Origin of the sequence: Arthrobacter sp. RCC_34 (assembly GCF_041360795.1) — a bacterium.
GTDB lineage: Bacteria > Actinomycetota > Actinomycetes > Actinomycetales > Micrococcaceae > Arthrobacter_E.
This window is the reverse complement of sequence record NZ_JBFUPW010000001.1, coordinates 966,408-1,023,497: the sequence shown is the minus strand read 5'-3', so window position 1 is coordinate 1,023,497 and position 57,090 is coordinate 966,408. Positions and strand designations below refer to the sequence as shown.

The following is a 57,090-nucleotide window of genomic DNA, read 5'->3' as shown; positions in this document are numbered from 1 at the left end:
GGCCCCGCCGTCGAGGAGAACGCACACCCGCACCGGAGCCAGGACGGCCGGATCAGCGTGGTTCACAACGGCATCATCGACAACGCCGCCGGCCTGCGAGCGCAGCTCACGGACGCCGGCGTGACCTTCACGAGCGAGACCGACACCGAGGTGATCGCGCATCTGGTGGCCCGTTCCACCGCGGGGACCCTTGAAGAATCGGTCCTCGAAGCCCTGGGCAAGATCACCGGCACCTATGCGCTGGCCGTGCTCGACGAACAGCACCCGGACCGCATCGTCCTGGCCCGGAGCGGCTCCCCGCTCATCATCGGGATCGGGGACAAGGAGATGCTGGTGGCCAGCGACGTGGCAGCTCTCGTCCGCCACACCAATCAGGTGGTGCACCTGGAGGACGGCGAGCTCGCCACCGTCACGGCCACCGGATTCAGGACGTTCGACCGTGGCAACAGCCCCACGAGCAGGGAGCCCGTGGAGATCAGCGTCGCCGCCGAGGACCTGGAACTGAGCGGTTACCAGCACTACATGCTCAAGGAGATCCACGAGCAGCCCGACGCGGCCGCCATGGTCCTGCGCGGACGCCTGGATGAGCGCTTCGCAACCGCCCGCCTGGACGGCCTCGGCCTGGACCCCCGGGAACTGCGCGGTTTCCGCCGGGTGAAGATCCTGGGCTGCGGCTCCGCCTACTACGTCGGCCAGCTGGGCGCCCAGCTGATCGAGGACCTGGCCCGCATCCCCGCGGACGCGGAGGCCGCGTCCGAATTCCGGTACCGTCAGCCGATCATCGAACCGGACACGCTCTACGTGGTCGTGAGCCAGAGTGGCGAGACCGCGGACACCGCGTTCGCCGTCGAGGAGATCAAGCGCAAGGGCGGGCGCGTGATCGGCGTCGTCAACGTGGTCGGCTCCACGATCGCCCGGACCGTGCACGGCGGCATCTACCTGCACGCAGGCCCGGAGATCTCAGTGGCCTCCACCAAGGCGCTCACCAACATGGCCCTCGCGTTCGCCCTGCTCGCCCTGCACCTGGGCCGCCTCCACGACCTCTCGCACGCCGAGGGCGAGCGCATTCTGCGCGGTCTGCAGCGCATCCCGGAGCAGGTGAAGGCGATCCTCGACGACGCCAGCCAGGTGACAGCGCTCGCCCAGGAGATCGCGAAGGCGCGCAGCGTGTTCTACATCGGCCGGGTGCGCGGCTTCCCGGTCGCGCGGGAAGGCGCACAGAAGCTCAAGGAGATCAGCTACATCCACGCGGAGGCGTACCAGACGAGCGAGCTCAAGCACGGCCCGCTGGCCCTCATCGATGAGCAGATGCCCACCATCGCGGTGATCCCGGATGACATGCTGACCGACCGCAACGTCGCCGCGGCCGAGCAGGTGCTCGCCCGCAAGGGACCGCTCGTGGCCATCACCCACGACTCCGTCGAGCTCGGGCACCTGAAGGCGCAGAAGATCGTGGTCCCGAAGAACGAGCCGGAGCTGGACCCGATCCTCCTCACCATCCCGACGCAGCTGCTCGCTTACCAGGTGGCGGTCCTTCTGGGTCATGATGTGGACAAGCCGAGGAACCTCGCGAAGTCCGTCACCGTCGAGTAAGTCGAGTGACCAGGACCGGCCGGGCCGAAGGAACGGGCCGAAGAAACGAGCTGAAGGAACAGGAGCCCTCATGAGCACTCTCTGGCGCGACGCGTGGCACACGGTCCGGCCCCGCCCGGACGATCCCCACGGCCCGCTCGCCCCGATGCTGGTGCTCCTGACCGTCGTGACGGGCCTGGTCGACGCGTTCAGCTACCTCGAACTGGGCCGGGTCTTCGTGGCGAACATGACCGGCAACGTCGTGTTCCTGTCCTTCGCCCTGGGCGGGGCGCCGGGCTTCCTCTGGTGGGCGTCGCTCCTCGCGGTGGTCACCTTCCTGCTCGGGGCGCTGCTCGGCGGGAGGATCGGCGCGGTGTCGGGCGGGCATCGCGGCCGCCATCTGTTCGCGGGGGCGGCCACCCAGACCGCGCTGCTCGCCGTCGCCGTGATCCTGACCTGGGTGACGCCGGTGGCGTCACCCAGGGATTCCTATGACGGCGTGCTTCTGGCGGTGCTGATCGTCATCCTCGGGGTCGCCATGGGCCTCCAGAACGCGACGGCGCGCGGTCTCGGCGTCCCGGACCTCACCACGACGGTGCTGACCATGACGCTCACCGGCATGGGTGCGGACAGCAGGATCGCGGGCGGCCGGGACGGCCGGATCGGCAGGAGGCTCCTCTCGGTGCTGGCGATGTTCGGAGGCGGGCTGGCCGGAGTGCTGCTCATCGAATCGGGGCAGGGCCGCTGGGTCCTGGTCTGCGCCACGCTCCTGCTGGGCGGGGTCACGCTGTGGGCGGCACGTTCCCGCTGCATCACCGCCGGATGGACGAAGAAGCCGGCCTGAGCGGGATCGGGAGGGGCCGGCCTGAACTCCCCGTGACGGACGGCCCGGCTAAGATCGACTGGTGCTGAACACCCCCGAACCGCGGAAGACCCGGCTGCCCTTCGAAGTCTGGGCCCTCGTGGCCGGAGGATTCACGGTGGCCCTCGGCTACGGGGTGGTGGCGCCGGTCATCCCCCAGTTCGCGCTGGAGTTCGGGGTCTCGAATTTCGCAGCGTCCGCCATCGTCAGCGCCTTCGCTCTCATGCGGGTGGTCTCCGCCCCCGTGGCCGGCCGGGTGATCGACCGCTTCGGCGAACGCCGCACCTACATCACGGGCATCCTGATCGTCGCACTGTCCACCGGCGCGTCCGCCCTCGCCGTGGACTACGCCCAGTTCCTCGTGCTCCGGGGAGCGGGTGGCATCGGCTCCGCCCTTTTCACCATCGCCGCGACCGCCCTGCTCATCAAGGTGAGCCCGCCCGACGCACGCGCCCGGGTCGCGAGTCTGAACGCCGCCGGATTCCTGCTGGGTGGCCTGCTGGGACCCGTGTTCGGCGGCATCGTCACGGCCTTCGGGCTGCGCGCGCCGTTCGTGTTCTACTTCTTCACCCTGCTGGCGGCGGCCACCGTGGTCGCGATCGCCCTCCGCGGTTCTAGCCACGCGGCGCGGAGCGTGCCTCTGCCCGGGGCCGAGGCGCCGGTGGCGTTCCGGACCGCTCTGGTCATCCCCCAGTACCGTGCCCTGCTCCTGTCCGTGTTCGCCTTCGGCTGGACGTCCTTCGGGGTGCGTGTGTCCGTGATCCCGATCTTCGTCGTCGTCGGTCTGCACGGCGACCCGGCGACGGCGGCCTGGGTTCTGGCCGCCTATGCGGCGGGCAATGCGGCGCTCATCTTCCCGGCCGGACGCTGGGGCGACACGATGGGCCGCAAACCGCTGCTCATCAGCGGGCTACTCCTCATGACCGCGGTGTATCTGCTGGTTCCCGCCGTCCCGATCCTGTGGGCCACGCTGGCTCTCATGGTGATCGCGGGCATGGGCTCGGCGCTCGTCAATCCGGCGCAGCAGGCCGTGCTCGCGGACGTCCTGGCGCAGCGCCGTGGCGGCAACGTGGTGGCGGCCTATTCGATGGCGAGCGACCTGGGCGGCGTGCTCGGTCCGCTCATCGCGGGGGCGCTGCTCGACGCCGCGGGCTTCGGCTGGGCGTTCTCCGTCACTGCCGCGCTGCTCGCTGCAGCCACACTCACCTGGGCACTGGTCCCGGACTCACGCAAGCTCCAGTCCGCGGATCCCGTGGACACCGCGCCCGGTCGCTGAAGCCGGTCGCTGACCACGCCCCGCCGCCCGGACCACAGCCCGCTTCACCGCGCGGAACGTAGCCCCGGAGGTCAGTCGGCCTTGCGCTTCCGCGGTCGCGGCGCGTTGAAGAGGTGATGCGTCTTCCGGTCCGTGTAAATCAGGTGCAGCACGAGCACCACACCGACCGCGATCGCGACGCCCCGTGCCACAGGCATCCCGAACGGGATCCAGCCGAACACGCTCAGCTGGTCGGTCAGGGCGATCAGCACGAAGAACACCGTCAGGTAGTAGACCAGGCGCAGCTGCCAGCCCTCCGCGATCCCGGTCATGCCGAAGAAGACCAGCAGCCAGACCATGTACCAGGGCTGGATCACCGGGGCGAGGACCACCACCGCGGCGAAGGCCCAGGCGTTGTTCCGCAGGATCTCCCGCGTGAAGTCCTGGTCCTTCCGGGGCCAGCGGAACACGAGCCAGAGCACCACCAGGACGGAAACGACCTTGCCGATGGTGAGGATGACGTCGGTGACAGGGTCGCCCGATCCCCCGAGCAGCTGCACCGCGAAGCCGACGGCGTGCCCGACCAGCCCCACCGGCGCGAACCAGATCCAGACCGCGCCCGGCGTCTGGAGGGCGCCCAGCCAGCCGAAACCCAGCCCGTTCAGATACCCGACCACCGCCAGCAGACCCAGGGAGATGCCCGCCGTCGCGCCCCAGCAGAGCAGGCGGCGCGGCCAGCGCGCGTCACGTCCGGCCCACAGGAGGCCGGCGAAGGGCAGGGCGAGGATGGTGATGGGTTTGATGGCGATCGACGCGGTGATCAGGATGACTCCGCGCACGGCCCGGCGGGTCGCGGCGTAATACAGGCCGGCCACGACCAGGCCCATCATGAGGGAATCGTTGTGACCGCTCGCGACGAAGTTGATCAGGAGCACCGGGTTCAGCACCACGAGCCAGAGCGTGCGCTCCGGGTTGAGGCCGACCAGGGCGGCGATGCGCGGCAGGTAGATGTACAGCAGGACCACGCCGAGCACCCCGGCGAGCCGGAAGAGCAGCAGCGCCGGTTCGGGGATCCCGCCGGACACGAGCACGGTCCCGAACTCGATCCACAGCCATAGCGGACCATACGGCGTCGGCGCCTCGGTCCAGAGGGTGTCGGGGCCCAGGTTGAAGTAGTTGCTCAGCGAGGAGATCCCGTTGGTGTACGGATCGAGGCCCTCCAGCATGAGGCGGCCCTGCCCGATGTACGCGTACATGTCCCGGCTGAACAGCGGCACCGCGAAGACCATCGGGGTCACCCAGTACCAGAGCGCCCTTTTCAGCAGCGGCCGCGTCTCCGGGGTCCACTCCCCGACCTTCTGGCCGAGCCGCAGCCACGCGCGCAGGAGCAGCACGGCGCCGGCGCACAGCAGGACGGTGCACACGACGACGGCGGGCAGCGTGGTGCGCGCGACGATGAACGGCCAGGTGCGGATCAGGACGCTGCTGGTGCCGGCCAGCCAGCCGACTCCCACGGAACCCAGGGTCATCAGGACCGATCCCAGCAGCCCCTGGCGCAACGCCACCTCGACCCCGCCCCCAGCGGGCTTCGGCGCACTCATCTGCAGTCCTGGTTCCTTCCGACACTCTGAATCTGTGGCACGTGATGGAAGGCACGTGCCCGGCCCGGTGACCGCATGGCACCCGGGCGGAAGCGGGACCCGAAGGCCACCGCACCCCCACCGAGGCTATCCGAGCGTTCTCAAGATCGGCTGGGACGAGGGTACTGGGATAAAATGTACCGTCTGGGCCTCTGTCTCCGTACCACCACGCCCAGGCCGAGGCCGCGCGTGTTGGCCGTGGACCCATTCGCTGGCAGACAAGGACAAGCCCATTTTCTCCGACGCCTTCTTCTCGAAACTGACGGATCTCAGGACAAGGCTCATCCCCCGCCGAGCCCAGGACTGGCTGACGACCCCTCGCGGTCTCTGGACCGGTTTCGGAGTGCTCCACGCGGTCTTCCTGATCTTCGCCCTGGTGCTCGCCACACGCAATGAGGCGTTCAGCGACACCTTCATCTACCGCGACTGGGTGGCCGCGGGGTTCAACGACCAGCTCATCTCAGGCCCGAGCCCCTGGGTGTACCCGATCCTGGCACTGCCGCCGATGGCGATCGCCTACGCGTTCGGACCCGCGCTCTTCTTCTTCCTGTGGGTGCTCATGATCACGGTGCTCAACGGCGTCGCGCTGGGGATGCTCACCGACTGGGGACGGAACCGGAAGTCCATGACGGCGGCCTGGTGGTGGCTCAGCTTCGTGTTCCTCATGGGCTGGCTCGGCTTCGCCCGAGTGGACGGCTTCACCGCTCCGATCGTTCTGATCGCCCTCATCCACGGCGTCCGCCGGCCGTTCGTCGCCTCGGTGATCCTCGCCGTCGGCACCTGGATGAAGGTGTGGCCGGCCGCGGTCATGCTGGCGCTGTTCGCCGTGGTCAAGAACCGCGTCCGCGTCATCCTCGGTGGTGTGGTGGTCACCGCGGGTGTCGCCGCCGTCGCCGCCGCTCTCGGTGTGCTCCCCCGCCTTCTCAACTTCCTGACGCAGCAGGGCGACCGCGGCATGCAGCTCGAAGCCACGTTCACCACGCCGTGGCTGTGGCTCTCCGTGCTCGGAGTCGGGGATTCCCACATGTACATGAACACGGACATCAACTCCATGCAGGTGGACGGCCCCGGCACCACCGTGATGTCGGCCCTCATGCAGCCGCTTCTGGTCCTCGCCGCCCTCGTGGTGACCGGCCTGGTGTTCTGGGCCCTGCACCAGGGCAAGCAGCGCGGCGGCATCGACCGCACCGAGCTGCTGCTCGCGGGTGCGCTGGCCCTGACCACGGCGTTCATCGTGTTCAACAAGGTGGGATCCCCGCAGTTCATGGTGTGGCTGGCTCCGACCGTCGCGCTCGGTCTGATCCACGACTTCAAGGCCTGGCGCACGCCGGCCGTCATGCTGATCCTGATCGCGATCACCACCTTCCTGATCTACCCGCTCTTCTACGACGCGCTGAGCCACAACAATCCGCTCATGGCCCTGGTCCTCACGGTCCGGAACCTCCTGCTCGTCGGTCTCCTGGTCATCTCCGTCCACCGCCTGTACGTCCTGGGCCGCGACGCCAAGACCGCCGCCCCGGCCGTCACCGCGGCCTAGGAGCTGACCATGCTGGATCGTCTGACCTCCCTGCGGGACCGTGTCCTGCCCGCCTCCGTCGTGGCCTGGTTCGGCACCCGCGCCAGCGTCTGGTGGGGCTTCGCCGTGGTGCACGGCTACTTCCTGGCGTGGATGGCGTCCTTCTTCCTCCGGGGGGACACCTTCAGCGACACCGAGCAGTACCGCCAGTGGGCGACCGGGATGGTTCCGGACCGCCCCGGCATGGCGCCCATCACCCCATGGGTCTATCCCGCGCTGGCGCAGATCCCGATCCACCTGGCGAACGTCTTCGGCCCCTCGCTCTACCTGCTCGGCTGGTTCCTGCTCATCACCGCCCTGAACGCGTGGGCCCTCGTGGTTCTGCTGTCCGGTCCGCGCCGGACGACTGGCATCGCGCCGGCCTGGTGGTGGATGTTCTTCCTGGTGTTCATGGGCTACCTGAGCTTCGCCCGCGTCGAGGGGGTCGTGGCGCCGATCGTGCTGGTGGGTCTGCTCGCCGCGGTGCGCCGCCCGGTGCTCGCGGCCGCCCTCCTGAGCGTCGCCACGTGGATCAAGGTCTGGCCGGCCGCGGTGATCGCGCCGATCATCATCGCCAGCCGGGACCGGCTCAAAGTCCTTGTCACGGGCGTGGTGGTCACGGCCCTGGTCGCCGCAGGCTTGTGGAGCACGGGCAACCTCTCCCACATCGCCGACTTCATGCTCCAGCAGGGTGAGCGCGGCATGCAGCTGGAGGCGACCTTCTCCACCCCCTGGGTGTGGCTGAGCGTCTTCGGGATCGCCGGCTCCCACATCGCGGACAACGTCGCGATCAATTCCTCCGAGGTTTACGGGCCGGGAGCCTCCGTGGCCGCCTGGCTCATGCAGCCTCTGTTCCTGCTGGTGATCGTCGGCGGGGCCGCGATCCTGATCTGGGCCCTGCGCCGGGGCGCCGAGCGTGAGGAGCTGTTCCTCGAGGGCGCGCTGCTCATGACCGCCGCGTTCATCGTGTTCAACAAAGTGGGCTCGCCCCAGTTCATGATCTGGCTCGCGCCCGTGGTGATCGCCGGCCTGACCCACGACTGGGACCGCTGGAAGGTCCCCGGGGCACTCCTCATGGTGATCGCCCTGACCACCTTCGTGATCTACCCGCTCTTCTACACGCCGCTGATCCACGCGCACCCGGTCATGGCCGCCGTGCTGACCCTGCGGAACGTGCTGCTGGTGGTTCTGCTGGTGTGGTCGATCCGGAGGACGCTGGATCTCGGGCGCAGCGCCTCCCGGCGCGTGGAGGACGCCCCGGCCCCGGCTCTCTGAACCAGGGCTTCGGCCACCATCCTCTGACAGGACGACGACGGCGCGCCACCAGCGCGCCGTCGTCGTCCTGTTCCGTCTCCCGGCACCGTGCCCCGGCGGGGCCCGCGCCTCCCGTTCAGTCGCGCGCTGCGCGGCTCAGATGACGCCCCAGTTCCCGTCGTTCCGGCGGCCGCCGAACAGGGCCTTGCGGGTGTGGACGTCGAGGAAGGCGAGGTACACCGTCATGCCGAGCGCCACGAAGAAGGCGATCGACGTGACCGGGACGCCCAGCTGGACGAAGGAGTAGACCGAGAGCTGGTCCTGGGCGCCGAACACCACGAAGAAGGTCACGACGATGTAGAGGGACTTGACCTGCCAGTCGTTGCGGATGCCCGTGGCCGCGAGGAGCGGCACGAACCATAGGATGTACCAGGGCTGGATGATGGGCGAGAGCAGCACGATCGACGCCATGGCGAGCCCGGCCCGCCGCACCAGATGCTCGTGCTTGCCGCGCAGGATGAGCAGTGCCGCGATCACCATGGATCCCACCTTGAGCAGGGTCCGGAAGCCCGTGGCGATGTCACCGCCGGGCAGGCCCAGCGCGTTGAAGATCATCTCGAGCTGCTGCCCCAGGAAGCCCGAGGGGGCGTAGCCGGTGTAGCCGGGGGTGGGGTCTGTCAGGGCGAACAGCCAACCCATGCCCAGGTTGTAGGGGATTCCGCTGACGACGAGGATCGCGAGCGACCCGAGCCCGCTGATGGCCCAGAACACCACTTTGCGGAGCCACCCGGCGCCCTTCCCGGCCCACATGAGCCCCAGGAAAGGCAGGAAGACCACGGTGATGATCTTCACCCCGATCGACCCTGTGATGAGCAGCAGAGCCGTCACGTGCTTACCCACCGAGGCGAAGTAGAAGGCCGCCACGGCCAGGCCGACCATGAGCACGTCATTGTGCGCGCTGGCCACGAAGCTGATGAGGAAGAGCGGATTCGCGACGGCGAGCCACAGGGCCCTGCCCGGGTTGATGCCGTGCTGAGCCGCGAGCTTGGGGACGTACACGATGCACAGCACGACGCCGATGAGCGCCACCACGCGGAAGAGCAGCACGGAATAGTCCGGCTGGGCTCCCGTGATGCCGACGACGGCGCGGGCCAGCCAGAGGAAGTACGGCCCGTACGGGGTGCGGTTCTCCGCCCAGGCTTTGTCCGCGCCCAGCTGGAACCAGTTGCTGAGGGACGAGATGCCCTGTGAGTACGGGTCGAGTCCTTCGGCCACCAGCCGCCCTTGGCCCGTGTACGCGTAGATGTCCCGCGAGAAGATCGGGACGGCGAAGAACAGGGGCAGCGCCCACAGGGAGATCGCCCAGACCACCGCTTTGAGGGAACCTGGCCCCCAGCCTCCCAGGCGCTGGCCCAGCCGGATCCAGGAGCGGATGAGGATCATGGCGCCGAGGCTGAGCGCCAGGGTCGAGGCGGCGATCCCCTGTCCGTCGGTGCGGAGGAAGATGACCAGAGGGTGCCGGAGCATGGGCGACGCGGGAGCAATCCACCCCATGCCGACGGAACCGGCGAACATGAGGAACGACCCGAAGGTCCCCTCGGCGATGGCCGGCCAGGCACTGCCCGCCCACGGCTCACGCCAGGAAAGGCGACGCCTGCGAGCCGGTTTGTCCACGGTGGTTCCGTCCTGCGTCTCCGCCATCCCCGTCACCACCGCCACCCGTCCGTTCGTACCACTTCCATCCCAGCGTGCCGGCAGGGGTGATCGATCGGCCGTCCGGCCAGGCCCCTGCTTTTGCAGACGCCATTTTATCAGCGCACGCACCGGAAGCGCGGGAAGCTCATGACCCCGTGCCGCTCGTCCACCGCTGTGCCGCACTACTGACCGGTAGGCTGTCTTCGTGGCTAAAACACAAGAACGAATTGTCTGGATCGACTGCGAGATGACCGGGCTGGACCTGGAACACGACGCCCTGATCGAGGTGGCCGCCCTGGTCACCGACTCGGAGCTGAACATCCTGGGTGACGGCGTGGACGTGGTCATCAAGCCGTCCGATGAGGCACTGGCCCAGATGAACGACTTCGTCCGCCAGATGCACACGGACTCCAAACTGCTGGACGAGCTCCCCCACGGCATGACCATGGAGGAAGCGCAGGAGAAGGTTCTGGCGTACATCAAGGAATGGGTTCCCGGGGTGGGCGTCGCTCCCCTGGGCGGCAACTCGATCGGCACGGACAAGATGTTCCTGCTGCGTGACATGCCGGATCTGGTGAACCACCTGCACTACCGCGTGATCGACGTGAGCACCATCAAGGAACTCTCCCGCCGCTGGTTCACCCGGGCCTACTTCCAGGCGCCCGCCAAGCACGGCGGACACCGCGCTCTCGGTGACATCCGGGACTCCATCGACGAACTGCGCTACTACCGCCAGGCCGTCTTCGTCCCGGCCCCCGGGCCCGACACCGCAACCGCCCGTGAGATCTCCGCACAGATCTCGGCGGCTCCCGAGAGTGCCGCCACCGCGGCTCAGCTCGGCCAGCAGCTGTAATCTGCGCCACTCGCCGAAACTTTTTTCGCGAAAAGTGCCAAAAGTGGCACGAAGTGGGTTCCGGAGCAGGTAAGCTAGTTGACGTTGCTTTTCGGGGGAACACCGGGAAACCGGTCCGTCGAAAGCCGCATGGTGGGCGTAGCTCAGTTGGCAGAGCGCCTGGTTGTGGTCCAGGAGGTCGCGGGTTCAACCCCCGTCGCTCACCCCATGTGTGGCGAGGTTCAGTTCTGAACCTCGCCACTTTTGTTTTCCCCTCACGAAGGCCCCTTCATTCTCCTGTCAGTCCCGCTCTTGAGACTGAGGACGAATCCGGATGACGGAACGGTGCGTCCACGTGGCCGCAAGAATGAGCCGGAAGGGGATTCCGTCGGAGACGCCGCGCGGCGGTTGCCGGGGACACGACACCTGAGCAGGCAGAATGATCCGTGAACCCGGCCCTTCAGCAGCGAGGATCCCCATGCGTCACCGCCCGTTCCGCCAAGTCGACGTGTTCTCCGGAGCCCAGTACCGGGGCAATCCCCTCGCGGTCGTCCTCGACGGCGACGGGCTGGACGCCGAGCAGATGCAGGAATTCGCCCGCTGGACGAACCTCTCCGAGACCACCTTCGTGCTCCCGCCGGACTCCCCCGAGGCCGACTACCGCGTCAGGATCTTCACCCCGCTCACGGAGCTCGCGTTCGCCGGGCATCCCACGCTGGGCAGCTGCCACGCCTGGCTCGCGGCCGGCGGCACACCCCGGAACCCGGACCACGTGGTGCAGGAATCCACGCAGGGTCTGGTCCGGGTGCGGCGCGATGCCGGCCTGCTGCACTTCGCCGCCCCGGATCCCGTGCTGGAGCCGGTGCCGGAGAATCTCCAGGCCGAGGTCTCGCGGGCCCTGGAACTGCCGGAGGGCGCCCTGCACGGCGTCTGCTGGATCGACAACGGCGCACGGTGGATGGGCCTCCTCCTGCGCGACGTCGAGACTCTGCGTGCGGCGCGCCCACAATCGGCCGTGCTGCGCTCCCTCGGGGTCAAAGCCGGGATGTGCGCACTGCACCCGGGGCGCGACGGCGAGACGCCCGTCCTCGAGGTTCGCGGCATCACCCTGACGCAGCAGGGCACCGCGGAAGACCCCGCGACCGGCAGCCTGAATGCCGGGCTGGCCGGCTGGCTGTCCCGCGAAGGCGTGCTGGACACGCCCTACACCGCCCACCAGGGCACCGGTATCGGCCGGGCCGGTCGCCTGTTCCTGACCCGGGATACTGAAGGCCGGTTGTGGGTGGGCGGTGCGGTGCGCGACGGCATCGCGGGGACCGTGCTGCTGTAGCCCGGGCCCCGCGCCGGACCGCGCCTACTCCTTGCGCTTGCGCCGGCCCAGGAGGTTCTCCCGGTGCTCCGGGCGCATCGACTGGGCGGCCTTCGTGACCCCCATGACGATCGCCTGCCGGCGGCGGCTGCTCAGACCATCCCACCAGACGTCCGCGCTGCGCGGGCCGGACTCGATCGCGTCGTCGTCGGACTCCAGACCGAATTTCTCGGAGAGGTCCGCCACGAGCGCTTCCCGGCGCAGGCGGTCCGCCCGCCGAACGTTCCGCTGCAGGGCCTTGAAAGTGGCCACGCACATGAGAATCATCACGACGCTGAAGGGCAGTGCGATGGAGACGGCGAGCGTCTGAATGGCGGCGAGACCCCCGGCGAGCAGCAGCGCCGCGGCCAGGGCCGCCGTCGCGAGCGTGAAGAAGACCCGGATCCAGTTCCGCGGCTCGGTGTCACCGCCCGTGGCCAGCATGGCCATCACCAGGGAGCCGGAGTCCGAGGAGGTGATGAAGAAAATCGCGGAGAGGATGATCGCGCCCACCACCAGCAGACCGCCGGCGGGAAGCTGCTCCAGCACCTGGAACAGGGCCGCGTTCGCATCCACGCTGCCGTCGGCCGCGATCACCGAGGTGTAACCCGCGGTCTTGTTCATCTCGTGGAAGATCGCCGTGCCACCCAGGACACCGAACCAGACGAAGGTGATGAGGGCCGGCACGAGCACCACACCGAGGATGAACTCACGGACGGTGCGACCTCGGGAGATCCGCGCGATGAACACACCCACGAACGGCGCCCAGCTCATCCACCAGCCCCAGTAGAAGGTGGACCAGGACGCCTGCCAGGCCTCTCCCGCGGAGCCGGTGAAGGCAGAGGTGTCCGTGGACATGCCCAGCCAGTTCTGCAGGTAATGCCCCACGGACTGCACGATCTCTTTGGCCAGGAACTGCGTCGGGCCGACGATCAGGATGAAGAGCAGGAGGGCACCCGCGAGGATCAGGTTGATGTTGGAGAGCCACTTCATGCCGCGGGAGACGCCCGACAGCACCGACCAGAGCACGAAGCACGTGACCACCACGATGATCACGTATTCGATCCAGTGGTTGTCCGCCGCGATCACGCCGAGCGACTTCAGGCCCGCGCTGATCTGGGTCACGCCGAGTCCCAGCGAAGTGGCGACGCCGAACACGGTGCCCACCAGAGCCACGACGTCGATCGTGTTGCCCCAGCCGCCGCGCATCGCCTTCTCGCCGAAAAGCGGCTCGAGGGCCCAGCGCACGGCGAGCGGCCGGCCACGGCGGTGGATGGCATGGGCCAGCGCGAGGCCGACGACGACGTAGATCGCCCACGGCTGGAACCCCCAGTGCAGGAACGTGGTCGCAATGGCCTCCTGCGCCTGGGCGCTCGGCTGCAGGTGCTGCTCAGCGAGGGAAGGCTTGGGGGTGGCGAAGTGGGTCAGCGGCTCGGTCACACCGTAGAAGACCAGGCCGATGCCCATGCCTGCGGCGAAAAGCAGAGCGAACCAGCTCAGCAGGGAGAATTCGGGGTCGTGGTCGGGCCGGCCCAGCTTGACGTCGCCCTTCCGGGAGAAGCCCAGGTAGATGCAGAACAGCACGAAGCCGAAGGCGAGCAGCACGTACCACCAGCTGAAGTTCGCGATGATCGCACCCTGTACGGCCGCGATGCCGACGCTCATGCCGTCGGGGCTGATGATGGTCGCCGTGACGAACGCGAGGACGATGACCGCGGTGGGCCAGAAGACCCAGCGGGCGATGCCGGTCCGGGAGACTGTTGAAGGGACGGGCGGGCTCTGGCTCTCCGTACTCATGCTTCGACGGTATCCAAGCCCCGAATCAGCGGGCAAGCCGGCGGTCCCGCCCTGACGGCCCGGCGGAACCAGGCGGTTTGTCCGGGATTGCGGCTTCCGGTAATGTTTCCGGACGTGCCCCACGGCACGGTTCCAGGGCTCCGGCCCGCTTGGCCGTATCGGATTCCGATGCGGCCTTATTCGTTCATCCGCACATCGGCAAGAGGGGAAGTGGCGGCCATGGCAGTCCGTCCTGTGACTATCTGGGGCGAACCGGTGCTCCACCGCCGGGCCGACGAGGTCACCGTGTTCGATGAGGAGCTGCGCGCTCTCATCGCGGACATGTTCGAGACCAACGACGCGGCCAACGGTGTGGGCCTGGCGGCGCCGCAGATCGGCGTCGGGCTGCGGATCTTCGTCTACAAGTACGCCAATGAGGACGGTGTCCCGCCCCAGGGCGTCCTGGTGAATCCCCGCCTCACGCTGTCCAAGGTCTCCGGGGCCGCGCCGGATCCGGAGGACCACGTGGAGGGCTGCCTCTCCTTCCCGGGTGAGCACTACCCGCTCCAGCGCGCCGACTGGGTCCGCGTCGACGGCTTCGACGGCTTCGGCGAGCCGGTCTCCTTCGAGGCCACCGGCTGGTTCGCGCGCGTCATGCAGCATGAGTACGACCACCTGGACGGGCTGCTCTACGTGGACCGCCTGATCGACCGCTACGCCCGCCGCGCCAAGCGCCAGGTGAAGCGCAACGGCTGGGGCGTCCCGGGCCTGACGTGGATGCCCGGCGTCGACCCCGATCCCTTCGGCCACGACACGGAGGACTGAACCGTGGAGACCACCGCGCTGGAACCGGCCGAGCTCCTGACACTCCTCGGTGTGCAGGACACCGACCGTGACGCCGTCCTGGCACTGCTGGACGGCCCGCCCAGCGAGGGAGCACAGACCGCGCTCGGCGTTCTGCGGGAGCGCCTCGGCACGTTCCCCGGCGGATACGCCCCGAAGAGCGACGTCGACGAGTTCGGCTGGCTGGAGGCGTACGCACGCTTCACCCCGGATCTCCTCGCCTACTGGGAGGGCCTCGGCATCCCCCAGGAGATCGTGACCGCGACGCTCGCGGACCTAGGCCGCCACGTGGACATCAACCGCAGGGTCTTCAGGACGTTCGGTTTCGAGACCTTCGGCTGGCTCTCCCTGCATTTCGCCGGCAATCTGTTCCAGCTCGGGCGCCTGCAGTTCCATCTGCTCCAGCACCACGAGGACGCCGACTGGGCAGATCCCGGCGAGTGGATCCTCTCGGTGCACATCCCGGAAGGCGGCGGCCTGTCCCCCGCCGCCGTGGACGCGAGCTTCGCCCAGGCCGTCGAGTTCTTCGCCCGCCACTTCCCCGACAAGCCGGTCCGCAGTGCCGAGTGCATCTCCTGGCTTCTGGACCCCGAACTGGCGCGACGCGTCCCGGGCAGCAACATGGCCGCCTTCGCCCAGCGCTTCACGCTCGACCGCACGAGTGCTTCCCCCACGGATGCCGTGTACTTCACGTTCCGCCAGCGCGGCCTCGACGGCCTGGACCGGCTGCCCCGCGACAGCTCACTCCAGCGCGCGGTGCTGGAGCACATCGACGACGGCGGCGAGTGGGGCCTGGGCCACGGCCACCTGACCCTGCCGCGCGGCTGAGCCGGGCTTCCGTCCGGTTCCCGTCGCCGCCAGGGCGGCGGCGGGCTCAGCAAACGCGAGCCCAACAAGCGCCGACTCAGCAGACGCCGGCCGCCTGCCGGAAGGCCTCCACGACAGCCCGGTGGTCGCCGTCGCGCGTCGCGAGCTGCACCTCCGTGGTGTAGCGTTCCGGCCCGGCAAGGCTCACGCGGACCGCGCCCACGGGCAGCTCCCCCGTCACGCTCTCCGGGGCGATCGTGACACCCAGTCCTCGGGACACGAGCTGGATGATGGTGTGCCAGCCCGTGCATTCCTGGTCGGCCCGGCGCTCCACCCCGAGGTCCCGGAACGGCTTCACGTTGAGGTCATAGGCCCGGGGGCCGCTCGTGCGCGGGAACAGGATCAGGGGCGAATCGAGCAGCTCGGCGGCGCCCACCTCGGCGGACCCCGCTGCCGGATGATCCGCCGGGAGCACTGCCACGAAGTCCTCACGGCTCAGCGTGCTCAGCAGGATCCCGTCCTCAGGCTCCGCGTCGCGGACGATCCCGATGTCGCAGCTGCCCCGCCGGAGCTGGTCCAGCACCTGGGTGGTGTCGCCATTGGACAGCCGCACCTGTACATCCGGCCGCACCGCGGCGAACCCCTGCAAGTGTCCGCTGACGATCACGCCGGCCGAGGTGATGAAGGCCAAGTCCAGCCGTCCGGTCTCACCACGCGCCACACGCTTCGCTTCCTCCACGTCCCGCTCCAGACGGTCCAGGAGGTCCCGGACCCGCGGCAGGAATGCGGCGCCCGCCTCGCTGAGCGCCACATGCCGCGATGTCCTCTCGAAGAGCCGGAGTTCCAGCAGATCCTCCATCTGCCGGATCCGCTGTGACAGTGCCGGCTGGGCGATGCCCAGCTCGAAGGCCGCCTGACCGAAGTGAAGTTCCTCGGCCAGCGCGGCGAAGGCACGGAGGTGTTTCAGCTCGAGCGAGTTATACATAAGGTGAGCTTATCAATCATCATCGTCCGATTTATTGGACTTCTTGATCGCGGCTGGACAGACTGATTCCACGCCTGAAAGGAGGCCTCCATGTCCCAGCAACCCACCCTCCGTGTCACCATCGACTCCCTGCGGGGAGCGGAGGACGCCCTCGCTTTCCGTCAGATCAGCGAGGAATGGCTCACGGAGCACTTCCAGGTCGAGCCGGAGGATCTCCACGCGCTCGGCGACCCGCGGCGCACCATCATCGACGCCGGTGGCGACGTCCTCCTGGCGCGCGACGACACGACGGGCGAGATCCTCGGCGCGGTCGCCCTGGTCGCGTATCCGGAGGAGGTGTTCGAACTCGCCAAGATGGGAGTGCGCCGCACGGCGCGCGGGCGGGGCATCGGCGGTCTCCTGGTGCACGCCGCCATCAAACGGGCCGCCGCACTCGGCGGCCGCAGGCTCTTCCTGAGCACCAATCACGCCTTGACGAGCGCGCTGCGCCTGTACCGGGCGGCGGGTTTCGTGAGCATCCGTCCGGACGAGGTGCCCGTCAAGAACTACTACGCCCTCGCCCTGGACCGCGCCGACGTCTACCTGGAACTGAAGTAGCCGGCCTGACCGACCGAGCCGGCACGCCGGCTCAGCGTGCCGGGACCGCCGGACGCGCGATGGCGCCCTGGTCCGGGCAGCCGTCCAGCACGCGCCGCATCGCGTCCCGCTCCTGGGGGCTCACGCTGAGGCCGTAGCTGTACTTCACGGAGACCTGACGGGCCACGTAGTGGCAGCGGAACCCCCTGTTGGCGGGGAGCCAGGTGGACGCATCCTGGGCGCTCTTCTGCTGATTGGACGGGCCGTCCACGGCGAGAAGGTTCAGCGGATCGTTGGCGAGGGTCTGACGCTCGACCGGCGTGAGGTGGTCGGCGCCGCTCTTCCAGGCCTCGGCCAGGGCCACCACGTGGTCGATCTGGATGACCTGACTGCTCCCCTGTCCTCGTTCGAAGGGGATGTGGTGGCCGGTGTACGGGTCCCACAGCGAGCCGGTGGCCACCCGGCACTGCGTGCGCGCGGAACTCGCCGTGAACGTCACGGCATCCAGATCACGGCGCAGGATGTCGTTCCGGGTGTCACAGCCGTTGCGGTCCTCATCGGCCCAGGCCTGACCGAACACGGCGCGGTCGTAGCCGCGGGAGGAGTCTTTGGCCGCCACGGGAAGGGCGTCCAGCACGGAACGGGCCGGGGCGTCCGGGACGGCGTGCACGCCCGGTAGTGGCTTCATCCATGCCATGTCGTACAGCCGGGCGGTGGTCGGCCCGGAGCCGCTCTCCCCCAGCTCGAACTGACCGCGCAGAAAGAACCAGCCGAGCAGCCCCACGACGGCGGCCGTGACCGCGGCGAGGAGCGCTGCGGCGGACCGGGAGCGCCGTCGTCGTCTCCGGTAACCGGCCCAGTTCACGCTCACAGACAACCCCTTCCAGACCGGACCGATGTCCGCACCGGTCCAGCCTAGGAGGAGTCACTGACAGGATGAGCGGCCTGCGGTGAGGATGTGGAAAAACTCACACACGGGCCGGGGTTTTACTGCTCTTTCCGCACCCTGACCAGGTCGGCGTCCGCGGCGTCGGCCAGTTCCTGGAGCTGGTTCACCCGTTCCTGGGTGACGTCGCCGGTCGCCAGCATGCCCTTCGCCTGGTCGAGGAGACGGTGCGCCTCCTTGCTGTTGGCGGTGGCGATGTCGAGTGCGTGTTCCAAAGTGGTGTCGTGTTCCATGAAGCCCATCTTGATCCCGTGCCGCGTTAAAAGCGAGAGGCCACGCCAGGGCGGCGTGACCTCTCAGCTTCCAGCGGAAATGCTCAGGCAGCGGGGAAGGCCGGCGGGTTCACGCCCGCCATCTCCTCCATCACGCGGACGACCTGGCAGCTGTAGCCGAACTCGTTGTCGTACCAGACGTAGAGGACCAGGTTCTTGTCGTTGGCGATCGTGGCGAGGCCGTCCACGATGCCCGTGCGGCGCGAGCCGACGAAGTCGGTGGAGACCACCTCGGGCGAGTCGATGAAGTCGATCTGCTTGCGCAGGCCCGAGTGCAGGGACAGCTCGCGCAGGTACTCGTTCACCTCGTCCTTGGTGGTGCCGTTCTCCAGGTTGAGGTTCAGGATGGCCATGGACACATCCGGCGTGGGAACGCGAATGGCGTTGCCCGTCAGCTTGCCCGCCAGCTCCGGCAGGGCTTTGGCGACGGCCTTGGCGGCGCCGGTCTCCGTGATGACCATGTTCAGCGCGGCGGAACGGCCACGACGGTCACCCTTGTGGAAGTTGTCGATCAGGTTCTGATCGTTGGTGAAGGAGTGGACGGTCTCGACGTGGCCGTGGAGGACGCCGAACTTGTCGTTGATGGCCTTCAGGACCGGGGTGATCGCGTTGGTGGTGCAGCTCGCGGCGGAGACGATCGTGTCCTCGTCCGAGATCACGCCGTGGTTGATGCCGTGGACGATGTTCTTCAGATCGCCCTTGCCCGGAGCCGTGAGGAGCACACGGGCAGCGCCCTTGCTCTGCAGGTGCTGGCTGAGGCCTTCGGCGTCACGCCACCGGCCGGTGTTGTCCACCACGAGGGCGTTCTCGATGCCGTACGCGGTGTAGTCCACGGTGGACGGGCTGTCCGAGTAGATGACCTGGATGCGGATGCCGTTGACCGTGATGGTCTGGGATTCCTCGTCCACCTGGATGGTGCCCTCGAAGGGGCCGTGAACGGAGTCGCGACGGAGCAGGCTCGCGCGCTTCGCGAGGTCGTTGTCGCTGCCCTTGCGGACCACGATGGCCCGCAGACGCAGGCCCTGGCCGCCACCGTGCTTCTCCACGAGGATGCGTGCCAGCAGACGGCCGATACGGCCGAAACCGTACAGCACCACGTCCTGGCTGGTGCGGTCATCGGCGCCCTGGCGTCCGACGACGGGGGCCAGCTCTTCACGGAGGAACTCCTCCAGCGGACGGCCGGCGGCGGTGTCGTGGTACTTCTCGTTCAGCAGGGCCAGATCCACGGCCGCGGCGCCGAGCTCGAGGCGGTCGATCGCCTCCACGAGCGGCAGGGTGTCCTCCAGGGTCAGCTCGCGCTGGCTGATCCGGCGGGCGAAACGGTGCGCCTTGAGGATCTGCATGGTGGACTTGTTGATCAGGCTGCGCCCGTGGATGCTGGTCACCACATTGTTGTCGCGGTACAGGCGGCCGACGATCGGGATCATCGCCTCGGCCTTGGCCTCACGGCTCATCCACTGCTCGAAGGACTCGGAGTTCTGACTCACTCAAGGAACCTTTCTCTTCTGCGCGCGACGTCGGGCGCAGTTCGCCACCGGGGGTTCAGGGCATGAAAAAACCGCCTAGGCGAACGCAGGCCCGGCGGGGTGAACAACAGCGTTCGGGTTCAGTTTATCGTCCCGGGGACCGCCTCCGGGACGGGACTCCGGTGACATCAGTCACAATCGCTGTGATGAGTGGACGGGTTGGCCTGTGAGCCGGGTTCTGTCAGCCGCGCCCGTTGCCAGGTGCGGCGTAGCGATCATCCATCTAGGACCACTGTTGCCAGTGGCCTCAAGCGGCCTACCCGGATGCTCGGGCGAGCAGCCCTCGAACACATCCTGTCTGGCCTTGCTCCAGGTGGGGTTTACCTAGCCTCCCCGGTCACCCAGGGAGCTGGTGGTCTCTTACACCACCGTTTCACCCTTACCCCGCGCCGAGGCGCGTGGCGGTCTGTTTTCTGTGGCACTGGCCTGCGGGTCACCCCGAGTGGGCGTTACCCACCACCCTGCTCTGCGGAGCCCGGACTTTCCTCGGTGACGCCGGAGCGTCAACGCGATCGCCCAGCCAACCCGTCCAGCGACCATTCTATCCGCCGCGGGCACGCCCGGCCGCCAGCCCGGACCGGACGGCGTCGAGCCGGATCAGGAGCGGTCCCGCGATTCGCTACCATCGAACGGTGCTGATCCTCCTCCCACCGTCCGAAGGCAAGACCGCCGCCTCCCAGGGCCCCGGCGTCGACTTCTCCACCCTGAGCTTCCCGGAACTGAACACCACCCGGGCCGAGGTGCTGGAAGCACTGGGCACCGTGAGCGCTCATGAGGACGCCCTGGAGCTGCTCGGCGTGGGAGCGTCGCTGCACGAGGAAGTGGCCCGCAACACGCGGCTGCGCCACGAATCCGCCGCCCCGGCGCACAGCGTGTACTCCGGCGTCCTCTATGACGCCCTCGGCTACGCCTCGATGACCGCCGCTCAGCGGCGCAAGGCGGATGACGCCGTCGTGATCATCTCCGCGCTCTGGGGCGCCCTGAAGTTCGACGACGCCGTCCCCGCCTACCGCCTGTCCATGGGCACCGCGCTGGCGGGGCTCGGCCGACTCGCCTCCTACTGGAAGCCCCGGCTGTCCGAGGCGCTGGCTCCGCTGATCGACGGGGAACTCCTGGTCGACTGCCGTTCCAGCACCTACGCGACCGCCTGGGTCCCGCCGGCGGAGCAGACCGTGGCCGTGAACGTGTTCCGCGAGCGCGACGGCAAGCGCAGCGTGGTCAGCCACTTCGCGAAGCACACGCGGGGCGAGCTGGCGCGCCACCTGCTGACGCGGCGTGGCAAGGCGCCTCAGACTCCCGAGCAGCTGCTCAAGGCCGCCGCGGAGCTCTACCGCGCTGAGCTCGTTCCGGGCACGCCGCGTAAGGCGCACGCCCTGAACATCATCCTCGCGGACTGACGACGCCCTCCCGGCGCCGGGCCGTGACCGGGTGAGCCGGCGTCAGTTCCACTCGGGACTGCGCACCAGGATGACCCCGGAGTCCGGGCAGTACACCACGTCGTCCTCGGCGGCCGCCCTGACCTCGGCCAGGTCGCCCGGGCTCAGGTCCATCCCGGAACCCTCGCTGTGCCCATGGAACAGGCGGGCCGCACCCACGCCGCGCCGGTCGAGGGTCTTCTCGTAGAGGGCCAGGAGGGCCGGATCCAGAGTGACCGCGAAGGCGTCGCGTTCGACGCGCACACCGTCACGCTCCGCCTCGGCCTCCGCGGTCTTCGCGGCCAGTTCCTCCTGCACTTCACGGAGCTGCCGCTTCGCCTCGTCGAGCGCCTCCTGGCGGGTGTTCACTTCCGCTTCCGCGCCCTCGAGCTCCTCCATGAGCTCCAGCTCGGTGTCCTCTTTGCCGGACTTGAACGCGCTCAGCGTTTCGATGTCCTTCTGCAGCGCCATGAGGTCCTTGGAGAGGCCGCCGGAGTTGAGCCGCACCGTGTCCCGTTCGATCTTGACGTCCAGCGCCGAGACCTCGTCCTCCAGCGCGGTCAGCGCCTTCCGCACGGCGTCCCGCGCCTGCTCGGCTTCCTCGGCGCCTGCCTGAGCGTCCTCCACGGCGGCCAGAAGCGCCGGAAGACGGGGATCCTGCTCGAGCGCTTTCAGCCGCGTGGCGTTCGCTTTGAGAGCACTGTCGAACGCCTGGAGTTCGAGGAGTCTGAGCTGCTCGGCAGCCGGTGCCTTGGCCATGCGGACCTCCTATGACGACGCTGAGGATCAGGTCGTCTCTGTGGTGACAGGTGCTTTGAGACTAGGCCATATCCGGGCCGAACGAAACGCGCCGAGCGGCACGGGTCATCACCGACCGGCCCAGGTCAGCCCTCGCCGTCGCCGTGCGGGGTGAGGATGAAGTCCCACGGGTCCGTGTTGATCCCGCTGACGCCGATCTCCACCGGGAACCCCTGGTCCTCGAGCACATTGTCGAGGGCCTGGGCGGCCGCCGGAAGCCAGAGCCACTCGCTCGCGAAATGGGAGACGTCGATGAGGTACGGGCGGCCACCGCGGGCGGTCTCACGCGCCTCCGACGCCGGGTGGTGCCGCAGGTCCGCCGTGATGTAGACATCGGCCTGGCGCGCGCGGACGTCGTCGAAGAAGGAATCCCCCGCGCCGCCGCAGATCGCCACGCGCTGCACGAACGCGTCCCGGTCCCCCGCGACCCGGACCCCACCCGCCACGGAGGGCAGAAAACCGCAGAGCCGGGCCGCCAGATCGGCCAGGGTGACGGCGGAGCCGAGGGCGCCCACGCGTCCCACGCCTTCCTCGGGAAGGCCGTTCCGGGCGGCCGTCAGCGGCTCGCGGTCGTGCAGCTCAAGGGCATCGGCGATGACGTCGGAGACGCCGCCCACCGCCGAGTCACCGTTCGTGTGGACCGTCAGGAGGCCCACGCCGTTCTCGATGAGCCGGTGGATCACCCGGCCCTTGGCGGTGGTGGCCGCCACCGAGCTGACGCCGCGCAGCAGCAAGGGGTGGTGGGTGATCAGCAGGTCGACGCCGAGGTCCACCGCCTCCTGGACCACTTCTTCGGTGGGATCCACCGCGAACTGGATGCGGCGTACCGGCTGCTCCGGCCGGCCCGTCACGAGGCCGACCTTGTCCCAGTCCTCGGCGAGCGACTCGGGCCAGAGCTCCTCGACGGCGAGCTGCACTTCGGCGAGCGTGGGCGTCTGCTGCTCCGGGGCCTCGGTGACGGCCGCGTCGCCCGGGACGGACGGGGCGTCCTCGCCCGGCGTCGTCGTCGCATCTGCGTGTTCGCTGCCGGCGGGCGTCTCTCCGTGGCGCCCCTCCGCCTGGTCCTGGGCGGGGAGCTGCTCCGCTCCGGTTTCAGGGGCCGCGGTGGGCGGGACCTGGCCTTCCAGAGCCGGGCCGGGGCTGCCGTGCGTCTCATTCTGCATACTCAAGTTCTACCGCACCGCGTCCGGGAAGGGGACGCTCTCCCGGTCTACGAAGGCGCTTCTCCCAGAGCTGAACCCGTACGGGGCCATCGGGGGAACATTTCAGCTCCGCCGGCCATTGAGCATGCTGTGAGAACTTTCATCCTGGCCGGCGGCTGCTTCTGGTGCCTTGACGCGGTGTACCAGCAGACGCGCGGCGTCTCTTCTGTTGTTTCCGGCTACATCGGCGGGCACCTGCCCGATCCGGGCTACTACGAGGTCTGCTCCGGCACCACCGGGCATGCCGAAGCGGTGGCCGTCACCTTCGACGAGGACATCATCCCGGCCGACGTCATCCTGGACATGTTCTTCGCTCTGCATGACCCCACCACGCTGAACCGTCAGGGCTACGACGTCGGGACGCAGTACCGGTCCGCGATGTTCTACCAGGATGAGGAGGAGGCTGAGCTGTTCCGCGCCGCCATCGAGCGCAACCAGGCGCTGTGGAACGCCCCGATCGTCACCGAGGTGACCCGGGCCAGCCGCTTCTACGAGGCCGAGGCGATCCACCAGGATTACTACGCCAACAACTCCGGGCAGGGATACTGTCAGGTGATCATCAATCCGAAGCTGGCCAAGGCCCGGAAATATTACTCCGCATGGCTGAAGTCATGACGCTGGGTGAACCGGCTCACTAGGCTTTCCTTAACCATCCACCTGGAGATAGGCAGCAGTACACCATGGCACGTATCTACGATGACGTCACTCAGCTCATCGGCCGGACCCCCCTGGTCCGGCTGAACCGTCTGACCGAGGGCCTGGATGCCACGGTCGCCGTGAAGCTCGAGTTCTACAACCCGGCCAACAGCGTCAAGGACCGCATCGGCGTGGCCATCATCGACGCGGCCGAGAAGGCCGGCGCGCTGAAGCCGGGTGGCACCATCGTGGAAGGCACCTCGGGCAACACGGGCATCGCCCTGGCCCTCGTCGGAGCGGCTCGTGGCTACAAGGTCATCCTGACCATGCCGGAGACCATGTCCACCGAGCGCCGTGTCATGCTGCGCGCCTACGGCGCCGAGATCGTCCTGACCCCGGGTTCCGAGGGCATGCGCGGCGCCGTGGAGAAGGCCCAGGAGATCGTCGCCAACACCGAGAACGCCATCTGGGCCCAGCAGTTCGCCAACCCGGCCAACCCGGCCATCCACCGCACCACCACGGCCGAGGAGATCTGGGCCGACACCGACGGTGAAGTGGACATCTTCGTGGGCGGCGTGGGCACCGGTGGCACCGTGACCGGCGTCGGCCAGGTCCTCAAGGAGCGCAAGCCCTCGGTCCAGGTCGTGGCCGTCGAGCCCAAGGACTCCCCCATCCTCAACGGCGGCGCCCCGGGTCCGCACAAGATCCAGGGCCTCGGCGCGAACTTCGTCCCGGAGGTGCTGGACACCAGCATCTACGACGAAGTGCTGGACGCCAGCCTCGAGGACGCAGTCGCCACCGCGCGTGCGCTCGGCGTCAAGGAAGGCATCCTCGGCGGCATCTCCTCGGGTGCGGCCGTCTGGGGCGCCCTCGAACTGGCCAAGCGTCCCGAGAACAAGGGCAAGCTGATCGTGGCGGTCGTGCCCGACTTCGGCGAACGCTACATCTCCACCGTGCTGTACGACGACATCCGCGGCTGATCCTCCCGGCTGCGCCTGCCCGGCGTCGCCCCTCCCGTCCATGCGGTCCCTGCGTGCTCCAGAGCACGGACCGCGGACGGAGGGCGACGTCGGGCAGTCGGCTGCCCAGGGAATTCTTTCCCGGGCCCGCTGGTTATCCGTTCAGCATCCACCACGTACGCGCCCGTGTACGGCGACCAGAAGGACAGCGTGAGCTTCTTCACCCGCCTGAAAGAGGACCTCGAGAGCGCCCGCTCCCATGACCCCGCCGCCCGCGGGTCCGCGGAGAACTTCTTCGTCTATTCGGGGCTGCATGCCATCTGGGTCCACCGCGTGACGCACCGCATGTGGCAGAAGCCGGCGCTTCGCTTCCCCGCCCGGGTGCTGTCCCAGCTGACCCGTTTCCTCACGGGCATCGAGATCCACCCCGGCGCCACCGTGGGACGGCGCTTCTTCATCGACCACGGCATGGGGGTGGTCATAGGGGAGACCGCCGAGATCGGCGACGACGTCATGATCTACCACGGCGTGACTCTGGGCGGTCGGTCCCTGGCCAAGGTCAAGCGGCACCCGACCATCGGCAACAGGGTCACCATCGGCGCCGGCGCCAAGGTCCTGGGCCCCATCATCATCGGTGACGATTCCGCGATCGGCGCTAACGCCGTCGTCGTGAAGGACGCGCCGGCCAACTCGATCGTCACCGGCATCCCCGCCACCTGGCGTCCCCGCGTGGCTGAGGTCGAGACGAAGCCGGCCGTGGACCCCGCAGAGTACTACTACATCTGACGGGTTCTCTCCGCCCTCGGGCCGAGAACCCTGGCGCGCAAGTCCGTCCCGGGTCCGAGGCGGCCGGGGGCGCTCCGCTCCTAGCGTGGAAGCATGACAACCTCCACGAACCCCACCGTGTCCGGCCGCGCTCGGACACTGACGGTCCTCGGCCTGGCCGGCGCCGCGCTGTTGCCGCTGAGCGCCTGCGGCATCACGCCCCTGGCCGACAACTACGACAAGCGGGAGAGCCACGACTGGCCCCACGGAGCCGAGGCCACGAAGGACGGCGTGGCCCCCGCCTGGATCCCTGCCGGTGCGACCGACGTCCGCGAGGTCATCCGGACCACCGGCGCGGAGCGGATCCTGAAGTACTCCGGCGACGTGTCGGGCCTCCCCGCTCAGTGCAAGGCGCTTCCCTCCGGCGCCCGGCCGGGCCCCCAGGTGGAGGCCGGGGACTCTCGGAAGGCCGACGACTTCATCTCGGAGGCCACGCTCTCCGCCGACTGGTGGCCCGCGGGTCAGGAGCGCACAGCGAGCCATTACTGCGGACAGTGGTGGGTGTCCGCGGCCAACGGGACCGTCTACGCCTTCGCGCCGGAGATGAGGACGATCGCACGGCACCTCGGCAAGGACTGACCGCACCTCGGGTTGCGTGCTCAGTTGTTGCGGGTGTTCGCCGTGAACACCCGCAACAACTGAGCACGCAACGCGATTGGCCACTCAGGGCGATGAAGCACGACGGCGGCCCCCACCGGAAGGTGGGGGCCGCCGTCGTCGTGCGGGGTGAGTCAGTGCGTGTCGACCGCGCTGACCTCGGTGCGGTCACCGCTCCACTGGGTGTGGAACGTGCCCTCTTCATCCACGCGCCCGTAGGTGTGGGCGCCGAAGAGGTCACGCTGGCCCTGGATCAGAGCGGCGGGCAGGCGCTTGCGGCGCAGACCGTCGTAGTAGGCCAGCGAGGAGGAGAACACCGGCACCGGGATGCCCAGCTGGACGGCGGTGGCCACCACGCGGCGCCAGGCCGGGACGGCCTCGCCGACGGACTTCGCGAACGCCGGGGCGAACAGGAGGTTCTCCGGCTTGGCGTCGCCTTCGTAGGCGGCCATGATGTCCTTGAGCAGCTCGGCGCGGATGATGCAGCCGGCGCGCCACAGGGAGGCGATCTCGTCCAGCTTGAGGTCCCAGCCGTACTCCTTGGCGGCGCTGGTCAGCATGTCCAGGCCCTGCGCGTAGCTCACGAGCTTGGAGGCGTAGAGGGCCTGGCGGACGTCCTCCACGAAGTTCTCGGGAAGCGCCACCTCGATCTCGTGGCCTTCCAGGGTCTCCTGAGCGATCGAGCGCTGACCACGCTGCGAGGAGATGCCACGGGCGAACACGGACTCGGCGATGCCGGAGACCGGCGAACCCAGATCCAGGGCGGACTGGACCGTCCAGCGGCCGGTGCCCTTCTGCCCGGCGGAATCGACCACGACGTCCACGAACGGCTTGCCCGTCTTGGCGTCCACGTGGCCGAGCACCTCCGCGGAGATCTCGATCAGGAAGGAGGACAGCTCGCCCTTGTTCCACTCTTCGAAGATCTTGGCCTGCTCGGCGGGCTCGATGCCGGCGGCGCTGCGCAGCAGGTCGTAGGCCTCACCGATGACCTGCATGTCGGCGTATTCGATGCCGTTGTGGACCATCTTGACGAAGTGGCCGGCGCCGTCGGTGCCGATCCAGGCGCAGCAGGGCTCGCCGTCGACGTGAGCGGAGATCTTCTCGAGCAGCGGGCCCAGAGCCTCGTAGGACTCCTTGGAGCCGCCGGGCATGATGGACGGGCCGTTGAGCGCGCCCTCCTCGCCGCCGGAGACACCGACGCCCACGAAGTGCAGGCCCTTCTCCGCCAGCGCGGCCTCGCGGCGGCGGGTGTCCGTGTAGTGGGAGTTGCCGGCGTCGATCACGATGTCGCCCTCATCCAGCAGCGGGACGAGCTGATCCACGACAGCGTCGACGGGAGCACCCGCCTTCACCATGATGAGCACGCGGCGCGGCTTCTCGAGCGAGTCGACGAGTTCCTGGAGGCTCTCGGTGCGGACGAAGTCGCCTTCGTCGCCGTGAGCGGCGAGCAGGGCGTCCGTCTTCTCCACGGAGCGGTTGTGCAGAGCGACCGTGAAGCCGTTGCGGGCGAGGTTCCGGGCCAGGTTGGCCCCCATGACGGCGAGACCGGTGACACCGATTTGTGCAGGCATCTACACTCCAAGTCAATGCTAGTAATCTGATTTTAACAAGACGTTTTCAACCCTACGTCCTGGACACCGGCGACGGAAGAGCCAGCTGTAAGGTGAAGCACATTTCACGCGGTCGGGGCGGAAACCGCCGGAAGAACCTACGCTGGTGTTACTTCACATTTGACCACTTCACCCTGAGGATTTCGACATCGATGACGAGCCGTCAGCCCAGCCTTCACCACCAGGCACTGGATATCCTCGGACGCAGGATCGTCACGGGAGACCTTCCCGCAGGTCACGTCATGCTGGCGGAGAAGCTTGAAGCCGAGCTGAAAGTGTCACGATCCGTGGTCCGCGAGGCCGTCCGAGTCCTCCAGTCCCTCGGCATGGTGGAGAGCATCAAGCGGGTGGGTATCCGGGTCCTTCCCGCCCACGCGTGGAATCCCTTCGACGCGAGCGTGATCCGCTGGAAGATGGACAGCGACGCACGGGGCGCCCAATTGCGGTCGCTCGCGGAACTGCGCTCCGCGGTGGAGCCCGTGGCGAGTGAGCTGGCAGCTCAGAACGCGCCCTTCGCCCTGCGGCGCGAGCTGCTGCAGGTGGCCGAGGAGATGGCGAAGGTGGGGCGTCAGGGGAAGCTCGAACGCTTCCTCGACCTCGACACGCGCTTCCACGCCCTGGTGCTCAGCGGCTCCGGGAACGAGATGTTCGCGACCCTGATCGGGCAGGTCGCCGAGACCCTGGCCGGACGCACCACGCACGGACTGATGCCGAGCCAGCCGAAGGAGGAGGCGCTCCAATGGCACCTCGACGTGGCCCGGGCCATCCTGGACGGCAAGGCGGCGGCAGCCCGCCGCGCCTCGGCGAAGCTGATCAACGAGACCATCGAGGACCTCTCGCCCCAGTGGGCGGGTCAGCCGCGCGTCTTCGTCCCCCTCAAGCCGCTCAGCACGCAGGGTTAGCGGCTCCCGAAACCGCTCCACCACGAACCTTTGACGGAACGACGGCGGGGCCGGCCCCGAAGGACCGGCCCCGCCGTCGTCGTCAGCACACCGTCAGGCGCGCCGCTTCGTAATCAGGCCCCAGATGAAGAGCACCACCAGCGAGCCGACGATCGCCAGCAGCCAGGTGGACAGGGACCAGAATTCATTCAGGCCGACGTGGAAGAGGGCGGATCCGATCCAGCCGCCTACCAGGGCGCCCACCACTCCGAGGAGCAGGGTCGCCAGCCAGCCGCCGCCCTGCTGGCCCGGCATGAGGGCCTTCGCAATCGCGCCGGCGATGAGTCCGAGGACGATCCAACCAAGAAATCCCATGATGAACCTTTCTGTAGAAAGCCTTCTCAGAGCCCGGTTGAGGCTTCTTTCAGCCTACCGTCAGACAACCGGACCCGGCGGACCTGACTTTTCGAGGGCGTGCCGGAAAAGGCCTCACGCCTCCTCGCGAAGGTGAACCCGGCGCATCTCCTCGGCCAGCGCGGGGTTTCTCTTCCCCACCTCCCCCACGATGTTCTCCACCGTCTCCGTCCCCTTGTTCTGGCTGAGCTTCGCCCGAGCCTCGAAGCGGTCGACCCTCATCCGGAGGCCGACCGTCCCCTTCGCGATGCGGCGCGTCCCCTCCTCGTCCTCGCTCAGACTCCGCCCGTGCGGCAGATGGCGTTCGAAGTGATCCGTGAGGCGCCCCAGCATCGCGTAGTTCTCCTCATCGCTCAGGATCTCCGGCGTCCCGTAGAGATGCGCGGTCACGTGATTCCAGGTGGGCACGAGGTCGCCGGGCGCGTACCAGCTCGGGGAGACGTAGTCGTGCGGGCCCTGGATGATGACGAGGATCTCGTGGTCGCCGAGTTCGTGGAGTTTCTCGTCCGGCCGTCCGAAGTGGCTGACGATCACGATCCCTTCCTCGTCCTCGTCCAGGATGGCCGGGTAGTGGGAGGCCGTGAGTCCCTGCGACGACGGCGAGACGAAGGTCGCCCACGGGTTGTTGCGGATGAGCCGCTCGACTTCGGCGGGGTCGGTCATGAGGTAGCGGGGTGTGTGACGCATCAGAGTCCTTTCGCGGGGGTCACGGGGGTGAGGCGGGTGCGGACCGCAAGTGCGGCGCACAGGATGACGGCGACGCCGCCCAGGAGTGTCGGGACGCCCGGCTGCTCGCCCAGCAGCAACGCCGCCCACAGGATGCTCATGACGGGCTGAGTGAGCTGGATCTGACTCACCTGGGCCATCGGGCCGATGGCGAGTCCGCGGTACCACGCGAAGAAGCCCAGGAACATGCTCACGACGGCCAGGTAGGCGAACGCCCACCACTGCGCCGGGCCGGCCAGGAGGATCCGCCCGTCGAGTGAGACGACCGTCAGCACGGTCATGAGGGGCGCGGCGAGGACGAGGGCCCAGGAGACGGTCTGCCAGGAGCCGAGTTCGCGGGCGAGCAGTCCGCCCTCCGCGTAGCCGGCGGCCGCCGCGAGCACCGCGGCGAAGAGCAGCGCATCAGCCCAGTGCAGCGTCGCGATCCCGTCGCCCTGCACCGACGCGAAGGCCACGGCACACGCGGCACCGAGCGCGGAGAACACCCAGAAGGAACGAGCGGGCCGTTCTTTGGCGCGGAGGACGGCCAGGACCGCCGTCGCTGCGGGCAGCAGACCGATCACCACGGCGGCATGGCTCGCGGGCACGGTGGTCAGCGCGTAGGAGGTGAGAACCGGGAAGCCGACGACGACGCCGGCGGCCACGACCGCGAGCCGCAGCCACTGCGCCCCGCGGGGCAGCCGTTGCCGGGTGAGCGCGAGGGCGCAGGCGGCGAGTACCGCCGCGACGACCGCGCGGGCCGAGCCGATGAACAGGGCCGGGAGACCTGCCGCCGCGATCCGCGTGAACGGGAGGGTGAAGGAGAAAGCCGTGACGCCCAGCAGACCCCACCAGAGGCCCGGATGCCGGGATAGCACTGTCGTTCTCTTGAGAGTAACGCTACTATGTACTTCCATGAATCATGATAGCACCGAGCGGATCGTCCAGGGCCTGCGCGCGTGGATCGCCACCGCCGCACCTGGCGCCAAGGTGCCGTCCAACCGGGCCCTGACGGCCGAATACGGCGCCAGCCCGGTCACCGTGCAGAAGGCGATGCGGACCCTCGCGTCCCTGGGACTCATCGAAAGCCGCCCGGGCGTCGGGACGTTCGTCCGGGGCGTCCGGCCCACTCGGCCCGCCGATTTCGGCTGGCAGACGGCGGCCCTCGGGGCTCCGCCGTCGCGGGGCGGCGCGCTGTCCTCGACCCAGCGCACCGTGGCGCCCGACGCGATCGGGCTGCATTCCGGCTATCCCGCCCGTGAGCTGCTCCCCGAACGGCTCGTCCGTTCGGCCCTCGCCCGCGCAGCGCGCACCGAGGCCGCCATCGGGCGCTCCCCCGCCGCAGGGCTGCCCGAGCTGCAGGCCTGGTTCGCCGGAGAGCTGGCGGCGTCCGCGCCCGTGGACGTCACGCCGCCGAGCGCCCGGGACGTCCTGGTGCTCTCGGGGAGTCAGAGCGGCTTGAGCTCGATCTTCCGCGCCCTCGTGGGACCGGGGCAGCCCCTCGTCATCGAATCGCCCAGCTACTGGGGGTCGATCCTCGCCGCCGCGCAGGCCGGAGTGACTCTGGTGCCCGTGCCGAGCGGTCAGCACGGCCCCGATCCCGCCGACGTCGAGCGAGCCTTCGAAGAGACCGGGGCACGCGCTTTCTACGCTCAGCCGAGTTACGCCAATCCGAGCGGCGCCCAGTGGAGCCACGAGCGTGGGCTCGCGATCCTCGACGTGGTGCGCCGCCACCGCGCTTTCCTGATCGAGGACGACTGGGCTCATGACCTGGGTATCGACACGGAGCCGCATCCGATCGCGGCCCAGGACGACCAGGGGCACGTGATCTACCTGCGCTCCCTCACCAAGAGCGTCTCCCCGTCCCTGCGCGTCGCGGCGCTGATCGCCCGCGGTCCCGCGCGGGACCGCATCCTGGCGGACCGGGCCGCCGAGTCGATGTACGTGAGCGGACTGCTCCAGGCTGCCGCGCTCGACGTCGTGACGCAGCCGTCCTGGCGGACGCATCTCAAGGGTCTCCGGCGTCAGCTGAAGGACCGGCGCGATCTGCTGCTCGACGCCCTGCGCGCGCACGCTCCCCAGGCCCAGGTGGAGTTCACTCCCCCGGGTGGCCTGAATCTGTGGGCACGGCTGCCCGACGGCACGGACGCGGAGCTGCTGGCGCGCCACTGCGAGAGCCGCGGCGTCATCCTCGCACCGGGCACGGAGTGGTTCCCGGCCGAGCCGTCCGGGTCCTACGTCAGGCTCAATTACTCCGGTTCCAATCCCGAGCGCTTCCCCGAGGCCGCCCGGATCCTGGGAGAGGTCCTGGCCGAGAGCTGAACCCCTCCCCGGTTTGCCCGTTCGGCAAACGGGCTTGCCACTCGCCGCCCTGCTGGCGATGCTGAGAGGAGACTCCGGATGAAAGGCCCCCACGTGACGCACACCTTCGACAAGCAGTACTGGGACGGGCATTGGCGCGACGCGGCGGACCGGCCCACCCCGGCGAACCCGTATCTCCAGGAGCACCTGTCGGCTCTGACGCCGGGCACGGCCCTCGACGCCGGCTGCGGGACGGGAACTGAGGCGGTCTGGCTCGCCGAGCACGGCTGGCGAGTGACGGGGGCCGACCTCTCCCCGCACGCGCTGCGGGAGGCGTCCGAACGGGCCACTCAGGCCGGAGTCGCGGAGCGGGTGAGCTGGGTGGAAGCGGACCTGACCACGTGGGAACCGGCCGAGCGCTTCGACCTGGTCGTCACCAACTACGCGCATCCGGCGACTCCACAGCTGGACTTCTACCGCAGGATCGCGGACTGGGTGACGGTGGGCGGGACTCTGCTCATCGTGGGGCACCTGCACGGTCACCTGTCCGAGGTACGGCACCCCGCGCCGGACGACGCGGAGGGACCGGATCACGACCACGAAGGCGGTCACGCCCCGGAGAAGAGCACGGTCACCCTCGCGGACACGGTCGCCGTCCTGGATCCGGAGCGCTGGAGGATCGACGCGGCCGAAGAACGGCATCGCACGGTCCTGATGCCCGAGCGCGAACTGTCCCTGCACGATCTGGTGGTACGGGCGACCCGGCTCGCCTGAGGCGAGCCGGCTCGGCCGGCCGGAGGAACCCAGCCTTGAACTCAGCCGGCCTCAGCGTGCCAGCACGGCCTCCAGAACGCGCGCCACGCCGTCGTCCGCGCAGGCAGGCGCCCGGAATCGCGCGGCGGCGAGCGCTTCCGGATGCCCGTCCGCCATGGCGTAGCCCTCGCCGGACCAGGAGAGCATCTCGAGGTCGTTGGGCATGTCGCCGAAGGCGATGACCTCGGACGCGCCGATGCCCAGCGTGGCGGCGTGCTTCTCCAGCGTGCGCGCCTTGGTGACGCCCGGGACGGCCAGCTCCAGGAGCGCCAGGCGGTTGACGTCCGAGTAGGTGACATGCGCCAGGCCTCGCACTGCCGGGGCGACGAGCGCGTGGAACTCCTCGGCACTGAGCACCGGCGAGATGGCGAGCAGCTTCACGACCGCGGCGTCCGGCGCGAGCGTCTCGGACAGCGGCCCGACCACCTGGTCCTCCACGGGGAGGCCGGGATGGAACCGGAGGAACTCGGGCTCCCGGTGCGGACCGGTCACCAGTTCACTCGAGAACCCCGCCTCGGGATGCAGGGCCCTGATGAGCTCCTGCAACCGGAGGGCCTGCTCCAGCCGGAACGCCTCAGCACTCACGACCTCCCGCCGGGCCATGTCCCAGACGACCGCGCCGTTCGAGCAGATGACCGTCCCGGCGTGGTCGAGCTGTTCCTCCAGAGGTCCGAGCCAGCGGATCGGACGGCCGGTCACGAACACGACCTCCACACCGGCCTCACGCGCACGGCGGAAGGCCGCCCGGGTCCGGGCGGAGACGACTCCACCCGGACCCATGATGGTGCCGTCCACATCGCTCGCGATCAGGCGCGGCCGCGACGGCCGGGCTGTGGATCCTGTGCGGATCGCCGGTGTGCCCATGACCCCAGTCTCCGCCACGGCCGTCCCGAGGAGCAGGGTCACCGCAGGACCACAGTCCGGTTCCCGTTGAGCACGACCCGCCCTTCACAGTGCCAGCGCACCGCGTTGGACAGGGCCTTGCACTCGGCGTCGCGGCCCACGGCCACCAGGTCCTCGGGCGAGTGGGTGTGGTCCACATCGATCACCTGCTGGGCGATGATCGGTCCCTCATCCAGTTCGGCGTTGACGTAGTGCGCCGTGGCGCCTACCGTCTTCACGCCGCGCTCCCAGGCCTGGTGATACGGCTTCGCACCCTTGAACGACGGCAGGAAGGAGTGGTGGATGTTGATGACACGGCCGGCCATGCGGGTGGCCAGCGCATCCGAGAGGACCTGCATGTAGCGGGCCAGGACCACCAGCTCCGCGCCGTACCGGTCCACCACGGAGAGCAGCTCCGCCTCGGCCTCCGGCTTGTTCTCCTTGGTCACCGGGATGTGGTGGTACGGGATGCCATGCCACTCCACGAGCCCGCGATGATCCTCGTGATTGGACACCACGGCCACGATCTCCACCGGCAGCTCCCCGATCCGGGCCCGGAACAGCAGGTCGTTGAGGCAGTGCCCGAACTTGGAGACCATCAGCAGCACCTTGGTCTTCTCCCCGGCGGGCCGCAGGGACCAGGTCATGCCGAACGGCTCGGCCACGGCGGCGAAGTCCTCCGCCAGCGCCTCCGCCGTCTCCCCGGCACGCGCCTCGAAATGCAGGCGCATGTAGAAGTGCCCACCACGGCGGTCGCCGTACTCCTTGATGTCCTCGATGTCGCAGCCCCGCTCCGCGAGGAAGCCGGACACCGCGGCGACGATCCCCGTGGACCAGCCGCAGTCGAGCGTCAGGACGAATTCCGGTCCGGTCATCTCAGTACACCTCCGGCGCGGAGAACTCGCGCATCGCATCCACGAGCCAGCGGCCCACATGATCGGCGAACGACGCCCGGGGCAGCACCCTGAACGTCTCCGCGCCCGTCTTCCACACCAGCACCGGAACGTGGTCCAGCACCGTGACAATCGCCTGACCTGCGGGGAAGGACCGCGGGTGCAGATCGAAGGAGACGCCCTTCTCCAGGACCAGGCGGGCGCTCGGACCACTCAGTTCGAAGGTCGTGCGGTTCGCCGAAAGGTCGACGACGGCGCCCGGCAGCCGGGAGCCCGGCTCGCCGAGGGTCGCGGCGAGCCGTCCCGCCTCCGCCGGACCGCGGTCCAGGCCGGCAGTGCTCTCGTCACCGACCGCGAGGAACTCGTCGGGGCCGATCCACAGGACGGTGTAGCCGCCGCCCGCCGTCGTGCTCCCATGACCGGACGGGAGCGGGAAGCCCAGCGCCGCCTCCACGGCCGCGGCCGCAGCGGATCCCGGCACGGCACGGAGGCCCAGCTGGGTCAGGAACGGGATCTCCCGGAGGGTCACGCCCCGTTCGCCGGCCACGCCTGCGGCTGCGAAGGCCTCCGCGAGCTGCGCGGCCGGGCTGCGCCGCAGGCTCGCGGCATCGGCCAGGGTTGCCTCGGAAATCATCTCAGCCATCACGGCGCTTCCCTTCAGGGTCGTAAAGGACGGTGTCACCGACCAGGACTTCCACGATCCGGTCCCCGGCGACGGCGGTGAGCTTCTCGCCGATGCGGTTCCGGCCGTTCTTGATCAGGGCCAGCGCGAAGGAACGTCCCAGCGCGGCCGAGTGGTAGCTGGACGTCACGTGTCCCAGCATCGGGACCGGGCCGTACGCCGGGTTGAGCGAGATGCCCTGTTCGACCACCTGCGTACCCTCCGGCAGCCGGAACGAGTGGTCCACCGGGAGCAGCGAGACCATGTGCTTGCGGTCCGTGCGTGCAGTGTCGAGCCGCGCGTAGGAACGCTTGCCCACGAAGTCCTTCGCCTTCGAGACGATCCACTCCATGCCGGCGTCCTGCGGGGTCACCGTGCCGTCCGTGTCCTGGCCGACGATCGGGTAGCCCTTCTCGGCGCGGAGCACGTGCATGGTCTCCGTGCCGTACGGGGTGATCCCGAACTCGGCTCCGGCCTCGGCCACGTCTTCCCAGACCTGCAGGCCGTACCAGGTGGCCACGTTGATTTCGAAAGCCAGCTCGCCGGAGAAGGAGATACGGCAGACGCGGGCGGGGATCCCCGAGGCCAGAGTGGTCTCGCGCCACGCCATGAAGGGGAAGGCGTCGTTGTCCACGTCGAGCGCGGGGGCGACCTTCGCGATGACGTCGCGGGACTTCGGGCCGACGACGGCCACCGTGGTGACCTGTTCCGTGACGGACGTGAAGTTCACGTCCAGGCCGGGCCACTCCGTCTGGTGCCACTCCTCCAGCCAGTCGAGGACCTTCGCGGCCCCGCCGGTGGTGGTGGTCATGAAGAAGCGGTCCTCGTCGAGGCGGAGGGTCACGCCGTCGTCGAACATCATGCCGTCCGGTCCGCACATGACGCCGTAGCGGCCCATGCCCGGCGCGAGCTTCTTGAACGCGTTGGTGTAGATGCGGTTCAGGAACTCGCCGGCGTCGGCGCCCCAGATCTCGATCTTGCCGAGCGTGGTGGCGTCCATGAAACCGACCGATTCGCGGACGGCCCGGCACTCGCGGAGCACGGCCTCGTCCATCGACTCCCCCGGCTGTGGGAAGTACCAGGGGCGCAGCCACTGGCCGACGAACTCGAACTCGGCGCCGTGGGCCACATGCCAGGGGTGGATCGAGGTGATCCGTTCCGGATCGAACAGATCGCCGCGCTTCCGTCCGGCCATGGCCGCGAAAGCCACGGGGGCGTAGGGGGCCCGGAAGGTGGTGGTGCCGATGGAACCGAGGTTCTCCGGCACCCCGCCCTGGGCGTCCTTCAGGGCCGCGGCGATGACGCCGATTGCGTTGACGCCGGAAGTCTTGCCCTGGTCGTTGGCGGTGGAGATCGAGGTGTAGCGCTTGATGTGCTCCACGGACCGCATGCCGGCTCCGGTCGCACGCAGGACGTCGGCCACGCTCTGGTCCCGCTGCTGGTCCACGAAGTGGGTCTTCCACTCCCCCGGCCCACCTTCGGCGCCGGGCACCAGCCAGAGCTGGCGCGTCGGCGCGTCGGCCGACGGCGCGTGGCTGGACAGGGCGGACGCATGGGCTCCGGCCTCGGTCACGAAGCCTGCGTTGAACGCGGCCACGGCGCCGGCGTGGGCGCCTTCGGAGGCGCAGTCCGCCAGACGGTACGACCCGCGGGCCGCACCCACGATCTGCTGCGCCTTGACCGTGCTCGCCGGCACGAAACCGGCCAGTTCCTCGTCCCAGCGCAGCTTGCCCTGCCGCTGGCTGAAGAGATGGACCACCGGGCTCCAGCCGCCGGAGACGGCCAGGAGATCGGCCTCGATCCGCTCGGGCTCGCCGCTGAGCGAGCCGTCGGCATCAAGCGAGCGGACGACGACGGCGCTCACCCGGCCGGTCGGCCCGTCCGCCTCGGTGCCGCAGACGGCGGCCCCGCTGATCACCCGCACACCGGCCGCCTCGGCTGTCAAGGCGGCGTCGCTCCTCTCCGCGCGGGCGTCGACGACGGCCGCCACGGGAACCCCGGCGGACGCCAGGTCACGGACCGTCTCGTACGCGGAGTCGTTCGTGGTGAAGACCACGGCCCGACTGCCGGGCGCCACACCGTACCGGTTGAGGTACGTGCGCACCGCGGAGGCGAGCATGATGCCGGGACGGTCGTTGTCCGCGAAGACGAGCGGCCGCTCGTGGGCGCCGGTCGCGAGCACGACCTGGCCGGCCCGGATGTGCCAGAGCCGCTGCCGGGACACGCCCTGGGCGTCCAGCTCGCGGGCCCGCTCGGTGCCGAGGTGATCGGTCCGGGACTCCAGGGCGATCACGTAGTTGGAGTCGTAGGAGCCGAAGGCGTTGGTGCGGGTCAGCACCGTGACCTCCTCGGCGGCGGCGAGTTCCGCGGCGGCCGCGGCGATCCACTCGGGTGCGGGCACGCCGTCGACGGTCTCGCCGGGAGCCGAGAGCAGCGAACCGCCCAGCTCGGGCTGGTCGTCGATCAGGATGACGCGGGCGCCGGTGGCGGCGGCCTGGCGTGCCGCGGACAGGCCCGCCGGGCCCGCGCCGATGACCAGCACATCCGTGTGGACGTGCTTCTTGTCGTAGTAGGCCTCATCCTTGCGGGGGTCCAGCTTGCCGAGGCCGGACAGGTATTCGGCGTCCAGACCGTCCGTCAGCTCGACGATCGTGGCGGGGAGCATGGACTCGTCCACGCCGCCGGCGCCCCGGTCCTTGACCTTGAGCAGGGCGTTCGGCTCTTCGACCCCGGCGGCCAGGATGCCGCGGGGACGGCCCAGGTACAGGGACGGCGCCGCTTCGACCACCCCGTGGGCGATCAGCGCGGAGGCGACCGTGTCACCGGCGTGACCGGTGTACTCGGCGCCGTCCACTGTGAAGCGGAGCGCGTCCTCACGGGAGATGCGGGCGTGCGGTGCCCGGTCCGCGGGGAGGCGGAACGGCTGGGCGGACTCTGCGGTGCTCACTGGGAGTCTCCTTTCGCGCCGGCGGTGAGGGGTTTCTCCCCTGTGTAGATGGTCTTGAACTCGTACGTCACGGTGTCGCGGAGGGCGTTGAACCACTTGCGGCAGCCGGCGCTGTGGACCCAGCGCTCGGCGAACAGGCCCTTGGGGTTCTCGCGGTAGAACAGGTACCGCGACCATTCGGCGTCGCTCAGGGCGCTGGGGTCCTCGGGATACGGGACGTGCGCCTGTCCCCCGTAATGGAACTCGGTCTCGTCGCGCGGCCCGCAGTTCGGGCAGGTGATGAGCAGCATGGCTCGGCTCCTTTCGTGGGGTCAGTGAGCGACGGCGGCCGCGCCGTGCTCGTCGATGAGGGCGCCGGTCTCGAAGCGCTCCAGGGCGAACGGGGCGTTCAGCGCATGGGGCTCGTCCGTGGCGATCGTGTGGGCCATGGTCCAGCCGGCTCCCGGGGTCCCCTTGAAGCCTCCGGTCCCCCAGCCGCAGTTCACGTACAGGTTCTCCACGGGCGACTTGCCGACGATCGGCGAGGCGTCCAGGGTGACGTCCACGATGCCGCCCCAGGTGCGGAGCAGATGAGCGCGGGCGAACACCGGGAACAGTTCGACGGCGGCGGCCATCTGCTCCTCGATGACGTGGAAGCCGCCGCGCTGGCCGTAGCCGTTGTAGGAGTCGATGCCGGCGCCCATCACGAGCTCGCCCTTGTGGGCCTGGGAGACGTACACGTGGACGTGATTCGACATCACAACCGTCGGGTGGACTATCTCGTGCAGCTCGGAGACGAGGGCCTGGAGGGGGTGGGACTGGATCGGCAGATCGAAGCCGGCCATCTTCGCCAGCACCGAGGAGTGCCCGGCGGCGCACAGGGCCACCTTCCCGGCGTGGATGGTCCCCCGGTTGGTCTGGACGCCCACCACGCGGTTGCCGTCCTTCAGGAACCCGGTGACTTCGCAGTTCTGGATGATGTCCACGCCCAGCTCGTCGGCCTTGCGGGCGAAGGCCCAGGCGACGTGGTCGTGCTTGGCGATGCCGGCGCGCGGCTGGTAGGTGGCGCCGAGGACCGGGTAGCGGATGTCCTGGCCGATGTTCAGGATGGGGCAGAGTTCCTTGACCTGCTCCGGTTCCAGCCATTCGGCGTCGACCCCGTTGAGCTTGTTGGCGCCCACGCGCCGCACGGACTCCCGCACGTCCTGGAGCGTGTGCGCCAGGTTCATGACGCCGCGCTGACTGAACAGGAAGTCGTATTCGAGTTCCTCTGGCAGGGCCTCCCAGAGGCGCAGGGAGTGCTCGTAAATGGCCGCCGACTCATCCCAGAGGTAGTTGGAGCGGATGATCGTGGTGTTGCGGGCCATGTTGCCGCCGGCGAGCCAGCCGCGTTCCAGGATGGCGATGTTCGTCATGCCGTGGTGCTTGGCGAGGTAGTAGGCGGTGGCCAGACCGTGCCCGCCACCGCCGACGATGATCGCGTCGTAGGAGGGCTTGGGGTCCGGGTTCCGCCAGAGGAAATCCGGGTGTTCGGGCAGCAGATCCGCCATCAGAGCGCTCCGTTCTCGGCGTTCAGGTTCGGGTAGAGGGGGTGCTTGTCCGCCAGGACGCGGACGCGGGCGCTGAGTTCCTCGGCGAGCTCGTCGCTGAAGTCCGGCTTCAGGGCGGCGGCGATGATGTCCGCCACCTCGGTGAACTCGGCGGCGCCGAAGCCGCGGGCGGAGAGCGCCGGCGTGCCGATGCGCAGACCGGAGGAGACCATCGGCGGACGCGGATCGAACGGCACCGCGTTGCGGTTGACGGTGATGCCGATCCGGTGCAGGCGGTCCTCGCCCTGCTGGCCGTCCAGCTCCGAGTTCCGCAGATCCACGAGCACGAGGTGAACATCGGTTCCGCCATTGACCACGGAGACGCCGGCTTGAGCGACGTCGTCGGCCAGCAGGCGGCGGGCGATGATCTGCGCCCCTTCCAGCGTGCGCTGCTGACGGTCACGGAAGGCGGGTTCGGCAGCGAGCTTGAAGGCGACCGCCTTCGCGGCGACCACATGCTCGAGCGGGCCGCCCTGCTGGCCGGGGAAGACGGCGGAGTTGATCTTCTTGGCCAGCGACTCCTTGCTGAGGATGACGCCGCCGCGCGGGCCGCCAAGGGTCTTGTGCGTCGTGGTGGTCACGACGTCGGCGTACGGCACCGGATTCGGGTGCAGGCCGGCGGCCACCAGACCGGCGAAGTGGGCCATGTCCACCATGAGGTAAGCGCCCACGAGGTCCGCGATGCGGCGGAACTCGGCGAAGTCCAGCTGACGGGAGTAGGCGGACCACCCGGCGACGATGAGCTTGGGGCGGTGCTCCAGGGCCAGGCGCTCCACCTCGGCCATGTCGATCAGCAGGGTGTCCCGGTTCACCTCGTACGGCACCACCTGGTACAGCTTGCCGGAGAAATTGATCTTCATGCCGTGCGTGAGGTGGCCACCGTGAGCCAGGGAGAGGCCGAGGATGGTGTCTCCCGGATCCAGGAGAGCGAACATCGCGGCGGCGTTGGCCTGGGCCCCGGAGTGGGGCTGGACGTTGGCGGCCTCCGCGCCGAAGAGGGCTTTGACGCGGTCGATCGCCAGCTGCTCGATGACGTCGACGTGCTCGCAGCCCCCGTAATAACGCTTTCCGGGGTACCCCTCGGCGTATTTGTTGGTGAGGACCGATCCCTGAGCCTCCATGACCGCGAGCGGCGCGAAGTTCTCGGAGGCGATCATCTCCAGGGTCCCCTGCTGGCGCAGGAGTTCCCGGTCGATGGCCGCCTTGACGTCGGGATCGGTGTCGGCGAGCGAACGCGTCAGAACCTCGGTCATCTGGTCTCCTCACAAGGCTGGTCTCTGATGGCTAGTATCTAATTGATATATCAGAGTTCTAAGACGAGTATCGCGTTGGTCTGAGAAGATGTCAACGACGATCCATCAGGAAAGGAAGGACTGACGTGACAGCGGATCCGGGAGTCGCAGGACGGTCCCTCGCAGACCAGGCGTACGAGACGATCAAGGACCGCCTGGTCATGCTCGACATCCGGCCCGGCGAGCCCCTGAACGACGGACTCCTGGCAGCCGAGCTCGGCATGGGCCGCACGCCCGTGCGCGAGGCGATCAAACGCCTGGAAACCGATCACCTCCTGGTCTCCTATCCCCGGCGCGGCACCTTCGCCACGAGCGTGGACATCACGGAGCTCGCCGCCATCTGGGACATCCGCTCGGTGCTGGAGCCCGTCGCCGCGCGTCGCGCCGCCGAGAACGCCACCCCCGCCGTGCGGCAGGAGATGAAGGACGTCATCGAACGGCTCCTCGCCGTCGACGAGTCCGGGGACGCGCAGAGCGAACTCATGCGCCTGGACATGTCAGTGCACCGCCTCATCTACCGGGCCGCGGGCAACCCCCACCTGGAAGATGTCCTGATCCGCTACGACAACCTCTCCACCCGCATCTGGTGCCTGGTGATCGAGCGCCTGCCCGGACTGTCGGGGCACATCGTCGAACACGCGGCCTTGCTGCAGGCGATCGTCGACGGCGACGCCGACCGTGCGGCCGAACTCGCCCTGGCGCACGTCACCGACTTCGAGACGGAGATCCGCAAGGTCCTCTGAGCGGGCCCTCCTCGGCCCAGCGCGACCCCTCTCCCGCGAATCTCCCCCGGAATTCCGCGCCGCTCCGGCCGGCGCGAACGGCCATCTCCCTGGACTTTTCGACGCAACACAGTGTTTACACCGCGAACCCTTGACGCTGATATATGAGTTGCGTCACAGTTGTGCATGTTGCTTCCAGTTGCCTCCGATGACCTGAGTCGGAGGCCGCAACCGCTAAGGAGAACGACGTGAACACTGTGGCCACCGCGGAACCATCCTCTGCCGGAAGATCCGCCCCAGCCTCTGAAGACACCGCTCTCCGGGTGGAAGGACTATGGAAGATCTTCGGGCCCAAAGCCGACAAGATCATGGGCACCGCGCAGGCTGATCTCAGCCGTCAGGAGCTCCTCAGCCAGACCGGCTGTCTCGCCGCCGTCAAGGACATCTCCTTCGAAGTCGCCCGCGGCGAGGTATTCGTCATCATGGGGCTTTCGGGCTCCGGCAAGTCGACCCTCGTCCGCCTCCTGACCCGGCTCATCGAGCCGACGGCGGGGCGGGTCACCATCAACGGCGAGGACGTCACCCAGGCGAGCAAGACCAAACTCCGGACGCTGCGCCGCAAGCACATGTCGATGGTGTTCCAGCAGTTCGGCCTCCTGCCGCACCGGAAGGTCATCGACAACGTCGCCTACGGGCTGGAGGTCCGTGGTGAGTCCAAGGCTGCGCGCCAGGCGCGGGCCCAGGAGATGGTGGAGCTGGTCGGGCTGTCCGGCTACGAACAGTCCTTTCCGGATCAGCTCTCCGGCGGCATGCAGCAGCGCGTCGGGCTCGCCCGCGCACTGGCCGTCGACCCCGAGGTCCTCTTCTTCGACGAACCATTCTCCGCGCTGGACCCCCTGATCCGCCGGGACATGCAGAACGAGGTCGTCCGCCTCCATGAAGAGGTGGGCAAGACCATGGTCTTCATCACCCACGACCTTCAGGAAGCCCTGAAGATCGGCGACCGGATCCTCATCATGCGCGACGGCGAGATCGTCCAGGTGGGCACCCCCGCCGAGGTGGTGGCCAATCCGGCCGACGACTACGTCCGCGACTTCGTGTCCGAAGTGCCCCGCTCCCACGTCCTGACCCTGCGTTACGTGGTCCGCCAGCCGCGCCCCGGCGAAGCGCTGGACGGTCCCATCATGCAGGCCGACCAGGTGGTCCGTTCGGCGGCCAGCCAGGTCCTCCATTCCTCACTGCCCGTCCGGGTCTTCGACGGCGAGGACTTCCTCGGAGTCGTGGATGACGACGACATCCTGCGCGTGGTCGTGGCCGAGGAAGCCCCGTGAGCACGTCCACGAGCGCCCCGGAACGCCCAGCCGGCGCCGCGGAAGTGACCACGGCCTCCGCCGCCGATGTCGACCAGGCCCCACCGCTCAGCATCTTCCGGCGGCACTGGCGAAGGACGCTCCTGGTCGGCGTCGTCGTCCTCTGGCTGATCCTCTGGGCCCTGCTGAAGGGCACCCAGACGCTGGAGATCGGCGGCGCGGACAAGACCGACATCCACCTGTGGCTCAACAGCGTCCGGGACGCCTTCGATTCGGCCCGGGACACCTCGGCCTTCTTCCAGTACGTGGTGCAACCCGTCACGGACGGCGTCAACGGGCTGGTCACGGGCCTGCAGGGCCTGTTCAGCCAGGGAAGCGCCACCCGTCCCGTCCCGGAGGTCGGCTGGCTGGGCGTCGTGGCGATCCTCGCCTGGCTCAGCTACACCTTCGCAGGGCTCCGCTCCACGATCCTCGTGACGGTCTGCGTCCTGCTCTTCGGGTTCTTCGGCTACTGGCAGCAGAGCATCGACACCCTGATCGTCACCTTCGTCGCGGTGATCCTCTGCGCGATCGTCGGTCTGCCTCTCGGCATCTGGATGGCCAGGAGCCAGCGGGCGTCCGCCATCTTCACCCCCGTGCTGGACCTGATGCAGACGCTGCCGTCCTTCGCCTACCTCGCGCCGCTGGCCCTGGTATTCGGCATCGGCCCGGCCGCGGCGATCGTCACGACCATCATCTACTCCCTGCCGCCCCTGGTGCGCATCACCGAGCACGGCATCCGGAACGTCTCCCCCACCACGCTCGAGGCCGTGACCTCCATGGGCGGCACCGCCTGGCAGACTCTCGTCAAAGTGCAGCTGCCCATGGCCCGGCGGACGATCGTGGTCGGCATCAACCAGTGCACCATGGCCGCCCTCTCGATGGCGACCATCGCCGCCCTGATCAACGGCCCCGGCCTCGGCCAGCCGGTCCTCCAGTCACTGCAGTCTCTCGACGTCGGCGGCGCCTTCGTCTCCGGCCTCGCGATCGTCCTCATGGCCGTCATGCTGGACCGCACGACGACGGCCGCCTCCGAACGCTCCGCCGTCGCCGCCCGCTTCCAGAAGCGCTCCCGCTCGGGCCTCATGCCCGGACCGCGCAAGCGCCGGTTCCTCGTCACCGCGGGAGCCGTCGTGGCGGCGATCGCGGTCTACCTCTCGCACAGCTACCTGGCGCTCGCCAAGTTCCCGTCCTCTCCGGACCTCGGAACCCCACTGGCGAACGCCATCTCCGCCGCCACCCAATGGGTCGTCTCCACCTTCGCCGGCTTCACCGGCTGGCTCAAGGACACCGTGACGGCGCTTCTGGTGGACCCGCTGCAATCCCTCCTGGCGCAGGCGCCGTGGTGGGTCATGGTGATCGTCCTGCTGGGTGTCGCCCTGGCCCTCGGTGGAATGCGTGCCGCCGCCGTGACGCTGGTCTGCGAGGCGGTCATCCTCGGAACGGGCCTCTGGAACGAGAGCATGAAGACCCTGGCCACGACCCTGGTGGCCACCCTCCTGGTCATCATCGCGGCCATGGCGCTGGGCGTCTGGATGGGGCGGAGCAAGGTGGTGGACTCGGTTATCCGGCCGGTCCTGGACGCGCTCCAGACCATCCCGTCGTTCGTCTACCTGGTCCCGGCACTGGCGCTCTTCGGACCGACCCGTTTCACCGCCATCATCGCGGCGTTCTGCTACGGCGTGCCCATCGCCACCAAGCTCGTGGCCGACGGGATCCGGGGAGTCTCCCCCGTCACGGTGGAGGCGTCCGAGTCCATGGGCACCACGTCCTGGCAGATGATCTCCAAGGTTCAGCTGCCCATGTCCCGCTCCGCCGTCGTGCTCGCCGCGAATCAGGGCCTCCTCTACGTGCTGTCCATGGTCGTGGTCGGCGGCCTGGTGGGCGGCGGCGGACTCGGGTATCTCGTGGTCGCCGGCTTCTCGCAGTCCCAGCTCTTCGGCAAGGGCCTGGCCGCCGGCATCTCGATCACCGCACTGGGCGTCATGCTCGACCGCATCACCAAATACACCGCGGCCCGTCTGGGCCGGGACTGACAAAGGAAAATGCCATGAAGAAAACGAATCACCAGCGTGGGGGCGCAGCACGCTTGAGGAACACGGCCCTCGCCGCGGTCTTCATGACGGGCCTGCTCGGACTCACGGCCTGCGGCGGGGACATCTCCTCGGCGGGCTCCTCGTCCGGAGCGGCCGCGGCCTGCGGCGCCTTCAACGTCGCCGTGAACCCCTGGGTGGGCTACGAGGCGGACGCCTATGTGGTCGGCACGGACGCCAAGGAGAAGCTCGGCTGCACCGTCAACTACAAGACGCTGAAAGAGGAAGTCGCCTGGCAGGGCTTCGGCAGCGGCGAAGTGGACGTCGTCCTGGAGAACTGGGGCCACCCCGAACTGAGCAAGAAGTACATCGAGCAGCAGAAGACCGCGGTGGACGCCGGACCCACCGGCAACACCGGTGTGATCGGCTGGTACGTTCCGCCATGGATGGCCAAGCAGTACCCGGACATCACGGACTACAAGAACCTGAACAAGTACGCCGATCTGTTCAAGACCTCGGAGTCGGGCGGCAAGGGACAGCTGCTCGACGGCGACCCCTCCTACGTCACCAATGACGAGGCCCTGGTCAAGAACCTGAACCTGAACTTCAAGGTGGTCTACGCGGGCAGTGAGCCCGCCCTGATCCAGGCGTTCCGTCAGGCGGAGCAGAAGCACACCCCGCTCCTCGGCTACTTCTACGAGCCCCAGTGGTTCCTCAACGAGGTGCCGCTGGTGAAGGTCAACCTGCCCGCCTACACGGCCGGCTGCGACGCCGACGCCGCGAAGGTGGCCTGTGACTACCCGAAGTACGAGCTGAACAAGATCGCCTCGAGCAAGTTCGCCTCCTCCGGGAGCCCGGCTTACAAGCTGGTGAAGAACTTCACGTGGACCAACGAGGACCAGAACGCCGTCGCCGGTTACATCGCGAAGGACGGCATGAGCCCGGAGGCCGCGGCCAAGAAGTGGATCGACGCCAACCCGGACAAGGTGGCGGCCTGGCTCAAATAAACGTCCCCGGGGTGGAGCCGTCCGCGGCTCCGCCCCGGGTTCGCCACATCAACAGAATGGAGAGCAGCGCATGTCAGGAAACAGAGCAGTAGCCTACAAAGCGCCCGGAGTCGTGGAGGTCATCGACACCGAGTACCCGACGTTCGAATTGAAGGACGGGCCGGGGGTCAACCCGCTCAATGTGGGCCGCAAGGTCCCGCACGGTGCGATCCTGCGGACCGTCACCACCAACATCTGCGGCTCGGACCAGCACATGGTCCGCGGACGCACCACGGCTCCCCAGGACCTCGTCCTGGGTCACGAGATCACGGGCGAGGTGATCGAGGTGGGGCCCGACGTCGAGTTCCTCAAGGTCGGCGACATCGTCTCGGTCCCCTTCAACATCTCCTGCGGCCGCTGCCGCAACTGCAAGGAGCGCAAGACCGGCATCTGCCTGAACGTGAACCCCGACCGCCCCGGCAGCGCCTACGGCTACGTGGACATGGGCGGCTGGGTCGGAGGCCAGGCCGAGTACGTCCTGGTCCCTTACGCGGACTGGAATCTGCTGAAGTTCCCGGACCGGGACCAGGCCCTGGAGAAGATCATGGATCTGACCATGCTCTCCGACATCTTCCCCACAGGATTCCACGGCGCCGTCACGGCGGGCGTGGGCGTGGGGTCCACCGTCTACATCGCCGGCGCCGGCCCGGTGGGTCTCGCGGCGGCCGCCGGGGCGCAGCTGCTGGGCGCCGCCGTCGTGATCGTCGGGGATATGAATGAGGACCGCCTGGCGCAGGCCCGCTCCTTCGGGTGCGAGACCGTGAACGTCGGGGCGGGTGACCCCCGCGACCAGATCGAACAGCTGCTCGGAGTGCCGGAGGTCGACTGCGGTGTCGACGCCGTGGGCTTCGAGGCCCGGGGGCACGGCAAGGACGCCTCCCACGAGGCCCCGGCGACCGTGCTCAACTCGCTCATGGACCTGACGGCCGCCGGCGGCGCGCTGGGCATCCCGGGTCTTTACGTCACCGGCGATCCCGGCGGCATCGACGAGGCCGCCCAGCGGGGATCCCTCTTGCTGTCGCTGGGCACCGGCTGGGCGAAGTCGCTCTCCTTCACCACGGGTCAGTGCCCGGTCATGAAGTACAACCGCCAGCTCATGATGGCGATCCTCCACGACAAGGTGCAGATCGCCAAGGCGGTCAACGCGCAAGCGATCCCCCTGGAGGACGCCCCGCGCGGATATGCCGAGTTCGACGCCGGCGCCGCCACCAAGTACGTGCTGGATCCGAACGGCTACGTGCGGAACTGACACAGGCCGCCCGCACGGGCCCACTCCCCCGCGAGTGGGCCCGTGCGTGCGTGTCCCGAGCCCTCCCGGCGAGATCAGGGAGGGCTCTCTCCGCGCGCCCGGGGGTGTGCCCGGCGTCGTGCCCTGCGTCGTGCGGAGACCCGCGGAAAGCCGGTGGGTGCGCCTCCGGGGATTTTCGCCATAGTCTGTCCGAGTGGAACCCAGCACAGTGAATTCCCGGCAGCAGGTGGACCGTCAGTCCCGCATTCTGGATGCGGTGCTGGAGCTGCTCTCGCGCCACGGCATCTCAGGCGTCAACATGCGAGCGGTCGCCCGGGAGGCCGGCGTCGCGCTCGGACTCGTGAACTACTACTACGCGGACAAGCCGAGCCTGATCCGGGCCGTGCTCGGCCGGATCAGCGAAAGCGATCTGCGCCTGGTCGCCCCGGATCCCGACGCGACCCCCGATGAGCAGCTGCGCACGGCGCTGCGTCGCATCGCGGCGCCGGAGATCCTGACCACGCAGTACCTCTCCCTGCGTCTCCACCTCTGGGCCCTCGCCCAGGCCGATGAGGAGTTCGCGGCCATCAACGCCGAGGCGTTCGACCGGTATCTCGATGGGCTTGCCGAGCTGATCTCCAAGGCGAAGCCCACCCTCACGCCCGCGCAGTGCAAAGGCCGGGCGGCCGACGTCGTCGTGGTGCAGAACGGCATGTGGCTCACGTCGTTGCTGGGCATCGACCCGTCGTCCATCGAGCGGAGCATCCTCCGCACGGAAGAGATCGCCTTCGCCGACTGAGCGGCGCTCCTCCCCCTTGTCCGCGCCAATGTGACGCGGCTCTTTTGCCCCGCCCGAACGGCCCTCTTCCGCGCCTGAACAGGCCTGACGGGCACGGGCGCGCAGCCCTTTGAACAAACGTCCAAACTGGGTCTTGAACGTTTGTTCAAGCTCCGCTAACCTCGAAAATATGACCCGCGTCACACCGGCGTGGGTCGCGCGGAGCAGATGCCGTGCTTCCGCTCGAGGTGCAAGGAGACTTCATGAGCAACAGCAGCTACGACTACGTGATCGTGGGCGGAGGAAGCGCCGGCTCCGTGCTGGCCAACCGCCTGAGCGAGGGCGGCACCCGCAGCGTGCTGGTCCTGGAAGCGGGCCGCAGTGACTACCCCTGGGACCTGTTCATCCAGATGCCCGCGGCACTGACCTTCCCCAGCGGCAACCCGTTCTACGACTGGCGCTACGAATCGGACCCCGAACCGCACATGGGCGGCCGTCGCGTGGCCCACGCCCGCGGCAAGGTGCTCGGCGGCTCCAGCTCCATCAACGGCATGATCTTCCAGCGCGGCAATCCCCTGGACTACGAGCGCTGGGGCGCCGACGCCGGGATGGAGACGTGGGACTACGCCCACTGTCTCCCCTACTTCCGCCGCATGGAGACCACCCTCGCCGCGGATCCGGACGACGAGTTCCGCGGCCATGACGGCCCCCTCGTCCTGGAACGCGGTCCTGCCACCAACCCCCTTTTCGGCGCGTTCTTCCAGGCCGCCCAGCAGGCCGGCTTCCCTCTCACCGACGACGTGAACGGCTACCGCCAGGAGGGTTTCGCGCCCTTCGACCGCAACGTCCACAAGGGCCAGCGCCTCTCCGCCTCCCGTGCCTATCTCCGTCCGAACCGTGGCCGCTCGAACCTGACCGTGCAGACCCGCGCGTTCGTCACCAAGGTCAACTTCAGCGGCGACACCGCCACCGGTGTCACCTACCGGCACAACGGCAAGACGCACACCGTCAACGCCGGCGAGGTGATCCTCTCCGGCGGCGCCATCAACACCCCGCAGCTGCTGCAGCTCTCCGGCGTGGGCGACGCGCAGCACCTCCGGAACTTCGGCATCAAGTCCGTGGTCAACCTCCCCGGCGTCGGCGAGAACCTGCAGGACCACCTCGAGGTCTACATCCAGCACGCCTGCACCCAGCCGGTCTCCATGCAGCCGGCCCTCGACGTGTGGCGCATGCCGTTCATCGGTCTGCAGTGGCTCCTCGGCCGGAAGGGTCCCGCGGCCACCAACCACTTCGAGGGCGGCGGATTCGTCCGGTCCAACGAGGACGTGGCCTACCCCAACCTCATGTTCCACTTCCTGCCGGTGGCGGTGCGCTACGACGGTCAGAAGGCCGAAGCCAAGCACGGCTACCAGGTCCACATCGGCCCCATGTACTCCGATGCCCGTGGCAGCCTGAAGATCCGCTCCTCGGACCCGACCGTGCACCCGTCCATGATCTTCAACTACCTGTCGACCGACCAGGATCGCCGCGAGTGGGTCGAAGCCATCCGCATCTCGCGCGACATCCTCGGCCAGTCCGCCATGGCACCGTACAACGGCGGCGAGATCTCCCCCGGCGCCCGCGTCCAGACGGACCAGGAGATCCTCGACTGGGTCGCCAAGGACGCGGAGACCGCCCTGCACCCGTCGTGCACCGCCAAGATGGGCCCGGCCTCGGACCCGATGGCGGTGGTGGATCCACTCACCATGCGCGTGCACGGCACCAAGGGCCTGCGCGTCGTGGACGCCTCCGCCATGCCGTACGTGACCAACGGCAACATCTACGCACCGGTCATGATGCTGGCCGAGCGGGCCGCGGACCTCATCCTGGGCAATGAGCCGCTCGCCGCGCAGCACACCGAGTTCTACCGCCACGGCGTCACCCCGCTCGAGCGGGATCAGTCCGCCAACGGCCAGTCAGTGAAGGGTTGAGAAGATGACCGTGACACCCACCGAGACCACGACCATCCGGGGCCTGTACATCGACGGCTCCTGGCAGCAGGCCGCCGACGGCGGGACCACCACCGTGCGCTGTCCGGCGGACGGGCGGGAGGTCGCCGTCGTCGTGTCTTCCACCGTCGAGGACGCCGAGCGGGCGATCGCCAGCGCGCGCACCGCCTTCGACGAGGGCCCGTGGCGCCGCAAGACCGACATCGAGCGCGGCGAGGTCCTCCTGAAGATCGCGAGCCTCCTCGAACGCGACAAGGCCGCATACGCGCGGGCCGAGGCCCTGGACACAGGCAAGCGCCTGGTCGAGGCCGAGTACGACATCGACGACATCGCCTCCTGTTTCCGGTATTACGGCAAGATCGCGGGTCTGGACGCCGGCCGCGTGATCGACACCGGGCTGCCGAACGCCATCAGCCGCGTGGTGTACGAACCGCTCGGCGTCTGCGCCCTCATCGCGCCGTGGAACTACCCGCTCCTCCAGGCCGCCTGGAAGGTGGCCCCGGCACTCGTGGCAGGCAACTCCTTCGTGCTCAAGCCCAGCGAGCTGACCCCCTCGACGTCCATCCTGCTCATGGAGACGCTGGCGGAGGCCGGCGTCCCGGCCGGCGTCGCGAACCTGGTCACGGGGAGCGGCTCCAAGGTCGGGCCGGTGCTGAGCTCCGATCCACGGGTGGATCTCGTCTCCATGACGGGAAGCCTGGCCACCGGTCAGACCATCATGGCGTCCGCGGCCGAGACCGTGAAGCGCATCGCCTTCGAACTCGGCGGGAAGAACCCGAACGTCGTCTTCGCCGACGCCGATTGGGACGCGGCGCTGGACAACGCCCTGACCGCGGTGTTCCTGCACTCCGGCCAGGTCTGCTCGGCCGGCGCCCGTCTCGTCGTCGAGGAGAGCATCGCGGACCGCTTCGTCGCCGAGATCGTGGAGCGCGCTCAGAAGATCCGGATGGGCGGCCCGTTCGACGCCGACGCCGAGACCGGTCCGCTCATCTCCGCCAAGCACCGTGACCAGGTCCACGCCTACGTCCAGGCCGGCATCGCCGAAGGGGCCGAGCTGCTCTGCGGCGGCTTCATCCCCGACGACGGCCCGCTCGCCGACGGTTTCTTCTACCCGCCCACCGTGCTCGGCAACTGCCGTTCCGGCATGAGCGTGCTGCAGGAGGAGTCCTTCGGTCCCGTGCTGACCGTCGAGACGTTCCGCACCGAGGACGAGGCGGTGGCGATCGCCAACGACACCGAGTACGGCCTGGCGGGCGCGGTGTGGACCTCGGACGCGTCGAAGGCACAGCGGGTCGCCGGCGCTCTGCGGCACGGGACCATCTGGATCAACGACTACCACCCGTACGTCCCGCAGGCCGAATGGGGCGGGTTCGGCAAGTCGGGCATCGGACGGGAACTCGGACGCGCCGGGCTCAATGAGTACCGCGAGGCCAAACACATCTGGCAGAACATCCAGCCTGCGCCCAGCGGTTGGTTCGGCGCCTCCGACTGAGCAGCACCGCCAGAAAACAGCGCCTACCGGCGGAACAGCAGCATCCGGTATTCCAGGATCCGGCCGGGCGTGCAACGAGGCACGCCTGATCGGTTCCGCCGCCCCGCCCCCGGGGCGGCGGGACCGGTGGGTCACATGAACGAGGAGCACAGATGTCAGAAACACGCACCGCCACCGGCCCCGGCAAGGCCGCCGACAGCAGCGGGATGGATGAGTTCGGCTACGCCCAGACTCTCGACCGCAGCATCGGGAAATTCGCCAGTTTCGCCGCAGGAGTCAGCTACATCTCGATCCTGACCGGTGTCTTCCAGCTTTTCTATTTCGGCTTCTCCACTGCCGGACCGGCGTACGCCTGGTCCTGGCCCATCGTCTTCGTCGGCCAGCTCATGGTCGCGCTCTGCTTCGCCGAACTCGCCGGCCGGTATCCGGTGGCCGGTTCGGTCTACAACTGGGCGAAGAGGCTCAGCAGCGGCACCCCGTCCTGGCTGGCCGGCTGGCTGCTCCTGATCTCGTCGATCATGGCGCTCGGGTCCGTCGCCCTGGCCCTGCAGATCACCCTGCCGCAGCTGTGGAGCGGCTTCCAGTTCATCGGCGACGGTTCCGGCCCCTACGACTTCGCGATCAACGGCGTGGTCCTGGCCACCGGCATGATCGTCATCTCCACGCTGATCAACGCGTTCGGCGTGAAGCTCATGACCAAGATCAACAGCATCGGCGTGTTCGTCGAGCTCATCGCCGCCGTCCTGCTGGTCGCCGCACTCTTCTGGCACGTGAACAACGGCCCTGAAGTCCTGCTGGACACCCGCGGTTTCGGCGAAGGCAAGCCCCTGGGCTTCTTCGGGGTGTTCCTCATCGCGGCGATGGCCTCCGGCTACGTCATGTACGGCTTCGACACCGCCTCGTCCCTGGGCGAGGAGACGAAGGATCCCAAGAAGACCGCGCCCAAGGCGATCATCCGCGCCGTCACAGCGTCCTTCCTGCTCGGCGGCCTGCTGCTGTTCGGCGGCATCCTCGCGGCGCCGGATCTGAACGACCCGAAGCTGGGCTCCCCCGACGGCGGACTGCAGCACATCGTCCTGTCCGTCCTGGGCGGCCCCTTCGGGAAGGCGTTCCTGGTCTGCATCGTCGTCGCCGTCGTCGTGTGCACGCTCGCAGTCCACGCCGCCGCCATCCGCATGATGTTCGCCATGGCCCGCGACAACAACCTCCCGTTCAGCCGCCAGCTGAGCAAGGTGGATCCGGTGCGCAAGACGCCCACGGTGGCCGCCATCGTCATCGGCGTGCTGGCGATCATCCCGCTGCTGGTGAACATCACCCAGCCTGCCATCTTCACCATCCTGTCCAGCATCAGCATCGTGCTGATCTACCTCTCGTATCTGCTGGTCACCGCGCCGATGCTCCGCCGTCGCTTCCAGAAGCGGTGGCCGCTGAAGGACGACGGCGCCGAGGTCGGTTTCAGCCTCGGGAAATGGGGCCTTCCCGTGAACATCCTGGCGGTGCTGTGGGGCGGGGCGATGACGCTCAACCTCGTGTGGCCGCGTCAGGAGATCTACAATTCCGTCCCGCCGTTCGAGTGGTACTTCCAGTGGGGCGGGGTGATGTTCGTGGTCGGGGTGATCGTCATCGGAACGCTGCTCTACCGCCTGAAGCTCCGGCATCAGACCGGTGTTCTCGCCGAACACGCCGCGGTGGCGGAGGCTCCGGCGGATCCGGCCGACGGGACCGGCACCGGGGAAACGGGCGACCTGGCGCTCCAGCCGTGCCCCGTGCATCACCGCCACCATCGGAGGGCACCGGTCCTCACCGGCGCCGGAACGGTCCGCTGTCCTTACGAGCCGCGAGGGAATTAGCTGAAAAGGCCGTGACCGTGCGCCGGCTGAACGCCCAGGTGAGGAGCCCGCACAGGGCAAACCCTGCGCCGAGAATGGCGCATCCGATCCACCCCGAGGCGGAGTAGATCGTGGAGGTGGCGGTCGCCCCGAGGGCGGAGCCGAGCGAGTAGAAGATCATGTAACCACCGATCGCGCTGCTGGTCTGTTCCGAATAGGCGGCGGTGAGAAGGGACTGATTGCTGACGTGCGCGGCCTGGACTGCGAAGTCCAGGCCGATGACACCGACGGCGACCCACCAGAGGGACCACGTGACCTGCCCTGATGCGATCCAGGACAGCGCCAGCACTGCCAGAGCAGCACCGGTCACCTGGTTGGCGTGGCCATGGTCGGCCCATCTGCCGGCCCGTGCAGCGCCCAGCGCGCCGGCGAGCCCGGCGACTCCGAACATGCCGATCTGGGCCGCGCCCAACCGCCACGGTTCGGCTGCCAGTGGTAGCGCGAGCCCGCTCCAGAGCGTGCCGAAGGAAGCGAAGAGGAAGAACGCGATCAACCCGCGCGAAACGAACAACGGTTCACGGAAGAGGCGCACCAGCGAGGTCAGCACGTCGCCGTAGCTCCGGCGATGTGAGCGATGATCCGCCGGCAGCAGCGTCAAGACCGCGATCGACAGTGCGGCGAGAAACAGCGCGAGGGTGATGTAGATGCTCCGCCACCCCCACAGATCGGCGAGCACCCCGGCCACCACTCGAGCCCCGAGGATTCCGATGATGACTCCGGAGGTGACGATTCCAAGCGTGCGGCCACGCTCCGCCGGTGTCGACAGGTCAGCGGCGAATGCGACGGTCGTCTGCACGACGACGGCGAACAGGCCCGTCGCAGCGATACCTACGAGGAACAGCCACAGCCCAGGAGCGACCGCGGTCACCAGCATGCCGACGGCGGCGAGAAGCAGGTGACCTCCGATGAGCTTGCGCCGGTCCAGCATGTCCCCCAAGGGGACCAGGACAGCCAAGCCGATCAGGTACCCGATCTGTCCGGCTGCCACGATCCACCCGAGGTCAGCCTCGGGTATTCCCAGATCTCGCCCGATGTGCGCGAGCACAGGCTGAGCGACGTAGATCGTCGCGACGGCAACCGAGCAGACCGTCGCAAGCAACATCCTTCGGCCAGGCGTGAGTCCCACAGCATCTCCAATCAGTAGCAATTTGCAACTGATTCAGTATGGCAAAATAGTTTCGATCTGCAACTCATTGGGAGGCGTGATGAACACGGCCGTGCACGACGACAATATGACCTGGACCGATCCGGAGTGCCCGGTCGCGCGGACGCTCGACCTCGTCGGAGACCGGTGGAGCTTCCTGATCATTCGCGATGCCATGGACAACGCCCGGTCGTTCACGGACTTCCAGCAGCGCACAGGGGTCGCGCGCAATATCCTCACGGACCGACTGCGTCGTCTTGTCGACCGCGGCATCCTGGAACGAGAGACGGCGGCGTCCGGACGTCGTCAGGTCTACGTCCTCACCGACGCGGGCCGCGACCTCTTCACGGTCATCGTGGCCCTGCGCCAGTGGGGCGAACGATACGCGTTCAACGACGATGAAACCCATTCCGAACTCGTGGACGAGAACGGTGACCCGCTGGCCCGACTGCGCCCGACCGACGGTCGCGGTCACCGCGTCGGCGTCGACTCAACCGCGGTAAGGCGCCCCAACGAACACAGCTCCTGAGCCCGTTCGCGGAAGTGCCAGGGTGGAGGGCATCGACCGGCCGTGTCACCCGCACCTCCCCTGCTCCCGCACGCCTTCCTCCCTCTCCCCCGGCGGCACCTTCATTTCACTGTGCGCACCGCCCACGCACGACGCAGCTCCGCCCCAGTCACGGAGGTCCGTGACCGGGGCGGAGCCGTGGGTGACTGCGAATCAGCCCCGGATGCGCTCCATGGAGGGGTCGTAGAGCGGCTCGGCCGTCACGGTGGCGGGGATCCGTTCACCGAAGTACTCGATCTCCACCCGGTCTCCGACGCCGACGGCGGTGGGCAGCCAGGCGTAGGCGATCGGGCGGTGGATCGAGAAGCCGTACGCGGCGCTGGTGACGTACCCGGAGGCTTCGCCGTCGACGTACACCGGCTCCTTGCCCAGCACCACCGAGCGGCCGTCGTCGATCGTCAGGCAGCGCAGCGTCTTCTCCGCCGGCTGTTCCTTGCGCTCGGCGAGCGCCTCGGCGCCGGTGAAGCCCACCTTGTCCTTGGCCACGGAGAAGCCGAGACCCGCCTGGTACGGGTGGTGCTCGGTGTTCATGTCCGTGCCCCAGAGACGGTAGCCCTTCTCCAGACGGAGGCTGTTGAAGGCGCCACGTCCCGCGGCGATGATGCCGAACTCCTGGCCGGCCTCGAAGAGCAGGTCCCAGAGCTTCAGCCCGTACTCAGCACTCGTGTAGAGCTCCCAGCCGAGTTCGCCGACGTAGGACAAGCGCATCGCGGTGACCGGGATGCCGCCCACGGAGATCTCCTTGGCGCGGAAGTACTTCAGCCCGTCGTTGCTGAGATCGTCGCCGCTCACCTTGCCGATCACCTCACGGGCCAGCGGGCCCCAGAGGCCGATGCAGCAGGTGCTGCCGGTGATGTCCGTGACGTGGGCCCACCGCGACGGATCCTCGGCGGACTGCTTGCGCGCCTCGGCCCGCAGGTAGTCGAAGTCGACATTGCTGTTGACGCCGAGCTGGAAGCGCTCCTCATCGAGGCGCGCGACCGTCACGTCACTGCGGATGCCGCCGTCGTGCTCCAGGAGCAGACAGTACGTGACCGCACCCGGCTTCTTGGTGATGTTGCCCGTGCTCAGGCGGTGCAGCAGCGCTTCCGCGCCCGGGCCGACCACCTCGAGGCGCTTGAGCGGCGTCATGTCATACAGCGCGACGGCGGTTCGCGTCTTCCACGCCTCGGCGGCGGAGATGGGCGAGTGGAACATGCCGGACCAGGACTCGCGCTCCGGCGCCTGCCACTCGGCCGGGAGCTCTTCGAGGAGCCCGCGGTTCGCCTCGAACCAGTGCGGGCGCTCCCAGGCCGAGGCCTCCAGGAAGAAGGCTCCCAGTTCCTTCTGCCGGACGTGGAACGGGCTCACGCGCAGGTTCCGCGGGGATTCCTTGGGCTGCAGCGGGTGCAGGATGTCGTAGATCTCCACGAAGTTCTGCTGCGAGGTCTCCGAGACGTAGTCGTCGGAGGTCTGCACCTTTTCGAAGCGGGTGAGCTCCGTGCCGTGCAGATCCGTGCGAGAACGGCCCTCGATGAGGAGTTCGGCCACGGCCTTCGCGACGCCGGCGGAATGGGTCACCCAGACCGCCTCGGCGACGAAGAAGCCGCTCAGGTCCGGGTGCTCGCCGATGAGCGGGCCGCCGTCGGGGGTGAAGGAGAAGATCCCGTTGAAGCCGTCCTCGATCTCCGCGTTCCGCAGGGCCGGGAGCAGGTCCTGGCTGTCCTCCCA

General features: G+C 68.5%; 50 protein-coding genes, 1 tRNA gene and 1 other RNA gene (2 of these 52 running past the window's edge). 29 read left to right on the top strand and 23 right to left on the bottom strand.

The genetic code is table 11. The features are described 5' to 3' along the window. The 3 genes from glmS to AB6732_RS04760 all read left to right on the top strand — a co-directional run. On the top strand, window positions 1-1,593 hold the 3' portion of the coding sequence (gene glmS, locus AB6732_RS04770; RefSeq protein WP_370958742.1) for a glutamine--fructose-6-phosphate transaminase (isomerizing). Its footprint begins 228 nt before the window's first position; 1,593 of the gene's 1,821 nt are visible here — the last part of the coding sequence; its start codon lies beyond the left edge, outside the window; it ends in the stop codon at window positions 1,591-1,593. A gap of 70 nt (window positions 1,594-1,663) precedes the next feature. Beyond that, window positions 1,664-2,416, top strand: coding sequence for a YoaK family protein (locus AB6732_RS04765; protein ID WP_370958740.1), 753 nt, complete (start codon window positions 1,664-1,666; stop codon window positions 2,414-2,416). A 61-nt stretch (window positions 2,417-2,477) separates the two neighbouring features. Then, on the top strand, window positions 2,478-3,710 hold the full coding sequence (locus AB6732_RS04760) for an MFS transporter (protein WP_370958738.1): 1,233 nt from the start codon (window positions 2,478-2,480) through the stop codon (window positions 3,708-3,710). A 71-nt stretch (window positions 3,711-3,781) separates the two neighbouring features. Here the strand turns inward: AB6732_RS04760 and mptB (AB6732_RS04755) are convergent, their stop codons facing one another. Next, a complete protein-coding gene (mptB, locus tag AB6732_RS04755) occupies window positions 3,782-5,290 on the bottom strand; it encodes a polyprenol phosphomannose-dependent alpha 1,6 mannosyltransferase MptB (RefSeq protein ID WP_370958736.1) in 1,509 nt (502 codons plus the stop codon). Between the two features lie 298 nt (window positions 5,291-5,588). Between mptB (AB6732_RS04755) and AB6732_RS04750 the strand changes: the two genes are divergently transcribed. Then, window positions 5,589-6,866: a glycosyltransferase 87 family protein gene (locus AB6732_RS04750; RefSeq protein ID WP_370959595.1), complete on the top strand. Its 1,278-nt coding sequence runs from the start codon at window positions 5,589-5,591 to the stop codon at window positions 6,864-6,866. A 9-nt stretch (window positions 6,867-6,875) separates the two neighbouring features. Beyond that, window positions 6,876-8,159, top strand: coding sequence for a glycosyltransferase 87 family protein (locus tag AB6732_RS04745; RefSeq protein ID WP_370958734.1), 1,284 nt, complete (start codon window positions 6,876-6,878; stop codon window positions 8,157-8,159). Between the two features lie 135 nt (window positions 8,160-8,294). On the opposite strand, the gene mptB (AB6732_RS04740) is transcribed toward AB6732_RS04745, so the two are convergent. After that, on the bottom strand, window positions 8,295-9,839 hold the full coding sequence (gene mptB / locus AB6732_RS04740) for a polyprenol phosphomannose-dependent alpha 1,6 mannosyltransferase MptB (protein WP_370958732.1): 1,545 nt from the start codon (window positions 9,837-9,839) through the stop codon (window positions 8,295-8,297). Window positions 9,840-10,038: 199 nt separating this feature from the next. On the opposite strand from mptB (AB6732_RS04740), the gene orn reads away from it, so the two are divergent. From orn to AB6732_RS04725, 3 genes are all read left to right on the top strand, one after another. Then, entirely contained in the window at window positions 10,039-10,686 is a 648-nt protein-coding gene (gene orn / locus AB6732_RS04735; protein WP_370958730.1) for an oligoribonuclease, read from the top strand. A gap of 132 nt (window positions 10,687-10,818) precedes the next feature. Further along, window positions 10,819-10,894: transfer RNA gene (locus AB6732_RS04730), tRNA-His, on the top strand. Between the two features lie 249 nt (window positions 10,895-11,143). Further along, complete coding sequence (locus AB6732_RS04725) at window positions 11,144-11,995, top strand: PhzF family phenazine biosynthesis protein (RefSeq protein WP_370958728.1); 852 nt, start codon at window positions 11,144-11,146, stop codon at window positions 11,993-11,995. 24 nt (window positions 11,996-12,019) lie between these two features. Here AB6732_RS04725 and AB6732_RS04720 read toward each other — a convergent pair whose 3' ends face one another. Beyond that, the gene (locus AB6732_RS04720) at window positions 12,020-13,810 is read right to left on the bottom strand and encodes a BCCT family transporter (protein ID WP_370958726.1); all 1,791 of its coding nucleotides are present in this window, start codon (window positions 13,808-13,810) and stop codon (window positions 12,020-12,022) included. A gap of 219 nt (window positions 13,811-14,029) precedes the next feature. Here AB6732_RS04720 and def point away from each other — a divergent pair, with 219 nt between their 5' ends. Further along, entirely contained in the window at window positions 14,030-14,614 is a 585-nt protein-coding gene (gene def, locus AB6732_RS04715) for a peptide deformylase (protein ID WP_370958724.1), read from the top strand. Between the two features lie 3 nt (window positions 14,615-14,617). After that, window positions 14,618-15,460, top strand: a complete 843-nt coding sequence (locus AB6732_RS04710; protein ID WP_370958722.1) for an acyltransferase domain-containing protein — start codon at window positions 14,618-14,620, stop codon at window positions 15,458-15,460. A 76-nt stretch (window positions 15,461-15,536) separates the two neighbouring features. On the opposite strand, the gene AB6732_RS04705 is transcribed toward AB6732_RS04710, so the two are convergent. Further along, window positions 15,537-16,424: a LysR family transcriptional regulator gene (locus tag AB6732_RS04705; RefSeq protein WP_370958720.1), complete on the bottom strand. Its 888-nt coding sequence runs from the start codon at window positions 16,422-16,424 to the stop codon at window positions 15,537-15,539. A 90-nt stretch (window positions 16,425-16,514) separates the two neighbouring features. On the opposite strand from AB6732_RS04705, the gene AB6732_RS04700 reads away from it, so the two are divergent. Further along, window positions 16,515-17,021: a GNAT family N-acetyltransferase gene (locus AB6732_RS04700; protein WP_370958718.1), complete on the top strand. Its 507-nt coding sequence runs from the start codon at window positions 16,515-16,517 to the stop codon at window positions 17,019-17,021. A gap of 31 nt (window positions 17,022-17,052) precedes the next feature. On the opposite strand, the gene AB6732_RS04695 is transcribed toward AB6732_RS04700, so the two are convergent. The 4 genes from AB6732_RS04695 to rnpB all read right to left on the bottom strand — a co-directional run bounded on the left by AB6732_RS04695 (window position 17,053) and on the right by rnpB (window position 20,272). Then, a complete protein-coding gene (locus AB6732_RS04695) occupies window positions 17,053-17,871 on the bottom strand; it encodes an HNH endonuclease family protein (protein WP_370958716.1) in 819 nt (272 codons plus the stop codon). Between the two features lie 116 nt (window positions 17,872-17,987). Then, window positions 17,988-18,179 (bottom strand): hypothetical protein, encoded by a 192-nt coding sequence (locus AB6732_RS04690; protein ID WP_370958714.1) that lies wholly within the window; start codon window positions 18,177-18,179, stop codon window positions 17,988-17,990. A gap of 83 nt (window positions 18,180-18,262) precedes the next feature. Beyond that, on the bottom strand, window positions 18,263-19,705 hold the full coding sequence (locus tag AB6732_RS04685; protein ID WP_107002890.1) for a glyceraldehyde-3-phosphate dehydrogenase: 1,443 nt from the start codon (window positions 19,703-19,705) through the stop codon (window positions 18,263-18,265). Window positions 19,706-19,895: 190 nt separating this feature from the next. Next, an RNA gene (gene rnpB, locus AB6732_RS04680) (RNase P RNA component class A) lies at window positions 19,896-20,272 on the bottom strand. A gap of 104 nt (window positions 20,273-20,376) precedes the next feature. On the opposite strand from rnpB, the gene AB6732_RS04675 reads away from it, so the two are divergent. Next, on the top strand, window positions 20,377-21,141 hold the full coding sequence (locus AB6732_RS04675; RefSeq protein WP_370958711.1) for a YaaA family protein: 765 nt from the start codon (window positions 20,377-20,379) through the stop codon (window positions 21,139-21,141). 42 nt (window positions 21,142-21,183) lie between these two features. On the opposite strand, the gene AB6732_RS04670 is transcribed toward AB6732_RS04675, so the two are convergent. Both AB6732_RS04670 and AB6732_RS04665 read right to left on the bottom strand, forming a co-directional pair. After that, the gene (locus tag AB6732_RS04670) at window positions 21,184-21,918 is read right to left on the bottom strand and encodes a zinc ribbon domain-containing protein (RefSeq protein ID WP_370958709.1); all 735 of its coding nucleotides are present in this window, start codon (window positions 21,916-21,918) and stop codon (window positions 21,184-21,186) included. Between the two features lie 125 nt (window positions 21,919-22,043). Further along, the gene (locus AB6732_RS04665) at window positions 22,044-23,120 is read right to left on the bottom strand and encodes a Nif3-like dinuclear metal center hexameric protein (RefSeq protein WP_370958707.1); all 1,077 of its coding nucleotides are present in this window, start codon (window positions 23,118-23,120) and stop codon (window positions 22,044-22,046) included. Window positions 23,121-23,249: 129 nt separating this feature from the next. Here AB6732_RS04665 and msrA point away from each other — a divergent pair, with 129 nt between their 5' ends. The 4 genes from msrA to AB6732_RS04645 all read left to right on the top strand — a co-directional run bounded on the left by msrA (window position 23,250) and on the right by AB6732_RS04645 (window position 26,158). Further along, complete coding sequence (gene msrA, locus AB6732_RS04660) at window positions 23,250-23,774, top strand: peptide-methionine (S)-S-oxide reductase MsrA (RefSeq protein WP_370958705.1); 525 nt, start codon at window positions 23,250-23,252, stop codon at window positions 23,772-23,774. Window positions 23,775-23,839: 65 nt separating this feature from the next. Continuing rightward, window positions 23,840-24,775, top strand: a complete 936-nt coding sequence (cysK, locus tag AB6732_RS04655; RefSeq protein ID WP_307497246.1) for a cysteine synthase A — start codon at window positions 23,840-23,842, stop codon at window positions 24,773-24,775. A gap of 189 nt (window positions 24,776-24,964) precedes the next feature. Next, window positions 24,965-25,540 (top strand): serine O-acetyltransferase EpsC, encoded by a 576-nt coding sequence (epsC, locus tag AB6732_RS04650; RefSeq protein ID WP_370958703.1) that lies wholly within the window; start codon window positions 24,965-24,967, stop codon window positions 25,538-25,540. 93 nt (window positions 25,541-25,633) lie between these two features. Then, a complete protein-coding gene (locus AB6732_RS04645; protein WP_370958701.1) occupies window positions 25,634-26,158 on the top strand; it encodes a hypothetical protein in 525 nt (174 codons plus the stop codon). Between the two features lie 152 nt (window positions 26,159-26,310). Here the strand turns inward: AB6732_RS04645 and gndA are convergent, their stop codons facing one another. Further along, window positions 26,311-27,747: an NADP-dependent phosphogluconate dehydrogenase gene (gene gndA / locus AB6732_RS04640; protein WP_370958699.1), complete on the bottom strand. Its 1,437-nt coding sequence runs from the start codon at window positions 27,745-27,747 to the stop codon at window positions 26,311-26,313. 191 nt (window positions 27,748-27,938) lie between these two features. On the opposite strand from gndA, the gene AB6732_RS04635 reads away from it, so the two are divergent. Then, window positions 27,939-28,688 (top strand): FadR/GntR family transcriptional regulator, encoded by a 750-nt coding sequence (locus AB6732_RS04635; RefSeq protein WP_370958697.1) that lies wholly within the window; start codon window positions 27,939-27,941, stop codon window positions 28,686-28,688. 93 nt (window positions 28,689-28,781) lie between these two features. On the opposite strand, the gene AB6732_RS04630 is transcribed toward AB6732_RS04635, so the two are convergent. The 3 genes from AB6732_RS04630 to AB6732_RS04620 all read right to left on the bottom strand — a co-directional run bounded on the left by AB6732_RS04630 (window position 28,782) and on the right by AB6732_RS04620 (window position 30,703). After that, a complete protein-coding gene (locus tag AB6732_RS04630) occupies window positions 28,782-29,042 on the bottom strand; it encodes a GlsB/YeaQ/YmgE family stress response membrane protein (protein ID WP_370958695.1) in 261 nt (86 codons plus the stop codon). Between the two features lie 114 nt (window positions 29,043-29,156). Continuing rightward, the gene (locus tag AB6732_RS04625) at window positions 29,157-29,768 is read right to left on the bottom strand and encodes an FMN-binding negative transcriptional regulator (protein WP_370958693.1); all 612 of its coding nucleotides are present in this window, start codon (window positions 29,766-29,768) and stop codon (window positions 29,157-29,159) included. Then, window positions 29,768-30,703 (bottom strand): DMT family transporter, encoded by a 936-nt coding sequence (locus AB6732_RS04620; protein WP_370958691.1) that lies wholly within the window; start codon window positions 30,701-30,703, stop codon window positions 29,768-29,770. The genes AB6732_RS04625 and AB6732_RS04620 overlap by 1 nt, the downstream gene beginning before the upstream one ends. Between AB6732_RS04620 and AB6732_RS04615 the strand changes: the two genes are divergently transcribed. After that, window positions 30,702-32,108 (top strand): PLP-dependent aminotransferase family protein, encoded by a 1,407-nt coding sequence (locus AB6732_RS04615; RefSeq protein WP_370958689.1) that lies wholly within the window; start codon window positions 30,702-30,704, stop codon window positions 32,106-32,108. The two genes, AB6732_RS04620 and AB6732_RS04615, sit on opposite strands and share 2 nt — an antisense overlap. A gap of 78 nt (window positions 32,109-32,186) precedes the next feature. Next, complete coding sequence (locus tag AB6732_RS04610; protein ID WP_370958687.1) at window positions 32,187-32,861, top strand: trans-aconitate 2-methyltransferase; 675 nt, start codon at window positions 32,187-32,189, stop codon at window positions 32,859-32,861. A 51-nt stretch (window positions 32,862-32,912) separates the two neighbouring features. Here AB6732_RS04610 and AB6732_RS04605 read toward each other — a convergent pair whose 3' ends face one another. The 7 genes from AB6732_RS04605 to glyA are packed head-to-tail and all read right to left on the bottom strand — an operon-like array spanning window position 32,913 to window position 41,104. Next, on the bottom strand, window positions 32,913-33,764 hold the full coding sequence (locus AB6732_RS04605; RefSeq protein WP_370958685.1) for an HAD family hydrolase: 852 nt from the start codon (window positions 33,762-33,764) through the stop codon (window positions 32,913-32,915). 38 nt (window positions 33,765-33,802) lie between these two features. Then, complete coding sequence (gene purU / locus AB6732_RS04600; protein WP_307497259.1) at window positions 33,803-34,657, bottom strand: formyltetrahydrofolate deformylase; 855 nt, start codon at window positions 34,655-34,657, stop codon at window positions 33,803-33,805. Between the two features lies 1 nt (window position 34,658). Next, entirely contained in the window at window positions 34,659-35,318 is a 660-nt protein-coding gene (locus AB6732_RS04595) for a sarcosine oxidase subunit gamma (protein WP_370958682.1), read from the bottom strand. After that, on the bottom strand, window positions 35,311-38,283 hold the full coding sequence (locus tag AB6732_RS04590; protein ID WP_370958680.1) for a sarcosine oxidase subunit alpha family protein: 2,973 nt from the start codon (window positions 38,281-38,283) through the stop codon (window positions 35,311-35,313). The genes AB6732_RS04595 and AB6732_RS04590 overlap by 8 nt, the downstream gene beginning before the upstream one ends. Then, entirely contained in the window at window positions 38,280-38,573 is a 294-nt protein-coding gene (locus AB6732_RS04585) for a sarcosine oxidase subunit delta (RefSeq protein ID WP_066210618.1), read from the bottom strand. The genes AB6732_RS04590 and AB6732_RS04585 overlap by 4 nt, the downstream gene beginning before the upstream one ends. Before the next feature lie 21 nt (window positions 38,574-38,594). Beyond that, the gene (locus tag AB6732_RS04580; protein ID WP_370958677.1) at window positions 38,595-39,812 is read right to left on the bottom strand and encodes a sarcosine oxidase subunit beta family protein; all 1,218 of its coding nucleotides are present in this window, start codon (window positions 39,810-39,812) and stop codon (window positions 38,595-38,597) included. Beyond that, on the bottom strand, window positions 39,812-41,104 hold the full coding sequence (gene glyA / locus AB6732_RS04575; RefSeq protein WP_307497264.1) for a serine hydroxymethyltransferase: 1,293 nt from the start codon (window positions 41,102-41,104) through the stop codon (window positions 39,812-39,814). The genes AB6732_RS04580 and glyA overlap by 1 nt, the downstream gene beginning before the upstream one ends. A 125-nt stretch (window positions 41,105-41,229) precedes the next feature. Here glyA and AB6732_RS04570 point away from each other — a divergent pair, with 125 nt between their 5' ends. The 9 genes from AB6732_RS04570 to AB6732_RS04530 all read left to right on the top strand — a co-directional run bounded on the left by AB6732_RS04570 (window position 41,230) and on the right by AB6732_RS04530 (window position 53,629). Next, a complete protein-coding gene (locus AB6732_RS04570; protein WP_370958675.1) occupies window positions 41,230-41,886 on the top strand; it encodes a GntR family transcriptional regulator in 657 nt (218 codons plus the stop codon). 227 nt (window positions 41,887-42,113) lie between these two features. Further along, window positions 42,114-43,196 (top strand): glycine betaine/L-proline ABC transporter ATP-binding protein, encoded by a 1,083-nt coding sequence (locus AB6732_RS04565; RefSeq protein ID WP_370958673.1) that lies wholly within the window; start codon window positions 42,114-42,116, stop codon window positions 43,194-43,196. Then, a complete protein-coding gene (locus tag AB6732_RS04560) occupies window positions 43,193-45,250 on the top strand; it encodes an ABC transporter permease (RefSeq protein WP_370958671.1) in 2,058 nt (685 codons plus the stop codon). The genes AB6732_RS04565 and AB6732_RS04560 overlap by 4 nt, the downstream gene beginning before the upstream one ends. 14 nt (window positions 45,251-45,264) lie before the next feature. Then, window positions 45,265-46,254, top strand: a complete 990-nt coding sequence (locus tag AB6732_RS04555; protein ID WP_370958669.1) for an ABC transporter substrate-binding protein — start codon at window positions 45,265-45,267, stop codon at window positions 46,252-46,254. Window positions 46,255-46,324: 70 nt separating this feature from the next. Then, on the top strand, window positions 46,325-47,542 hold the full coding sequence (gene fdhA / locus AB6732_RS04550) for a formaldehyde dehydrogenase, glutathione-independent (protein ID WP_370958667.1): 1,218 nt from the start codon (window positions 46,325-46,327) through the stop codon (window positions 47,540-47,542). A gap of 193 nt (window positions 47,543-47,735) precedes the next feature. Next, complete coding sequence (locus tag AB6732_RS04545) at window positions 47,736-48,320, top strand: TetR/AcrR family transcriptional regulator (RefSeq protein ID WP_370958665.1); 585 nt, start codon at window positions 47,736-47,738, stop codon at window positions 48,318-48,320. A gap of 242 nt (window positions 48,321-48,562) precedes the next feature. Beyond that, window positions 48,563-50,269, top strand: coding sequence for a choline dehydrogenase (gene betA, locus AB6732_RS04540; RefSeq protein WP_370958663.1), 1,707 nt, complete (start codon window positions 48,563-48,565; stop codon window positions 50,267-50,269). Between the two features lie 4 nt (window positions 50,270-50,273). Next, window positions 50,274-51,779: an aldehyde dehydrogenase family protein gene (locus AB6732_RS04535; protein WP_370958661.1), complete on the top strand. Its 1,506-nt coding sequence runs from the start codon at window positions 50,274-50,276 to the stop codon at window positions 51,777-51,779. Between the two features lie 152 nt (window positions 51,780-51,931). Further along, window positions 51,932-53,629: an APC family permease gene (locus AB6732_RS04530; protein ID WP_370958659.1), complete on the top strand. Its 1,698-nt coding sequence runs from the start codon at window positions 51,932-51,934 to the stop codon at window positions 53,627-53,629. Here AB6732_RS04530 and AB6732_RS04525 read toward each other — a convergent pair. Next, complete coding sequence (locus tag AB6732_RS04525) at window positions 53,580-54,770, bottom strand: MFS transporter (protein ID WP_370958657.1); 1,191 nt, start codon at window positions 54,768-54,770, stop codon at window positions 53,580-53,582. The genes AB6732_RS04530 and AB6732_RS04525 overlap by 50 nt on opposite strands. A gap of 103 nt (window positions 54,771-54,873) precedes the next feature. Between AB6732_RS04525 and AB6732_RS04520 the strand changes: the two genes are divergently transcribed. Next, window positions 54,874-55,341 (top strand): winged helix-turn-helix transcriptional regulator, encoded by a 468-nt coding sequence (locus tag AB6732_RS04520; RefSeq protein ID WP_370958655.1) that lies wholly within the window; start codon window positions 54,874-54,876, stop codon window positions 55,339-55,341. Window positions 55,342-55,533: 192 nt separating this feature from the next. On the opposite strand, the gene AB6732_RS04515 is transcribed toward AB6732_RS04520, so the two are convergent. Then, window positions 55,534-57,090 carry the 3' portion of an FAD-dependent oxidoreductase gene (locus AB6732_RS04515; protein WP_370958653.1) on the bottom strand. Its footprint extends 951 nt past the window's final position, so the window shows 1,557 of its 2,508 coding nt (coding positions 952-2,508); its start codon lies beyond the right edge, outside the window — the gene reads right to left on this strand; it ends in the stop codon at window positions 55,534-55,536.

Bases quoted from the DNA above. Each gene is read 5' to 3' on its own strand.
- AB6732_RS04765 (WP_370958740.1), top strand. From the start codon at position 1,664: ATGAGCACTCTCTGGCGCGACGCGTGGCACACGGTCCGGCCCCGCCCG.
- mptB (WP_370958736.1), bottom strand. From the start codon at position 5,290: ATGAGTGCGCCGAAGCCCGCTGGGGGCGGGGTCGAGGTGGCGTTGCGC.
- AB6732_RS04745 (WP_370958734.1), top strand. From the start codon at position 6,876: ATGCTGGATCGTCTGACCTCCCTGCGGGACCGTGTCCTGCCCGCCTCC.
- mptB (WP_370958732.1), bottom strand. From the start codon at position 9,839: ATGGCGGAGACGCAGGACGGAACCACCGTGGACAAACCGGCTCGCAGG.
- AB6732_RS04725 (WP_370958728.1), top strand. From the start codon at position 11,144: ATGCGTCACCGCCCGTTCCGCCAAGTCGACGTGTTCTCCGGAGCCCAG.
- AB6732_RS04720 (WP_370958726.1), bottom strand. From the start codon at position 13,810: ATGAGTACGGAGAGCCAGAGCCCGCCCGTCCCTTCAACAGTCTCCCGG.
- def (WP_370958724.1), top strand. From the start codon at position 14,030: ATGGCAGTCCGTCCTGTGACTATCTGGGGCGAACCGGTGCTCCACCGC.
- AB6732_RS04705 (WP_370958720.1), bottom strand. From the start codon at position 16,424: ATGTATAACTCGCTCGAGCTGAAACACCTCCGTGCCTTCGCCGCGCTG.
- AB6732_RS04700 (WP_370958718.1), top strand. From the start codon at position 16,515: ATGTCCCAGCAACCCACCCTCCGTGTCACCATCGACTCCCTGCGGGGA.
- AB6732_RS04690 (WP_370958714.1), bottom strand. From the start codon at position 18,179: ATGGAACACGACACCACTTTGGAACACGCACTCGACATCGCCACCGCC.
- AB6732_RS04670 (WP_370958709.1), bottom strand. From the start codon at position 21,918: ATGGCCAAGGCACCGGCTGCCGAGCAGCTCAGACTCCTCGAACTCCAG.
- AB6732_RS04665 (WP_370958707.1), bottom strand. From the start codon at position 23,120: ATGCAGAATGAGACGCACGGCAGCCCCGGCCCGGCTCTGGAAGGCCAG.
- cysK (WP_307497246.1), top strand. From the start codon at position 23,840: ATGGCACGTATCTACGATGACGTCACTCAGCTCATCGGCCGGACCCCC.
- AB6732_RS04645 (WP_370958701.1), top strand. From the start codon at position 25,634: ATGACAACCTCCACGAACCCCACCGTGTCCGGCCGCGCTCGGACACTG.
- gndA (WP_370958699.1), bottom strand. From the start codon at position 27,747: ATGCCTGCACAAATCGGTGTCACCGGTCTCGCCGTCATGGGGGCCAAC.
- AB6732_RS04635 (WP_370958697.1), top strand. From the start codon at position 27,939: ATGACGAGCCGTCAGCCCAGCCTTCACCACCAGGCACTGGATATCCTC.
- AB6732_RS04630 (WP_370958695.1), bottom strand. From the start codon at position 29,042: ATGGGATTTCTTGGTTGGATCGTCCTCGGACTCATCGCCGGCGCGATT.
- AB6732_RS04625 (WP_370958693.1), bottom strand. From the start codon at position 29,768: ATGCGTCACACACCCCGCTACCTCATGACCGACCCCGCCGAAGTCGAG.
- AB6732_RS04615 (WP_370958689.1), top strand. From the start codon at position 30,702: ATGAATCATGATAGCACCGAGCGGATCGTCCAGGGCCTGCGCGCGTGG.
- AB6732_RS04620 (WP_370958691.1), bottom strand. From the start codon at position 30,703: ATGGAAGTACATAGTAGCGTTACTCTCAAGAGAACGACAGTGCTATCC.
- AB6732_RS04610 (WP_370958687.1), top strand. From the start codon at position 32,187: ATGAAAGGCCCCCACGTGACGCACACCTTCGACAAGCAGTACTGGGAC.
- AB6732_RS04605 (WP_370958685.1), bottom strand. From the start codon at position 33,764: ATGGGCACACCGGCGATCCGCACAGGATCCACAGCCCGGCCGTCGCGG.
- purU (WP_307497259.1), bottom strand. From the start codon at position 34,657: ATGACCGGACCGGAATTCGTCCTGACGCTCGACTGCGGCTGGTCCACG.
- AB6732_RS04595 (WP_370958682.1), bottom strand. From the start codon at position 35,318: ATGGCTGAGATGATTTCCGAGGCAACCCTGGCCGATGCCGCGAGCCTG.
- AB6732_RS04585 (WP_066210618.1), bottom strand. From the start codon at position 38,573: ATGCTGCTCATCACCTGCCCGAACTGCGGGCCGCGCGACGAGACCGAG.
- AB6732_RS04580 (WP_370958677.1), bottom strand. From the start codon at position 39,812: ATGGCGGATCTGCTGCCCGAACACCCGGATTTCCTCTGGCGGAACCCG.
- glyA (WP_307497264.1), bottom strand. From the start codon at position 41,104: ATGACCGAGGTTCTGACGCGTTCGCTCGCCGACACCGATCCCGACGTC.
- AB6732_RS04555 (WP_370958669.1), top strand. From the start codon at position 45,265: ATGAAGAAAACGAATCACCAGCGTGGGGGCGCAGCACGCTTGAGGAAC.
- fdhA (WP_370958667.1), top strand. From the start codon at position 46,325: ATGTCAGGAAACAGAGCAGTAGCCTACAAAGCGCCCGGAGTCGTGGAG.
- betA (WP_370958663.1), top strand. From the start codon at position 48,563: ATGAGCAACAGCAGCTACGACTACGTGATCGTGGGCGGAGGAAGCGCC.
- AB6732_RS04535 (WP_370958661.1), top strand. From the start codon at position 50,274: ATGACCGTGACACCCACCGAGACCACGACCATCCGGGGCCTGTACATC.
- AB6732_RS04530 (WP_370958659.1), top strand. From the start codon at position 51,932: ATGTCAGAAACACGCACCGCCACCGGCCCCGGCAAGGCCGCCGACAGC.
- AB6732_RS04525 (WP_370958657.1), bottom strand. From the start codon at position 54,770: ATGTTGCTTGCGACGGTCTGCTCGGTTGCCGTCGCGACGATCTACGTC.
- AB6732_RS04520 (WP_370958655.1), top strand. From the start codon at position 54,874: ATGAACACGGCCGTGCACGACGACAATATGACCTGGACCGATCCGGAG.